Annotated in this window: 61 protein-coding genes and 1 tRNA gene (2 of these 62 cut by a window edge); 42 read left to right on the top strand and 20 right to left on the bottom strand. The window is 61.9% G+C overall.

The window, feature by feature from the left end; genetic code table 11:
- Positions 1 to 1,305: the 5' portion of a pectate lyase family protein gene (locus ACZ51H_RS12105; protein ID WP_464801981.1), read on the bottom strand. 195 nt of this gene lie to the left of the window's left edge; the window shows 1,305 of its 1,500 coding nt (coding positions 1-1,305); its start codon is at positions 1,303 to 1,305; its stop codon lies off the left edge, out of view.
- 279 nt (positions 1,306 to 1,584) lie between these two features.
- On the opposite strand from ACZ51H_RS12105, the gene ACZ51H_RS12110 reads away from it, so the two are divergent.
- Both ACZ51H_RS12110 and ACZ51H_RS12115 read left to right on the top strand, forming a co-directional pair.
- Positions 1,585 to 2,715, top strand: coding sequence for a hypothetical protein (locus tag ACZ51H_RS12110; protein WP_464801982.1), 1,131 nt, complete (start codon positions 1,585 to 1,587; stop codon positions 2,713 to 2,715).
- A gap of 33 nt (positions 2,716 to 2,748) precedes the next feature.
- Positions 2,749 to 3,192 carry a DMT family transporter gene (locus tag ACZ51H_RS12115; protein WP_464801983.1) on the top strand — a complete coding sequence of 148 codons (444 nt, stop codon included), beginning with the start codon at positions 2,749 to 2,751 and terminating at the stop codon, positions 3,190 to 3,192.
- Between the two features lie 24 nt (positions 3,193 to 3,216).
- Here ACZ51H_RS12115 and ACZ51H_RS12120 read toward each other — a convergent pair whose 3' ends face one another.
- The 11 genes from ACZ51H_RS12120 to rpsM all read right to left on the bottom strand — a co-directional run bounded on the left by ACZ51H_RS12120 (position 3,217) and on the right by rpsM (position 14,782).
- Positions 3,217 to 3,978: an HAD family hydrolase gene (locus tag ACZ51H_RS12120; RefSeq protein WP_464801984.1), complete on the bottom strand. Its 762-nt coding sequence runs from the start codon at positions 3,976 to 3,978 to the stop codon at positions 3,217 to 3,219.
- Positions 3,933 to 4,922: a UbiA family prenyltransferase gene (locus ACZ51H_RS12125; RefSeq protein ID WP_464801985.1), complete on the bottom strand. Its 990-nt coding sequence runs from the start codon at positions 4,920 to 4,922 to the stop codon at positions 3,933 to 3,935. The genes ACZ51H_RS12120 and ACZ51H_RS12125 overlap by 46 nt, the downstream gene beginning before the upstream one ends.
- Before the next feature lie 570 nt (positions 4,923 to 5,492).
- Positions 5,493 to 6,926 carry a DNA recombination protein RmuC gene (locus ACZ51H_RS12130; RefSeq protein WP_464801986.1) on the bottom strand — a complete coding sequence of 478 codons (1,434 nt, stop codon included), beginning with the start codon at positions 6,924 to 6,926 and terminating at the stop codon, positions 5,493 to 5,495.
- 70 nt (positions 6,927 to 6,996) lie between these two features.
- A complete protein-coding gene (locus ACZ51H_RS12135; RefSeq protein WP_464801987.1) occupies positions 6,997 to 8,169 on the bottom strand; it encodes an aminotransferase in 1,173 nt (390 codons plus the stop codon).
- 221 nt (positions 8,170 to 8,390) lie between these two features.
- A complete protein-coding gene (gene guaA / locus ACZ51H_RS12140) occupies positions 8,391 to 9,950 on the bottom strand; it encodes a glutamine-hydrolyzing GMP synthase (protein ID WP_460987176.1) in 1,560 nt (519 codons plus the stop codon).
- A 42-nt stretch (positions 9,951 to 9,992) separates the two neighbouring features.
- A complete protein-coding gene (locus ACZ51H_RS12145; protein WP_464801988.1) occupies positions 9,993 to 11,246 on the bottom strand; it encodes a TCR/Tet family MFS transporter in 1,254 nt (417 codons plus the stop codon).
- Positions 11,247 to 11,421: 175 nt separating this feature from the next.
- Positions 11,422 to 11,988: a hypothetical protein gene (locus tag ACZ51H_RS12150; RefSeq protein ID WP_464801989.1), complete on the bottom strand. Its 567-nt coding sequence runs from the start codon at positions 11,986 to 11,988 to the stop codon at positions 11,422 to 11,424.
- A 183-nt stretch (positions 11,989 to 12,171) separates the two neighbouring features.
- Positions 12,172 to 12,597, bottom strand: coding sequence for a 50S ribosomal protein L17 (rplQ, locus tag ACZ51H_RS12155; RefSeq protein ID WP_196225074.1), 426 nt, complete (start codon positions 12,595 to 12,597; stop codon positions 12,172 to 12,174).
- 172 nt (positions 12,598 to 12,769) lie between these two features.
- Positions 12,770 to 13,831, bottom strand: a complete 1,062-nt coding sequence (locus ACZ51H_RS12160; protein WP_449470787.1) for a DNA-directed RNA polymerase subunit alpha — start codon at positions 13,829 to 13,831, stop codon at positions 12,770 to 12,772.
- Positions 13,832 to 13,949: 118 nt separating this feature from the next.
- Positions 13,950 to 14,339, bottom strand: a complete 390-nt coding sequence (gene rpsK, locus ACZ51H_RS12165; RefSeq protein ID WP_004208752.1) for a 30S ribosomal protein S11 — start codon at positions 14,337 to 14,339, stop codon at positions 13,950 to 13,952.
- Positions 14,340 to 14,413: 74 nt separating this feature from the next.
- Complete coding sequence (gene rpsM, locus ACZ51H_RS12170) at positions 14,414 to 14,782, bottom strand: 30S ribosomal protein S13 (protein WP_007707977.1); 369 nt, start codon at positions 14,780 to 14,782, stop codon at positions 14,414 to 14,416.
- Between the two features lie 413 nt (positions 14,783 to 15,195).
- On the opposite strand from rpsM, the gene ACZ51H_RS12175 reads away from it, so the two are divergent.
- Positions 15,196 to 15,720 (top strand): hypothetical protein, encoded by a 525-nt coding sequence (locus ACZ51H_RS12175; protein WP_464801990.1) that lies wholly within the window; start codon positions 15,196 to 15,198, stop codon positions 15,718 to 15,720.
- A gap of 622 nt (positions 15,721 to 16,342) precedes the next feature.
- Here ACZ51H_RS12175 and ACZ51H_RS12180 read toward each other — a convergent pair.
- The 3 genes from ACZ51H_RS12180 to ACZ51H_RS12190 all read right to left on the bottom strand — a co-directional run bounded on the left by ACZ51H_RS12180 (position 16,343) and on the right by ACZ51H_RS12190 (position 17,402).
- Complete coding sequence (locus ACZ51H_RS12180) at positions 16,343 to 16,627, bottom strand: 3TM-type holin (protein WP_449470794.1); 285 nt, start codon at positions 16,625 to 16,627, stop codon at positions 16,343 to 16,345.
- The gene (locus ACZ51H_RS12185; RefSeq protein WP_464801991.1) at positions 16,620 to 17,159 is read right to left on the bottom strand and encodes a glycoside hydrolase family 108 protein; all 540 of its coding nucleotides are present in this window, start codon (positions 17,157 to 17,159) and stop codon (positions 16,620 to 16,622) included. The genes ACZ51H_RS12180 and ACZ51H_RS12185 overlap by 8 nt, the downstream gene beginning before the upstream one ends.
- Before the next feature lie 166 nt (positions 17,160 to 17,325).
- Positions 17,326 to 17,402, bottom strand: a tRNA-Pro gene (locus ACZ51H_RS12190).
- A 185-nt stretch (positions 17,403 to 17,587) separates the two neighbouring features.
- Here ACZ51H_RS12190 and yajC point away from each other — a divergent pair.
- From yajC to ACZ51H_RS12225, 7 genes are all read left to right on the top strand, one after another.
- Positions 17,588 to 17,923, top strand: a complete 336-nt coding sequence (gene yajC, locus ACZ51H_RS12195; RefSeq protein ID WP_196225079.1) for a preprotein translocase subunit YajC — start codon at positions 17,588 to 17,590, stop codon at positions 17,921 to 17,923.
- A gap of 7 nt (positions 17,924 to 17,930) precedes the next feature.
- Positions 17,931 to 19,529 (top strand): protein translocase subunit SecD, encoded by a 1,599-nt coding sequence (secD, locus tag ACZ51H_RS12200; RefSeq protein WP_464801992.1) that lies wholly within the window; start codon positions 17,931 to 17,933, stop codon positions 19,527 to 19,529.
- A gap of 18 nt (positions 19,530 to 19,547) precedes the next feature.
- Complete coding sequence (gene secF / locus ACZ51H_RS12205) at positions 19,548 to 20,534, top strand: protein translocase subunit SecF (RefSeq protein WP_460987189.1); 987 nt, start codon at positions 19,548 to 19,550, stop codon at positions 20,532 to 20,534.
- A 53-nt stretch (positions 20,535 to 20,587) separates the two neighbouring features.
- Positions 20,588 to 20,929 (top strand): MTH938/NDUFAF3 family protein, encoded by a 342-nt coding sequence (locus ACZ51H_RS12210; RefSeq protein WP_449474570.1) that lies wholly within the window; start codon positions 20,588 to 20,590, stop codon positions 20,927 to 20,929.
- 134 nt (positions 20,930 to 21,063) lie between these two features.
- Complete coding sequence (locus ACZ51H_RS12215) at positions 21,064 to 22,182, top strand: Ppx/GppA phosphatase family protein (RefSeq protein WP_196225081.1); 1,119 nt, start codon at positions 21,064 to 21,066, stop codon at positions 22,180 to 22,182.
- On the top strand, positions 22,179 to 22,853 hold the full coding sequence (locus tag ACZ51H_RS12220) for an RlmE family RNA methyltransferase (protein ID WP_464771673.1): 675 nt from the start codon (positions 22,179 to 22,181) through the stop codon (positions 22,851 to 22,853). The genes ACZ51H_RS12215 and ACZ51H_RS12220 overlap by 4 nt, the downstream gene beginning before the upstream one ends.
- Before the next feature lie 39 nt (positions 22,854 to 22,892).
- A complete protein-coding gene (locus ACZ51H_RS12225; protein WP_464794089.1) occupies positions 22,893 to 24,401 on the top strand; it encodes a YifB family Mg chelatase-like AAA ATPase in 1,509 nt (502 codons plus the stop codon).
- Positions 24,402 to 24,474: 73 nt separating this feature from the next.
- Here ACZ51H_RS12225 and ACZ51H_RS12230 read toward each other — a convergent pair whose 3' ends face one another.
- Together ACZ51H_RS12230 and ACZ51H_RS12235 are read right to left on the bottom strand one after the other, a co-directional pair.
- Complete coding sequence (locus ACZ51H_RS12230) at positions 24,475 to 25,617, bottom strand: M23 family metallopeptidase (protein WP_464801993.1); 1,143 nt, start codon at positions 25,615 to 25,617, stop codon at positions 24,475 to 24,477.
- 167 nt (positions 25,618 to 25,784) lie between these two features.
- Positions 25,785 to 28,070: a putative bifunctional diguanylate cyclase/phosphodiesterase gene (locus tag ACZ51H_RS12235; RefSeq protein ID WP_464801994.1), complete on the bottom strand. Its 2,286-nt coding sequence runs from the start codon at positions 28,068 to 28,070 to the stop codon at positions 25,785 to 25,787.
- Positions 28,071 to 28,438: 368 nt separating this feature from the next.
- On the opposite strand from ACZ51H_RS12235, the gene rpsL reads away from it, so the two are divergent.
- The 28 genes from rpsL to ACZ51H_RS12375 all read left to right on the top strand — a co-directional run bounded on the left by rpsL (position 28,439) and on the right by ACZ51H_RS12375 (position 47,150).
- On the top strand, positions 28,439 to 28,810 hold the full coding sequence (rpsL, locus tag ACZ51H_RS12240; protein ID WP_007686591.1) for a 30S ribosomal protein S12: 372 nt from the start codon (positions 28,439 to 28,441) through the stop codon (positions 28,808 to 28,810).
- Positions 28,811 to 28,823: 13 nt separating this feature from the next.
- Positions 28,824 to 29,294, top strand: a complete 471-nt coding sequence (rpsG, locus tag ACZ51H_RS12245) for a 30S ribosomal protein S7 (RefSeq protein ID WP_013847768.1) — start codon at positions 28,824 to 28,826, stop codon at positions 29,292 to 29,294.
- A 152-nt stretch (positions 29,295 to 29,446) separates the two neighbouring features.
- Positions 29,447 to 31,540, top strand: a complete 2,094-nt coding sequence (gene fusA, locus ACZ51H_RS12250) for an elongation factor G (RefSeq protein WP_464771677.1) — start codon at positions 29,447 to 29,449, stop codon at positions 31,538 to 31,540.
- 136 nt (positions 31,541 to 31,676) lie between these two features.
- Entirely contained in the window at positions 31,677 to 32,867 is a 1,191-nt protein-coding gene (gene tuf / locus ACZ51H_RS12255; protein ID WP_464771678.1) for an elongation factor Tu, read from the top strand.
- 208 nt (positions 32,868 to 33,075) lie between these two features.
- A complete protein-coding gene (gene rpsJ, locus ACZ51H_RS12260) occupies positions 33,076 to 33,384 on the top strand; it encodes a 30S ribosomal protein S10 (RefSeq protein ID WP_004208724.1) in 309 nt (102 codons plus the stop codon).
- A gap of 275 nt (positions 33,385 to 33,659) precedes the next feature.
- Positions 33,660 to 34,415 (top strand): 50S ribosomal protein L3, encoded by a 756-nt coding sequence (gene rplC / locus ACZ51H_RS12265; RefSeq protein ID WP_449474571.1) that lies wholly within the window; start codon positions 33,660 to 33,662, stop codon positions 34,413 to 34,415.
- A gap of 3 nt (positions 34,416 to 34,418) precedes the next feature.
- Positions 34,419 to 35,042 (top strand): 50S ribosomal protein L4, encoded by a 624-nt coding sequence (rplD, locus tag ACZ51H_RS12270; RefSeq protein ID WP_449470809.1) that lies wholly within the window; start codon positions 34,419 to 34,421, stop codon positions 35,040 to 35,042.
- On the top strand, positions 35,035 to 35,352 hold the full coding sequence (locus ACZ51H_RS12275; RefSeq protein ID WP_021239762.1) for a 50S ribosomal protein L23: 318 nt from the start codon (positions 35,035 to 35,037) through the stop codon (positions 35,350 to 35,352). Before rplD ends, ACZ51H_RS12275 begins: the two co-directional genes overlap by 8 nt.
- A gap of 2 nt (positions 35,353 to 35,354) precedes the next feature.
- On the top strand, positions 35,355 to 36,191 hold the full coding sequence (gene rplB / locus ACZ51H_RS12280; RefSeq protein WP_196225088.1) for a 50S ribosomal protein L2: 837 nt from the start codon (positions 35,355 to 35,357) through the stop codon (positions 36,189 to 36,191).
- Positions 36,192 to 36,196: 5 nt separating this feature from the next.
- Positions 36,197 to 36,475: a 30S ribosomal protein S19 gene (gene rpsS / locus ACZ51H_RS12285; protein ID WP_007686576.1), complete on the top strand. Its 279-nt coding sequence runs from the start codon at positions 36,197 to 36,199 to the stop codon at positions 36,473 to 36,475.
- A complete protein-coding gene (gene rplV, locus ACZ51H_RS12290; RefSeq protein WP_449470811.1) occupies positions 36,475 to 36,861 on the top strand; it encodes a 50S ribosomal protein L22 in 387 nt (128 codons plus the stop codon). The genes rpsS and rplV overlap by 1 nt, the downstream gene beginning before the upstream one ends.
- A 4-nt stretch (positions 36,862 to 36,865) precedes the next feature.
- Entirely contained in the window at positions 36,866 to 37,561 is a 696-nt protein-coding gene (gene rpsC / locus ACZ51H_RS12295) for a 30S ribosomal protein S3 (RefSeq protein ID WP_196225090.1), read from the top strand.
- A gap of 21 nt (positions 37,562 to 37,582) precedes the next feature.
- Positions 37,583 to 38,014, top strand: a complete 432-nt coding sequence (rplP, locus tag ACZ51H_RS12300) for a 50S ribosomal protein L16 (RefSeq protein WP_267249803.1) — start codon at positions 37,583 to 37,585, stop codon at positions 38,012 to 38,014.
- Positions 38,015 to 38,017: 3 nt separating this feature from the next.
- Positions 38,018 to 38,221, top strand: coding sequence for a 50S ribosomal protein L29 (gene rpmC / locus ACZ51H_RS12305; RefSeq protein ID WP_056691689.1), 204 nt, complete (start codon positions 38,018 to 38,020; stop codon positions 38,219 to 38,221).
- A gap of 12 nt (positions 38,222 to 38,233) precedes the next feature.
- Positions 38,234 to 38,497: a 30S ribosomal protein S17 gene (gene rpsQ / locus ACZ51H_RS12310; protein ID WP_006960320.1), complete on the top strand. Its 264-nt coding sequence runs from the start codon at positions 38,234 to 38,236 to the stop codon at positions 38,495 to 38,497.
- Between the two features lie 164 nt (positions 38,498 to 38,661).
- Positions 38,662 to 39,030, top strand: coding sequence for a 50S ribosomal protein L14 (rplN, locus tag ACZ51H_RS12315; protein ID WP_007686569.1), 369 nt, complete (start codon positions 38,662 to 38,664; stop codon positions 39,028 to 39,030).
- Positions 39,030 to 39,341, top strand: a complete 312-nt coding sequence (gene rplX / locus ACZ51H_RS12320) for a 50S ribosomal protein L24 (protein ID WP_196225092.1) — start codon at positions 39,030 to 39,032, stop codon at positions 39,339 to 39,341. The genes rplN and rplX overlap by 1 nt, the downstream gene beginning before the upstream one ends.
- Entirely contained in the window at positions 39,341 to 39,913 is a 573-nt protein-coding gene (gene rplE, locus ACZ51H_RS12325; protein WP_449470813.1) for a 50S ribosomal protein L5, read from the top strand. Before rplX ends, rplE begins: the two co-directional genes overlap by 1 nt.
- Positions 39,914 to 39,964: 51 nt before the next feature.
- On the top strand, positions 39,965 to 40,270 hold the full coding sequence (gene rpsN / locus ACZ51H_RS12330; protein WP_007707881.1) for a 30S ribosomal protein S14: 306 nt from the start codon (positions 39,965 to 39,967) through the stop codon (positions 40,268 to 40,270).
- A gap of 12 nt (positions 40,271 to 40,282) precedes the next feature.
- Positions 40,283 to 40,678 carry a 30S ribosomal protein S8 gene (gene rpsH, locus ACZ51H_RS12335; protein ID WP_021239751.1) on the top strand — a complete coding sequence of 132 codons (396 nt, stop codon included), beginning with the start codon at positions 40,283 to 40,285 and terminating at the stop codon, positions 40,676 to 40,678.
- Positions 40,678 to 41,211 carry a 50S ribosomal protein L6 gene (gene rplF, locus ACZ51H_RS12340; RefSeq protein ID WP_460987202.1) on the top strand — a complete coding sequence of 178 codons (534 nt, stop codon included), beginning with the start codon at positions 40,678 to 40,680 and terminating at the stop codon, positions 41,209 to 41,211. Before rpsH ends, rplF begins: the two co-directional genes overlap by 1 nt.
- A 1-nt stretch (position 41,212) precedes the next feature.
- On the top strand, positions 41,213 to 41,578 hold the full coding sequence (rplR, locus tag ACZ51H_RS12345) for a 50S ribosomal protein L18 (RefSeq protein ID WP_449470817.1): 366 nt from the start codon (positions 41,213 to 41,215) through the stop codon (positions 41,576 to 41,578).
- Positions 41,579 to 41,580: 2 nt separating this feature from the next.
- On the top strand, positions 41,581 to 42,306 hold the full coding sequence (rpsE, locus tag ACZ51H_RS12350; protein WP_449470819.1) for a 30S ribosomal protein S5: 726 nt from the start codon (positions 41,581 to 41,583) through the stop codon (positions 42,304 to 42,306).
- A 5-nt stretch (positions 42,307 to 42,311) separates the two neighbouring features.
- A complete protein-coding gene (gene rpmD, locus ACZ51H_RS12355) occupies positions 42,312 to 42,491 on the top strand; it encodes a 50S ribosomal protein L30 (protein ID WP_196225097.1) in 180 nt (59 codons plus the stop codon).
- A 279-nt stretch (positions 42,492 to 42,770) separates the two neighbouring features.
- Positions 42,771 to 43,307 carry a 50S ribosomal protein L15 gene (rplO, locus tag ACZ51H_RS12360; RefSeq protein WP_196225098.1) on the top strand — a complete coding sequence of 179 codons (537 nt, stop codon included), beginning with the start codon at positions 42,771 to 42,773 and terminating at the stop codon, positions 43,305 to 43,307.
- Positions 43,308 to 43,623: 316 nt separating this feature from the next.
- Positions 43,624 to 44,988: a preprotein translocase subunit SecY gene (gene secY, locus ACZ51H_RS12365; protein WP_196225099.1), complete on the top strand. Its 1,365-nt coding sequence runs from the start codon at positions 43,624 to 43,626 to the stop codon at positions 44,986 to 44,988.
- Between the two features lie 44 nt (positions 44,989 to 45,032).
- The gene (locus ACZ51H_RS12370; protein WP_449470821.1) at positions 45,033 to 45,689 is read left to right on the top strand and encodes an adenylate kinase; all 657 of its coding nucleotides are present in this window, start codon (positions 45,033 to 45,035) and stop codon (positions 45,687 to 45,689) included.
- A 456-nt stretch (positions 45,690 to 46,145) separates the two neighbouring features.
- Entirely contained in the window at positions 46,146 to 47,150 is a 1,005-nt protein-coding gene (locus tag ACZ51H_RS12375) for an acyltransferase family protein (protein WP_464801995.1), read from the top strand.
- A 92-nt stretch (positions 47,151 to 47,242) separates the two neighbouring features.
- Here the strand turns inward: ACZ51H_RS12375 and ACZ51H_RS12380 are convergent, their stop codons facing one another.
- Positions 47,243 to 48,055 (bottom strand): CsgG/HfaB family protein, encoded by an 813-nt coding sequence (locus ACZ51H_RS12380; RefSeq protein ID WP_449470823.1) that lies wholly within the window; start codon positions 48,053 to 48,055, stop codon positions 47,243 to 47,245.
- Between the two features lie 164 nt (positions 48,056 to 48,219).
- Between ACZ51H_RS12380 and lepA the strand changes: the two genes are divergently transcribed.
- The 3 genes from lepA to ACZ51H_RS12395 all read left to right on the top strand — a co-directional run bounded on the left by lepA (position 48,220) and on the right by ACZ51H_RS12395 (position 51,387).
- Positions 48,220 to 50,025 (top strand): translation elongation factor 4, encoded by a 1,806-nt coding sequence (gene lepA / locus ACZ51H_RS12385; RefSeq protein WP_449470824.1) that lies wholly within the window; start codon positions 48,220 to 48,222, stop codon positions 50,023 to 50,025.
- A gap of 125 nt (positions 50,026 to 50,150) precedes the next feature.
- Positions 50,151 to 50,537, top strand: a complete 387-nt coding sequence (locus ACZ51H_RS12390; RefSeq protein ID WP_196226667.1) for a PH domain-containing protein — start codon at positions 50,151 to 50,153, stop codon at positions 50,535 to 50,537.
- Between the two features lie 151 nt (positions 50,538 to 50,688).
- Positions 50,689 to 51,387, top strand: a complete 699-nt coding sequence (locus tag ACZ51H_RS12395) for a hypothetical protein (RefSeq protein WP_464801996.1) — start codon at positions 50,689 to 50,691, stop codon at positions 51,385 to 51,387.
- 364 nt (positions 51,388 to 51,751) lie between these two features.
- On the opposite strand, the gene ACZ51H_RS12400 is transcribed toward ACZ51H_RS12395, so the two are convergent.
- On the bottom strand, positions 51,752 to 52,048 hold the full coding sequence (locus tag ACZ51H_RS12400) for an I78 family peptidase inhibitor (RefSeq protein WP_464801997.1): 297 nt from the start codon (positions 52,046 to 52,048) through the stop codon (positions 51,752 to 51,754).
- 11 nt (positions 52,049 to 52,059) lie between these two features.
- Complete coding sequence (gene rnd, locus ACZ51H_RS12405; protein ID WP_464801998.1) at positions 52,060 to 53,226, bottom strand: ribonuclease D; 1,167 nt, start codon at positions 53,224 to 53,226, stop codon at positions 52,060 to 52,062.
- Positions 53,227 to 53,354: 128 nt separating this feature from the next.
- On the opposite strand from rnd, the gene aspS reads away from it, so the two are divergent.
- Positions 53,355 to 55,047 carry the 5' portion of an aspartate--tRNA ligase gene (gene aspS, locus ACZ51H_RS12410; RefSeq protein WP_464801999.1) on the top strand. 92 nt of this gene lie beyond the right edge of the window, so 1,693 of the gene's 1,785 nt are visible here — the first part of the coding sequence; the start codon lies at positions 53,355 to 53,357; the stop codon falls past the right edge of the window.

Consider the following 55,047-nt stretch of genomic DNA (forward strand, 5'->3'; position numbering starts at 1 on the left):
TTCCCAGGCGTCGTTTCTGGTCGCGTCGGTGCCGTTCGCCTTTTCCCATTGGTCGGACATGCCGTCTCCGTCGGAATCCGCATAAGGCGTTCCATCGGCTATCTCGGGAAGGATGCCGGGCTCACGACGGATCTTGCCGGTTCCCTGCTTCACCTCCTTCACGATCCGGGTGTCCACCGTATCACGGGGAAAGGCCCCGGCCGTCGTCAGCGCGCGATGATAGGCCTGCCTGGCGTCGATGACCGGGGCGCCGATGGGACATGATGGCGTCTGCACCATCGCTTCGCGCACATAGGGCGGCGGCTCCCGGACGATCCTGCCATCAATATAATTGCCCGCCTCATATATCTGCGCGCGGCCGGTCGAATTCACCGACTGGCGAGCGATAATGTATCGCCCGGGCACCATATTGGGTCCCGCCTTGAAGTAGTTTCCCACGATATTGACCGGGCTTCCGCCATGCTGTTCCCAAACTTCGACGAAATCGGAACGCGCATTGTAGATCAGGTTGTTGACCACATCGACGCAGGAACCGGGGAAGAAGTTGACGTCGGGATTCCTGTCGCCGTTATGGGCGCAGATATTGCCGATGAACGTCAATTTCTGGCTGCCTGTGGCATCGCTGCTTAGAAGCGCGCATTTGTCATGCCTGCGCAATCCCTCGGCAAGGATGGAATTGGATATCGTTATATTGTCGTTCTGCCCCTGACCGCCGACGGTTTCATCCTCCGACCACGACACGCTGACATGGTCGATGATGACGTTGCTGCTTTTTTCGAAGATGATCCCGCTGTCGGAAGCGCGCGTGTCCCCCCGGTTGTCCAGCCGCACCCTGATGTGGCGAATGATGACATCATGCGTGTTCTTGGCGACAAGGGGCGTCAGGCCGTATCGGCCGCCCGCATGCGTGATCAATATACCGCCACCGGGCGCCGTCTGCCCCGCGATGGTGATATAGGGATTGCGGATCACCGGCCGATCGGTCGTCCAGCGGATGACCCCGCCGACCCGGAAAATGCATGTGCGCGGCCCCCGTGCGTCGATGCAGGCGCGCAATGTTCCCGGCCCGCTGTCGGCCAGGCTCGTCACCGCTATGATCGCGCCGCCTCGCCCGCCCTGGGTGAACCGACCATAGCCCACCGCACCGGGAAAGGCTTCCAGGGTCCTGGCCTCGGCGGCAACGGGCATGATCGCCAGTAATAAGGCGACCGCTTTCGGCAGACCCCAGGCGCGCATCGACAGCTCCCCGCCCGCAGGCAAGGGATGCCGCCTGATGTGCCCGGCGGAGGCTATTTCCCCGGCCATGCCTGTTTCTCGCGCCGATTTCATGCCCCAATGATCGTCAAAGCGCCGCAAATCGAAACAACTATTCCGGACCTATCCGGGGAGTAAAAGCGATCCCCCCAAGGAGTGGCCCTTGTCCGAAATCGCAAGTGTGGACCCGGTGGGGCTCCTGTAGAAAATCGGGATGGATCAAAGCCATGGGAAAGTTTCGTGACCGTCCGCCATGCCCTGCGCGCCATCACGATCAACCTGTCCCGGCCGATGATGTCCACGGCGGCGCTGAACTGAGGATGGTGGGGGATGGCCTTGGAAATGCACTCGAAGGAACTGCGCGGCGGAGCCTACCTCGCGCCGATATTCATGGCCACCATGCTCGTGGCGCTTGTCCTGCCCATGTTCTTCGAGGTCTACCGAACCGTCTATTATGGCACCATGTCCTATGATGACTATTCGCGCTATCTGCTGTGGGTGCTGGGCGAACCGGGCGGGAAGATCCCACCCAGCCCGCACGTCTATCGCATCGGTTCGGTAATCCTCGCAGCACCCTTCTACCAGCTGCCGGTCATCCTGTTTTCGGGGCAGGGCATTCATCACGCGCCTGTCGTGATGCAGCCGGAATATGTAAGGGCCTTGCAGGCGATGTGCGCGGCCAACGCGGCCTATGCGGCGATATCCGCCTGCCTTGTCGGCCTCTATCTCGCCTTCTGGCGCAATGTTTCGGTGGGCTGGGCCTTTTCCGCCACCCTCATCTTCCTGTTGCTGACACGCTATCTCGGTATGGGCTCAGCCGACGGTATAGCGACGCTGCCGCTCGTAATCGCGGCCATTGCGATGATAGAGCGCAGGATCGCCATCTTCGCCGCCGCCGTCATCCTGGGGACCATCGTCAATGAAAAGGTGGCCCTGATCGCCTTCTTTGGCGCGAGCCTCCGCATGCTGTTCGTGGTGGAGCATCGCAAGGTCTATTTCGTCATGGCATGCGTCGCCGCCGTCGCGCTGGCAGCCTATGCGGCGACCGTCCTCACCCTCGCCATGCCCGGCCTCGACAATCAACGGGACCCCGGCACCTATATTTCAGGGATGATCGGTTCGATCCGTCATCTTTTCGGCATGAAGGGTGCCTATCAGAATCTCTGGCCCCCGATCGTCGTGATCATCCTGTGGTGGACCGCAATTCGGCCGAGCCGGGACCCGATGGTCTATTTTTGCGACATCGGCGGCGTCATCGCCTTGTTCCTGTTCGCGCTGGCGCTGGACGTCCAATATAATGTCGGCCGCATCGTGATGTTCTCGATGCCGCTGTTTCTGCTTGGCGCTGTGGAGAGCATGGCGCGGTCGCGACTGGGTGCGGCATCAGATACCTCGAACCGTCCGGTGCGTGGTGCGGCAAAATCCTCCGCCCCGATCGCGGCATTTCCCGAACATTCCTAAGGCATCAGCGGCGGCGAAAAGGAAAGGCGTTTTATGGCAAAGGCAATGCTCCTCGGACTGGTACTTGCAAGCGTCTTCCTGTCTGCGGCGGCGCAGTTGATCCTGAAGATCGGCATGTCGAGCGCGGCGGTGCAGAGCGCTCTGGCCCAGCCGGAGCAATCGCTGTTCCGCACGGCGATGGTGATCGCGACCTCGCCTCTGGTCATCCTCGGCCTGAGCTGCTTTGTGCTGAGCGCGCTCATATGGCTGCTGGTTCTGGCGCGCGTCGATCTCTCTACCGCCTATCCCTTCATCGGGCTGGGCCTCGTGATCACCGTGGCGTCGAGCTATTTCATCCTTGGCGAGCCCATATCGACCACCAAGCTTGTCGGCGTTGCGTCCATTGTCTTCGGCGTGGTGCTGATCGGCCTCTCCCTCTCCCCGACGGACAAACCGGAACAGCTTTCCGGGACCCTCGAACAGGCGTCCCGTCTCTGACTCCCGGTCCCCGCGAGGGGACCATCAGCACGCCATTTTCATGAGCAGCGGCTGGAACAGCGCGTCGCCGAACGAACGGAACCGCTCGACCTCGCCTGATGCGCCCCGCGACAGGATCAGCGCGCGCATGTTCAACCGCGCGGCCACCGCCCAATCCCGCTCTACCCGGTCGCCAATCAGCACCGAGCGATCGGCTGCGACACCCGATAGGCGCAACAGCTTGGCAAGACCTGCCGGGTCGGGCTTGGGGCGGCCAACGTCGGGGTCAGTGGCCGCGACGATATAGTCGGCGGTCAGGTCCAGCGCCGCAAGCTTCGCAACCGCCGGATAATCCGAAAAGATCGCGATCCGCTTGCCCTCGCGCGCTATCGCCTGGAACAGCTGCTGGATACCCGGACGGCGGCAGGCGGCAAGCATGGACAGCGGCCGCTCTTCCATCCATTCAGCGACCAGCCCGCGCACCTCTTCGGGGGTGCAGCCCCTCTCGGCCGCCGGAATGCTGTATTGATCGGCCAGGAAATCCTGCGACCCTTCGGCCAGCGCCTCGCGACAGCGGCGGAAGGAACGCAACGTCAGCAGCGTGTCCAGACTTCGCCGGGCGATCGCATCCCGCAGCAGTGCCGCCAGCATCCGCGCGCGCAGCCACCTTTGATCGTAGAGCGTGCCATCCATGTCGAAGATGACGAGGTCGATCGCGCTCCAATCGATCGGGATGGACTGCGCCGCCATGCCGGACCCGATCAGCCGACCATGATGAGATAGGGCTGCGACAGCGAACTCAGCCACGGCAGGTCGACAAAGGTGGCGACCACCACCGCCAACACGGCAAGGCCGGTCGCGGCGAGCAGGCGGCGCGAACGGAACAGCCGTTCGGGCCGCTGCGCCACCGATCCCTGCCGCAACGCCAGCCACATATAGATGGCGAACAGGCCCGCGATGAAGGGAAAGGCGATGATATATTCAAGACGATATTTGATCAGGAACACCGCAATGAAAAAGGCCGACAGCATGGCGTAGAGGAAGCAGGATACGGTCAGGTTCTCGCTCGTATAGCTGCGGAACGACTTGCGATAGCGGTGCAGCATCTCGACGCCCTGATCCGCGACGACATCGCGATATTCGCTCAGCCGCTTGGCGCCCATCAGGAACGCGCCCCCTGCCCAATAGGCGATGAACAGGCTGGCCGGGGGCAGGGCGGTCGGGTCCACCATGGCCCAGCCCAGCACCAGACGGATCGGATTGTTCACCGACTCGCTGATGACATCCAGATAGACCTTGTCCTTCGTCCGGATCGGCTCGACATTATAGGTGATGCCCGACAGCCCGAACGCCACCGAAGCGACGAAGAACAGCTGCCCCAGCTGGTAGCCGAGCAACAGCCCGAGCAGCAGCAAGGCGAGATATTCGGCATAGACCAGCGTCGGCGAAAGCGCCTGATGAACCGCCGTGCGCTGCGACTTGACCGGATGAAAGGCGTCGAATTCCCGATCCAGCCACTCGTTGATCACATAATTGGCCGATGCGATCAGTATGGCGCTCGCAAACCCCAATAGCAGCCGGTCGATCGAAAGATGTGCCGCGTTGTGGTGGACAGCATAGGCCAACACGATGCCCGGAATGATGAAGACATGCTTCGTCATGTGGTCGAAGCGCGCGATCGAAAGATAATCGCGCAGCGACGCCTGGGATGTAATGGCGCCACGGGCGGTGGCGTCAGACTGGTTGATCATCACTTACTGCTCCTTCGGGGCATGCAGATAAGCTCATCCCGTTCGCGGCATTGGGCGGTGAAACGGGCGTTACTTGCTGTCCATTATCGTCCACGATGTTGCCGCTATTATTGCCATAGGGACCTGGGTCAGGCCAGTGGCGCCCCCGGTTCAAAGGGGGCAGAAGCGCGACGCATTTGGATACGGATCAGAGGCATTCTGTCCCGAAAGAGCCTTGACCCATATGGCAATTCCGGGCGGCAGGATGACCGGCCTCCCGGCCCCGACAGTGGCCAATCGCGGCGCAGCCCGGATGTCCGGCGACCCGTCAGCGGTACTGACCGCAGAGACGCATCCCCATGATTTACCAACCCATCAGGAACGACAGCAGAGGCGTCTAAAGCTTTTTCAAAGCGGATGGCATCATCCGCTGGCTCGGAAAATGCGGGAAAAAAGACAAATGGAGCATGATCCGATTCAGTCTGCTTGGATCATGCTCCAATCGCGCTTGGTCAGCTTGCCGCGCCCTTGTCAGCCGGTGTCGGCCAATTGTTCACGATAACCGGACCAACAGGCCCCGGCCGACAAGCCTCACTCCGCCGCGTCTGCCACAGCCTCGGGTAACGCCCGCACCGCCTCGGGCGAAGCAGGCTCGCGCACCAGCGCCTCGACCGGCTCAAGCTCCTCCAGCTCGCGCCCGCCCGTCTCGATATTGAGGTCACGCAGCTTGCGCCCGGTCACCAGCACGCGTCCCTCGAAGCTGCCGACGAAGCTGTTATAATCGCTCACCGCCCCGGTCAGCCGGTTGCCCAGCTTCTTGAGCGACCCCGCCGCAGCCGCCAGCCGTTCATACAGCTCCTTGCCCAGCGCGCCGATCCGCTTGGCTTCGTCGGCCATCTTCTCCTGCCGCCACACCGCCGCGACCGTGCGGGCGATGGCGATGAGGTTGGTGGGGGTCGCCAGCAGCACGCGCTTGCCGAAGGCGTGATCCCAAAGCTGCGGATCATGCTCCAGCGCCGCCGACAGGAAATGCTCGCCCGGCACGAACATGATGACATAATCCGGCGCTTCATCGAACTGGTCGGCATAGCTTTTGCGCCCCAGCGTCTCGACATGCGCGCGCATCGCGGCGGCATGGGCGGACAGCAGCCGCTTGCGCTCCTCCTCACCGTCGGCGCCATAGGCGTCCTGATAGGCGTTCAAAGACACCTTGGCGTCGATCACCAAGGCGCGGCCACCGGGAATGCGCACGATCGCGTCAGGCCGCAACCGCCCATCCTCACCCTCGACGCTCACCTCGGTGCGGAAATCGACATGTTCGGAAAGCCCGCACGTCTCCAGCACGTTGCGCAACTGCTGCTCGCCCCAGCGGCCACGCGCCTTGGGCGCGTGGCGCAGCGAATCGACCAGCCGCTGCGCTTCCGCGCGCACGGCTTCCTGCCCCGATTTCATCGATTCAATCTCACCGCGCAATATGCCGTAAGCCTCGGTGCGCTGCTGTTCGATCTGGCTGATCTTCTGGTCGTACCGCTGGATCGTCTCATTGACCGGGTGCAGCAATTGCTTGAGCTGCGCCTCGCTCTTCTCATGCGCCTGCGCCAGCCGCTGATCGGCGCGCTCCAGGAAATGGCTCTGCGCCTGATGCAGCAATTTGCCGCCAATCTCGCTGAACTGCGCCGACAACTGCTCCTTCGCGTCCTTCAGTGCCACGATCTGCGCCTCGAAAGCCTCGGCCCGTGCCTGCGTGTCGGATTGCAGCGCCGCCAGTTCCCGCTCGGCCAAGCCCCGCGCCGCCCGCTCATCCTCCAGCCGCAGCGCCAGCACGCCCGCCTGCGCCGCCCGCTCCTGCGCCACAACCAGTTCCTGCAACGCGCCGTTGCGCTGCGCTTCCGCCTGCGCCAGCTTCGCAACAAGCTCGGCCTTTTCCGCCGCCAGCGGCGCCACTGCCTTCCCACGCAACAGCCAGCCCAGCGCCAACCCTGCGATCAGGGCGGCCAGACTGAGGATGATGGCAAGGCTGTCCATTAATGATCCTCCGTGGAACGAAAGGTGAACCTAGCGGCCGTCACACGGTGCCGCAAGCGCTAGTTGCGCCTCACCCGAGCATAAGGCGAAAATGGCCAAGCCGCGCGACCGCCTCATCGATCACCGCATCGCTCTTGGAAAAGCAAAGCCGCACCAGATGCGTGACCGCCGCGTCCGGATAAAATGCCGATATCGGGATGGCCGCCACGCCCGCTTCGTCGATGATCCGTTCGCAAAAGCCGACATCGTCGAGCGCGATCCCCGAGGTGGCCAGATCGACCGTCACGAACCAGGTGCCTGCACTCGCTTGCACGTCATAGCCCGCCCGCCGCAATCCCTCGACCAGCCGGTCACGCGACGCCTGATAACCCGCCCGCATGTCCGCAAACCACGCTCCCGGCTTGGCCAGCCCCTCCGCCACGGCCCATTGCAGATTGGGCGGACTGGTGAAGGTCAGGAACTGGTGCGCCCGTCCTAACAGCCTCGCCACCAGCGGCGCCGCGCACATCCAGCCGATCTTCCAGCCGGTGACCGAAAAGATCTTGCCCGCCGATCCGATCTTCACCGTGCGTTCGGCCATGCCGGGAAACCGCATCAACGGCTGATGCACCCGGCCGTCGAATGTCACATGCTCCCACACCTCGTCGCAAATGGCGATCAGGTCATGCTCCACGCAAAAGGCCGCCAGCATGGCCAACTGCGCCTCGTCCATCACGCTGCCGCTGGGATTGAGCGGGTTGTTGAGGATGAGCAGGCGTGCGCGCGGCCCCACCGCCGCTTCCAGCGCCTCCCGCGTCACGCGCCAGTCTGGCGGCGTCAGCCTGATCACCCGCGCCACTCCGCCCGCGCGCTCCACCAAAGGCAGATAGGCATCGTAAAGCGGCGCCAGCAGCAGTACCTCGTCCCCCGGCTGCACCAGCGCGAACAGGCTGGCCGCAATCGCCTCGGTCGCGCCGGAGGTGATGATGACCTCTTCCGGGGTCAACGCCAATCCCTGATGCCGCCCATAATGCGCGGCCACCGCCGCCCGCAATTCCGGCAAGCCGCCACTCGGCGGATATTGGTTGGACCGGGTCATCAGCGCGTCGGCCGCGGCGCGCAAAATATCCTCTGGTCCCTGCGCGTCGGGAAAGCCCTGGCCGAGGTTGATCGCCCCCGTATCCCGCGCGCGGGCCGACATTTTCTCGAAGATCGTGGCGGGCATGTCCCGATAGACGGGATGGCCAAGGAGCGCGCTGGTCATCGCGTCAGCCTAAAGCCTGCAACCGCCCGAGTATAGCGCGCTCAAGGGCTGTAAATCCCCCTTAGCCCCGTTCGGGCTGAGCTTGTCGAAGCCCTTCCCTTCTCCATGCCCAATGGGTGGAGGGAGGCGCGGTATCGCCGAACCGTCAACCTGTAAGGCGCGGCACCTTGCGGTGCCGAATGACGCGGGCAGGCATCCCTCGGATGCCTGCTATTTCCGCGTCATTCCCATTCGATCGTACCGGGAGGCTTGGACGTGAAGTCATAACATACCCGGTTGATACCCTTGACTTCATTGATGATCCGCGTCGCCACCCGGCTCAGGAACGCCGCATCGAACGGATAGATATCCGCCGTCATGCCGTCGGTCGATGTGACCGCCCGCAGCGCGCACACACTGTCATAGGTGCGATGGTCGCCCATCACGCCCACCGTCCGCACCGGCAGCAGCACGGCAAAGGCCTGCCAGATCGCATCATAGAGGCCCGCATTGCGGATCTCCTCCAGATATACGGCGTCCGCCTTGCGCAGGATATCGCACCGTTCCTTGTTCACCTCGCCGGGAATGCGGATGGCAAGGCCGGGACCGGGGAAGGGGTGGCGGCCGACGAAAATCTCCGGCAGCCCCAATTCACGGCCCAGCGCGCGCACCTCATCCTTGAACAGTTCGCGCAGCGGCTCGACCAGCTTCATGTTCATGCGATCGGGCAGACCGCCGACATTATGGTGGCTCTTGATCGTCACCGAAGGCCCGCCGGTGAAGCTCACGCTCTCGATCACGTCGGGATAGAGCGTCCCCTGCGCCAGGAAAGCCGCGCCACCGATCTTCTTCGCCTCATCCTCGAACACGTCGATGAAGGTCTTGCCGATGAACTTGCGCTTGGCCTCGGGGTCGGTGACGCCCTCCAGCCCCTTCATGAACAGCGTCTCGGCGTTCACATGGACCAGCGGAATATTATAGCTGCCCCGGAACAGCGACACGACCTGCTCGGCCTCGCCGCTGCGCATCAGCCCATGATCGACGAACACGCAGGTCAGCTGGTCGCCGATCGCCTCATGGATCAGCACGGCGGCCACCGCGCTATCGACGCCGCCCGACAGGCCGCAGATCACCTTGCCGTCGCCGACCTGCTCGCGGATTTCGGCGATCTTCGTCGCGCGGAATTCCGCCATCGTCCAGTCGCCCTTCAGGCCGCAGACATGGCGCGCGAAATTGGCGATCAGCTTGCCACCATCGGGCGTGTGCACGACTTCCGGGTGGAATTGCGTGGCGTAGAAGCGCTTTTCCTCATTTGCCGTCATGGCGAAGGGCGCGCCTTCGCTCACCGCCACCACTTCAAAGCCCGGAGCGAGCTGCGTCACCTTGTCGCCATGGCTCATCCACACCTGATGCCGCTCGCCCTCGGCCCACAGGCCATCGAACAGCGCACAACGCTTCTTGATTTCGATGAAGGCGCGGCCGAACTCGCCGCTTTCCCCGCCTTCGACATTGCCGCCCATCTGCTGCATCATCGTCTGCTGGCCATAGCAGATGCCCAGGATCGGAATGCCCGCGTCAAAGAAGCTTTGCGGCGCGCGCGGGCTGTCCTCCCACATCACCGACGAAGGACCGCCCGACAGGATGATGCCCTTGGGCTGCATCCGCTTGAACGCGGCGTCGGCGCTGTTGAAGGGGGCGATCTCGGAATAGACGCCCGCCTCGCGCACGCGGCGCGCGATCAGCTGCGTCACCTGGCTGCCGAAGTCCACGATAAGGATGGAATCCTGAAGGGGCAGCGTCATCGAATCGCCTTTATGAGCCGAGAGAAATGGGATGGGGCGCGGTTAGTGCGCTTGGCCGCGCTTGTCCAGCGAAGGGACGTCCTGCGCCCGCCCCGCCGCCCAGCCGAGCAGCGCCGCGCCCGCCAGAACCGCCGCAGCGATCAGGAAAGGGCTGCCGATGAAAGGCAACACCGGCCGCTCGCCCACCGACAGGCTATATAACGCGCCAAAGAAAATGGGCGAGAGAACCCCGGCGATCGACCCGACGCTGTTGTTCGCGCCCTGCAACTGCCCTTGCTCGGATTCAGACACGCGTTGCGTCATCAGCGACTGGATCGTGGGCATGGCGAGCCCCCACAGCGCATTAGGGAACACGGCCGCGATGAACAATGCCTCCGTGGACGCCAGGCCCATGGCCGCCAATCCCAGCGCGCCAAAGGAAAGTCCTATGATCATCGTCCGCCGGTCGCCCAGCCGCTTGGCCATTGGCCCGACGATCAGGCCCTGCACGCCCATGTCCAGTACCCCGACGAGCGCGAACAATGTGCCCACCTGCCAAGGCCCCCAGCCATAGCGGTCGCCCGCATAGAGCACGAACACCGCCGAAAACAGGTGATGCGCGAAATGGAGCAGGAAGTTGACGGTGGCGAGGCTCGACAGCTCCGGATGCGACCTGAGCAGTTTCAGCGCGCCGAACGGATTGGCCCGCTTCCAAGAAAAGGCCATCCGCTTCTCCGGCGCTAGCGACTCAGGCAGGACGATCAGGCCGTAGAGGAAGGCGAGGGCGGAAAAGCCCGCCGCCGCCCAGAAAGGCGCCCGCACCGAAATCTCCCCCAGCATGCCGCCCAGCAGCGGCCCGGCGACGAACCCACCGCTGAACGCCGCGCCGATCAGCCCATAGCCGCGCGCGCGCTTCTCGGGCGGCATGATGTCGGCCATATAGGCAAAGGTCGACGTGAAGCTCGACGACGTAACCCCCGCCAATATCCGCCCCAGCGCCAGCCACCACAGATTGGGCGCCAACGCCATCAGCAGGAAGTCCAGCGCCAGCCCGGCAACGGAAATCAGGATCACCGGCCGCCGCCCGAAGCGATCCGACAGCGATCCAATGATCGGCGAACACAGGAACTGCATCACCGCCCACAACGCGACGAGCAGGCCGTTCCACAAGCCCGTGCCCGTGGTCGATCCGGTCAGCTCCTCGATCAGTTGCGGCACGACCGGAATGACGATCCCCATCGACATGACGTCGAGCATCGCCGTCAGAAGGATGAACGCGATGGCGGCGGTACGGGGCGGGACGGGCGGCGGGGACATGATGGCTCCTCGCGCTGCGACGGCCTTAAGCCTTCAAAAGCAGAAGACGCCACCAGCTCAGCGCATGCATTGGATCGGGGACTCTCCTGACGCGCTCGGTTCAATCACGCCATGACGAAGCCCGACCTCCTAGCGGCTTCGCTGACCGAAAAAAAGGGGTTTGCTCCGGCCCCGGCTATCGCGCCGCCGGGTTCCGGGAAAATTGGAGATTGGCGATCCGGCCATTCTGCACTGAACAGGTGAAATGGAGCGTCCGGCCGTCCTCCGACCGCCAGCTGGAACGGGCATCGATGTCACCCTCGACCTGATAGTTCCCGCGCGTCTCCATCGGCTCCTGCACCTGCCGTACCTCGGCAAAGCCGCCGTCCCGCTCTGCCTCGTCACGGGCCGCGACCGCGCATTCGGTGATCGCTTCCTCGCGCTCCCGGTCGACCCGCGCGTCTTCAGCCCGCTCGCCCGGACGAGCATAAGCTTGACCGCGCGAAGGGGAACCGGCCTGCTCATCCACCCCGCCCGTTACATCGGAAAAATCATCGTCCGCCCGCTGCTGCGCCTGCGCCTGGCTGCCCCGCTCCTCGCCGCCGGTCGCATCCTCATCCGCATAAGGATCATCCTGCGCCTGCCGGTCGCTCGCGCCAGGATAGCCATAATCCGGTTGCGTCTGTGCATGGACCATGCTGCCGGGCACCAGCGCCGCCACGCCCAGCATCGCTCCCGTCATCCAAACCGCCTTGCCGGTCATCCCATCACTCCTTGTCAGCTGCGCGACATGTCTAGGCTTGACCGGCTGTCGCACGGCTGAACGTGGCTGGGGCATCGTCGAGGCAGAGGTAGACAGCGCAAAAACAAAACAGGCCGCAGCTCCATCGAGCCGCAGCCTGTTTCGATTTATCCGGCGGCCCCTAAAAGGAGCGCCTTGCCTTGATCAGGCCGCTTCCAGCTCGTCCGCGTCGGCGTTCTGGACCGGACCTGAATCCTTGCCCTTCGCATCGACGTCGCGGTCGACCAGCTCGATGATCGAGATCGGCGCAGCGTCCGAAGCGCGGATGCCAGCCTTGATCACGCGGGTGTAGCCGCCGTTGCGATCCTTGTAACGCTCGGCCAGAACTTCGAACAGCTTGACCAGCTGCGTGTCGTCCTGAAGACGGGCGTGGGCCAGACGGCGGTTCGACAGGCCACCCTTCTTGGCGAGGGTGATCAGCTTTTCGACGTAGGGACGCAGTTCCTTCGCCTTGGGCGTGGTCGTCAGGATCTGCTCATGCTTGATGAGCGAAGCCGCGAGGTTGCGGAGCAGCGAGTTACGATGCCCGGCGCTGCGCTGCAGCTTACGATGACCAACCTTATGACGCATGTCTCTTTCCTTCCGTTCGTTAAGGGGCCGTTTCAGGTACCCCAGACCAGGCGACCGTTAGAGGTCGTCGCCCATTCCACCTAGATTGGATCGTCACCCCAGCGAAAGCTGGGGTCTCAGGCCCGATGTTTTGCCATGAGGCACGAGATCCCAGCTTTCGCTGGGATGACGCTTACCCAAGCAGCTCTTGTTCGAGCTTCTTGGCCATTTCCTCGATATTTTCCGGCGGCCAGCCGGGGATGTCCATGCCCAGACGCAGGCCCATGGACGACAGCACTTCCTTGATTTCGTTCAGCGACTTGCGGCCGAAATTGGGGGTGCGCAGCATCTCGGCTTCGGTCTTCTGGACCAGATCGCCGATATAGATGATGTTGTCGTTCTTGAGGCAGTTTGCGCTGCGAACCGACAGTTCCAGTTCGTCCACCTTCTTGAGCAGGTAGCGGTTGATCTGGTTGGTGTCGCTCTCGCCCTCGGCGGCAGCAGCCGCAGCGGTGCCAGCAGCCGGAGCGGCCACGGGCAGCGCGTCTTCGAAGTGAACGAACAGCTGCAACTGGTCCTGCAGGATGCGGGCAGCATAGGCCACCGCGTCTTCCGGCGTGACGGTGCCGTCGGTCTCGACGGTCAGCGACAGCTTGTCATAGTCCAGTTCCTGGCCGACGCGGGTATTGTCGACCTTGTAGGCGACCTGACGCACCGGCGAATAGAGCGCGTCGATCGGGATCAGGCCGATCGGCGCGTCGGCCGGACGGTTGGCGACGGCGGGGACATAGCCCTTGCCGACGTCAGCGGTCAGTTCCATGTTCAGCGTCGCACCCTGGTCCAGGTGGCAGATCACCAGGTCGGGGTTCATCACTTCGATGTCGCCAACGGTGGTGATGTCACCGGCGCGCACTTCGCCCGGACCAGTCGCGGACAGCTGCAGGCGGCGGGGACCGTCACCTTCCATGCGGAGCGCAACCTGCTTGATGTTGAGGACAATGTCCGTCACATCTTCACGCACGCCGGCCAGCGACGAAAATTCGTGGAGCACGTTCTCGATCTTGATCGAGGTGACCGCCGCGCCCTGGAGCGAGGACAGAAGAACCCGGCGCAGCGCGTTGCCAAGCGTCAGGCCGAAACCACGCTCCAACGGTTCGGCAACGAAAGTCGCCTTCCGCTTGCCGTCGCCCGTCGCCTTGATCTCAAGGCTGTTGGGCTTCTTCAATTCCTGCCAGTTCTTCATGTTGACAGTCATGTATTTCCCCTGGGGATAGGCCGGAACGTTTGAAATCCTGAACCCGACAGGACCGACCGGCGATGTAGATGGGTTAGCGGGCGGCGCGTCCGCCGCCCGGAAAACTCAAGCGCAGCGGTTAGACGCGGCGGCGCTTGGAAGGACGCACGCCATTGTGCGGGATCGGCGTCACGTCGCGGATCGATGTGATGTGGAAACCGACGGCCTGCAACGCGCGCAGAGCCGATTCACGGCCTGAACCGGGACCCTTAACTTCGACTTCCAGGGTGCGCACGCCATGTTCGGCAGCCTTGCGGCCAGCGTCTTCGGCGCAGACCTGCGCGGCGTACGGGGTCGACTTGCGGCTGCCCTTGAAGCCCATCATGCCGGCCGAGGACCAGCTGATCGCATTGCCCTGGGCATCGGTGATGGTGACCATCGTGTTGTTGAAGCTGGCGTTGACGTGCGCGACGCCGGCCGAGATGTTCTTGCGCTCGCGCCGCTTAATGCGCTGGGGTTCGCGTGCCATGTTGCTCTATCCTACTGAAATCGTTGAAAGCGGAAGTCACCGGAGGGCCATGCCGAAAGGTTGACCCTCAACGATTACTTCTTCTTGCCGGCGATCGGCTTAGCCTTGCCCTTGCGAGTGCGCGCATTGGTGTGCGTGCGCTGACCGCGAACCGGCAAGCCCTTGCGGTGACGCAGGCCGCGATAGCAGGCCAGATCCATCAGGCGCTTGATGTTCATCGCAGTTTCACGACGCAGGTCACCTTCAACGGTGAGGTCGGCGTCGATGGCTTCGCGGATCTGCAGGACTTCGGCGTCCGACAGGTCCTGAACGCGGCGGCTGTGATCGATGCCCAGCTTGTCGGCGAGGTCGACGGCGGTCTTGCGGCCGATGCCGTGGATGTAGGTGAGCGCGATGATCACGCGCTTGTTGGTCGGGATGTTAACACCCGCAATACGTGCCATGGTAATCTGTACTCCTGCTCCACGGGGCGGTTGGCGCCACCCCATCTCAAAGCGTCCGGGCCGAGCCCTAGAAGGACTTCGGCCGATTCGATAACCCCCGAGACGCAAAAAAGACGGCCAGTGCCATGCACTGCCGCTCACCAGCGTGTCCGGGATGCGTCCGCCCCTAGCGATTCGGCGGGAAACTGTCAATTGGCAAGGGTGTTTAGGGCTGCGTTCTAGGGATAGCACACTCCTGCTCCCCCTCCCGCATGCGGGAGGGGGCCGGGGGGTGGGCCAGCGCAACGCCGATGTGACGAAAGGAGTGCTACTCGCGTTCTCCTTCCGGAGAAGGGCGTATATCGCAACCCCCCAGCCCAAAAAATGCATTTCCCGGTTGAACCCGTTCCACCCCCTCGGGCATTGAGGGGCACATGCGCATATTCCCCGCCTCCGCCATCCTCGCGTCCCTGCTCCTCCTCCCCGCCTGCGTCGGCGCCCCAGAAGCGCCCCCGCCGCCAGCTCCGCGCCCTGCGCCCGCGCCCTCGGCAAGGCCGCCTCTACCCGTTCCCGGACCGGTCGAATGGCAATATCGTCCCGCGACGCCCGGCAACTGGAGCTACCACGCGGAAGGATCGGGATCCGTCGCGACCTTCGCCAGCCCCGCATCCGGCACGCTGCTTTCCTTGCGATGCGATCCCGCCGCAGGCCGGATCAGTCTTCTGCGCGCCGGGACAGGGAGGGGGAACGTCACCCTCCGCACCAGCTATGGCGCGGTCAGTTGGCCCGCCACGCCGAACGGTTCGGGAACCCTCGCAGTCCGCGCCGCCAGCGACACAGTGCTGGATCAGATTGCCTACAGCCGGGGCCATTTCGCCGTCGAGGTGCAGGGGCTCGAAACCCTGATACTGCCCGCCTGGGCAGAGGTCGGCCGGGCCATAGAGGACTGCCGTCGCTAAAGGGTCGGTTTCCGACCGCTTGCCGTACATCTTGTGGGGGGATCGACTGAAAAGCACCAGATCGGCTTTTCAAGCGGACGCGCCATTATGATTCGAAAAAAGAATTTTACAAGTCTTGATCATGCTTCCCGTCTGATTCACAGTCCATGTCGTGGCCAGGTCAAAAACGGTTTTCCAGGGCGGGCTGCGCGGGCTTTAACAAGCGAAAGGAGGTGATCCGATGTCTCATGGTTCAGCAGTGAGGTCGGTCAAGTCCATTCGGGAAACGCGCCGCTGAGCGACGTCATAACGTCGGTTTTTACAGACATTGAAACAGCCTCTGCCGCGACCAGTCGCGAACTGGCTTCCTTTGTCTGCAAAGATAGCGCGATCAACGTTTCCGTGTGGCGGCACTTCCGGCCGCTGTGACCATGTCAATGATGGGCCGCTGGGACTTATCTACCCAGCGGCCCCTCTCATTTTTGTGGCTTTGAGCGCGAACTGTTACAGGCTGGCGCGCAACCGATATAGGCTTAAGCGCAACCCAGTTCCCTCTCTCCTTCAGGGGCCGCAGGGAGGCGCGTGACTCCCTGCGAGGTTAGGGAGAGGGGCTGCACGCTTAAGACGAAGCGCAACTCTCCCCCTACCTCTCCACCCCCTTAACCTTCCCCCACGTCCGCGCCGCCGTATATCCAAGATACCCCGTGCCAAACAGCGCATAGAGCGGCTCCGGCAGCGCCTCGAAATAGCCCCGCATCGCCCGGACGATCGCCGCCGCCCCCTCCGGCCACATACCCCCGATCAGCCCGACCGGCACCGACCACAGCAGCAGGGCGTACATGACGTATAGAAAGGCTGGCCGCGCCCGCAGCGTCCAGCGATCGGCGCGCCGCCTCCGATTGCCCGCAGCCGTCCCACCTCTAACCAAGTCGGTTCGCCAACCAGCCGTAGAGGAAGGCTTCGTTGGCAGGCCTGCTCTCCGCCAGCGCCAGATAACGTTCCCCTTGCAGTGCCTCGATCGCCTTCAGCAGCACCTTCTCCCCTGCCTTGCCCCGCAGCGCCATGAATGCGCGCAGCGCCGCCAACGTCTTGGCGCCGATCGTGCGGTCGACCTTCAGGTCGGGATAGTCCTTCTGATTGCGATTAAGCGCGTTGAGCGCCCGTTGCAGGAAGCCGGTCGCCGTGCCCGGCCCCATATTCACTGCGCTGTCGAACAATTCGGCGGCGATGTCCGGCGCGACCTCCGCGACAAAGGCATAGCCCGGCCGTTCCCAGTAAAGCCTGCGGTAGATCGTCTCGGCCAGCGTCCGCGGCAATTTCCGCATATCGCCCGCATAGCCATTGGCCCGCGCGACGGCCTGGGTGATTCCGAAATTCGTAGGCCCGCCCCGATCCGCCGGATGATGGGAATAGCCACCTTCGCGCGCGATCACCTCGTCAATCAGTGCCGAAATATCCATGAACCCGCTTCCCTCGTCGAATGAGGCAGGGCATTTATCCCATTTGGTTAGATGTAGGACAGCAAAAATTCGCGCCCAACGCGAGAAATAGGAAAAATAGGATTTTAGGGGAGGGGAAGGGCAATCCGCAAAAATGCGTTCTTCTCGCCACTTCCTTCATGATTTTTGGTCGGGACGAGAGGATTCGAACCTCCGACCCCCACACCCCCAGTGTGATGCGCTACCAGGCTGCGCTACGTCCCGACCGGAGCGGCGGCACATAGAAGCATGTTTGAGAACATGCAAGCGTTTCGGCGCGCGCTTTTTGCCGCTTTCTTCCTTCCCTAATCATGTTGCCTCCCTATCCCGATCTGTGTTAGCCGCGCGCCTTTGATCCGCAGGCATTTGCCTGTCTGCGGCTGGACAAGAGATAAGGCGAAAGTCCCACCATGTTCATTACCCCAGCCTTTGCCCAGACCGCGGGCGAACAGTCGTCCGGTGCCTCCATGCTGGTGCAGATGGCGCCGCTCGTTCTCATCTTCGTCGTCTTCTACTTCCTTCTGATCCGCCCCCAGCAGAAGCGGATGAAGGACCATAAGGCGAAGATTGGCGCGGTTAAGAAGGGCGATCAGGTCGTGACCGGTGGGGGCCTTGTGGGCAAGGTAGCCCGCGTCGATGAATTCTACGTCGATGTCGAACTCGCGCCGGGCATGAAGGTGAAGGCGGTCAAATCGACGCTCACCGATGTCATCGATCCGGCGACCGCCAAGCCCGCGAACGACTGATCGGCCGATGCTGAACTTCTCGCGCTGGACTATCGCAGCGATCCTGCTGCCCCTGTTGATCGGCATCACCTGCGCCATTCCCAGCTTCCTGCCGGACTCTGCGGTTCAGCGGCTGCCCGGGTTCATGCAGACCCGGGTGAACCTTGGCCTTGACCTTTCCGGTGGTAGCCATCTTCTGCTCGAAGCGTCGACGCAGGACGTGGCTAAGCAGCGTCTCACCAACATGGAGGAGCAGGTCCGCACCGAGCTTCGGCGCGGCGGCCCGCGTATCTCGGTCGGCGACATTTCCAGCCGCGACGGGAAGCTCAGCTTCATGGTCCGCGATCCCTCGCAGGTCGATGCTGCGGTGGAGCGTATCCGCCCGCTGACACAGGGCGCGGGGCTAACAGGGCAGCGCGACTTCAATGTCGAGGTGGTCAACAGTTCGACGATCGTGATCACGCCGACCGAGGCGGGGATCGACAATGCGGTCAAAAGCGCGATGGAGGTGGCGACAGAGGTCATCCGCAAGCGCATCGACGAAATGGGCACGCGCGAGCCGACCATCCAGCAGCAGGGCGGCAATCGCATTGTCGTGCAGGTGCCTGGCCTCCAGAATCCGAAGGCGTTGAAGGACCTGCTCGGCCAGACCGCCAAGCTGGAATTCAAGCTGGTCGATACCAGTGCCAATCCGTCGGAAGTTGCTCAGGGCCGCGCGCCGGTCGGCAGCGAAGTGTTGCCTTATCCCGGCAACCCATCCGGTGTTCCGGCGATCGCGGTCAAGCGCCAGGTCATGGTGTCCGGTGAAGATCTGACGGACGCGACGCAGGGCTACGACCAGAACAACCAGGCGATCGTCAACATCCGCTTCAATGGGTCAGGCGGGCGCAAGTTCGGCCAGGTGACGTCCCAGAATGTCAACCGGCCCTTCGCTATCATCCTGGATGGCCAAGTCCTGTCGGCGCCGAACATCAATGAACCGATCCTCGGTGGCTCCGCCCAGATCAGTGGCAATTTCACCGTTGAAAGCGCCAACCAGCTCGCCATCGCCCTGCGATCGGGCAAGCTGCCCGTCGCCCTGACCGTGGTGGAGGAGCGCACCGTCGGCCCACAGCTTGGAGCCGATTCAATCCGCGCCGGATTGCTGGCCTCAGTCATCGCGGTAGCTGCGGTCGCCATCTTCATGTTCGCGAGCTACGGCCGCTTTGGCATGTATGCGAACCTCGCGGTCGCCATCAACGTGCTTGTTATCCTTGGTGTCATGGGGATGCTGGGGGCGACGCTGACGCTTCCGGGGATCGCCGGCTTCGTCCTGACCATCGGCACGGCCGTCGATGCGAACGTCCTTATTTATGAGCGCATCCGTGAAGAACGGCGGCGAGGGCGCGGCGTGGTCCAGGCAATCGAGTTCGGCTACAAAGAAGCAAGCCGGACTATCTTCGAGGCGAATGTGACCCATGCGATCGCCGGCGGCATCATGCTCGCGCTCGGCTCCGGCCCGGTCAAGGGCTTCGCGATCGTGCTATTGATCGGCATAGCGACCAGCGTGTTCACCGCCGTCACCTTCACCCGCCTGCTCGCGTCTCGCTGGCTTCGTGCCAAGCGTCCGACCGAGATCCACATTTAAGGGGCCGGGAGAAAACCCATGAAACTTCTTAAGCTCGTCCCCGACAATACCAACATCGGCTTTGTGAAGCTGCGCCATTGGGCGTTCGCCCTTACCGCGCTGCTGACCGTGCTCGCCGTGGGTGCGACGATCCATCGTGGCCTCAACCTTGGCGTCGATTTCGTCGGCGGCCTGATGATCGAGGCCCGGTTCCAGCAACCGGCGCAGCTCGATCGGGTTCGCACGACGATTGACCGGCTCGGCGTAGGCGATGGATCGCTGCAACAGTTCGGCGATCCCAAGACCGTACAGATCCGTCTGCCGCTACCGGAGCAGGGCGGGGCAGGCGCGGCCAATGCGATCGTGGAAAAAGCGCGCAAGGCGCTGACCGCTGAATTTCCCGGCGTTACTTTCTCCCGCTACGACACGGTGTCGGGTAAGGTGTCCGGCGAGTTGATCCAGAATGGCGTGCTGGCAGTGATGCTGGCGGTGATCGGCATCGCCATCTTTTCCTGGTTCCGCTATGAATGGCAGTTCGGCGTATCAACCTTCGTGGCGATCATGCACGACGTTCTTATGACGCTCGGCTTCTTCGCGATCACCCAGCTGGAATTCGACCTGAACATCGTCGCTGCCGTCCTCACGATCGTCGGCTACTCGATCAATGACAAGATGGTGATCGACGACCGCATCCGCGAAAACATGCGGAAATATCGCAAGATGGATATGAAGGCACTGATCGACCTTTCCGTCAACGAAACGCTGCCTCGAACCGTGATGACGTCGCTCACGATCATGCTCGCCCTGGGCGCGCTGTTGCTGTTCGGCGGTCATGTGTTGCGTGGCTTCACCGCTGCCATGATGCTGGGCATCGTCGTCGGCACCTATTCGTCGGTGTATGTTTCCTCGTCATTGCTGATCACGCTGGGGCTCTCGCCGCAGCTGACGGAACGGAAAGCGGGCAAGCCGAACATCGCCGCGCAGGCAGAGCGCATGGGTCCGCGTGATGACGGGGCGCGGCCCTGACCGAAAAGCGCACTGGTATCGAGTTCCGTCGTGATGAGACGGGGCAGGGGCCGATTGTAACCGGTTTTTCGGGCAGAGGCTTTCGCGTCAGGGATGACGTCTTTCCCGAAGGGCTGTTGCTCACCCCGGTCCGCGCATCGAAGTGGAGCGAGGCGCCCTCTTCGGAGAAGCTAACGCTTGCCTCTCTGGGTGACCTGCTGACGATCGATCCCCTGCCGGAATTTCTCTTGCTCGGCACCGGGGGAGGTTTGCGCCAGCCGCCTCGGGTTTTCGTTCGCGAACTCGAAAATATGGGCATCGGCGTGGAAGTGATGGACAGCCGTGCCGCAGCCCGCGCCTGGGGCGTGTTGCGGGCCGAAGAGCGCTGGATCGTGGCGGCCTTGCTCCCGCTTTGACGGGTGCGGCGCTCGGCAGCGCGCTATGTCATTGGCTTTTCTGGCGCCGTCTTGCGCTTTGCGCGGCATCCGCATAGTTTGGCATCAAGTTCCGCCACCTGTCGGTGTCGGCGAAGAAGAAAAGTGATCCGGCCATGGTGCAGCAAAGCCGCCCATCGCCGCAGAGTTCCGGTCCCGCCGGGGGTGTTTCGGGCAAAGCTGCCCGCTCCGGCCAGGGTAATGGGAGCACGGCTGCGGCCATACCTCCCCCGTCGAAGCAGCGGGGCTCATTGCCTCATCCGCCGCGTGGCAGGCGGTCTTATGCTGCGATAGATTTGGGCACCAACAATTGCCGACTGCTGATCGCCAAGCCATCGGCTGACGGTTTCATCGTCGTCGATGCCTTTTCCCGTATCGTGCGATTGGGTGAAGGCCTGGCTGCGACGGGACGGATCAGCGATGCCGCGATTGACCGAGCGATCGCCGCGCTTTCCGTATGCGCTGACAAGCTGCGACGAAGGCACGTGACGTTGGCGCGATCCGTCGCAACCGAGGCATGCCGCCGCGCTGTCAACGGCGCGGAGTTCATCCAGCGCGTCTATCGCGAGACGGGGATCGCTCTCGACATCATCAGTGCGCAAGAAGAGGCGCGGCTTGCCGTCATGGGCTGTCACGCGCTGCTGGAGCCTGGCGACGGTCCTGCATTGATCTTCGACATAGGCGGCGGATCGACCGAACTGGTGCTCGTCGATGCAAACCGGGCGGGCGCGCCGCACATCGTGGATTGGGTCAGCGCGCCATGGGGCGTGGTGTCGCTCACCGAAAGCGAGTTGTTCGACCATGCCGATCAGAATGAACGTCTGGCTGCCTACGGCCGAATGCGGTCGCGTGTGGCGGATGCCTTTGCGCCACTCGCCCGCCGCTTGCCGCGACAAACTTCCTCGATACGTTTGCTGGGTACATCGGGCACCGTGACGACACTGGCCAGCGTGCATCTCAATCTGCCGCGCTACGATCGGCAGGCAATCGATGGGCTGATTGTACCTTCGACATCGATGCGGTCGATTTCCGGCAGGCTATCCACCATGTCGTTGGCCGAACGGCAGAAATTACCCTGTATTGGTTCTGAGCGAGCCGATCTGGTAGTGGCCGGATGCGCCATCCTGGAATCCATCCTGGACATCTGGCCCGCCGAGCGGTTGGGCGTAGCTGATCGCGGCATTCGCGAAGGTATATTGCGCGGCCTTATGGATCGCGATGGAGCAATGATGTGAGAGGCGCGGGCGCCGGCAAGGTTCGGGTCAAATCGGCAAAGGGGCGGACGGCGCAATCGACCCGCTGGCTGGAGCGTCAGCTGAACGACCCCTATGTTCGCAAGGCGAGGGCGGAGGGCTGGAGAAGCCGGGCCGCGTTCAAGCTGATCGAACTGGATGAAAAGTTCCATTTCGTGAAAGGCTCACGCGCCGTGGTCGATCTGGGCGTCGCGCCGGGTGGCTGGGCGCAGGTGGTGCGCAAGCTCTCGCCCAAGGCGAAGGTCGTGGGGATCGATTTGCTGCCGACCGACCCAATCCAGGGCGTCACGCTGTTCCAGATGGACTTCATGGATGACAAGGCGCCGGCTGTCCTGGCTGAGACTCTTGGCGACGCGCCCGATCTTGTGATTTCCGACATGGCTGCGAACACCGTTGGCCATCCGCAGACCGATCACTTGCGCACCATGGCCCTGGTCGAAGCAGCGGCTTGGTTTGCAGTGGAAAATCTGCGCAAAGGTGGAACGTTCGTGGCCAAGGTGTTCGCGGGCGGCACCGACGCCGATCTGCTTGCGGTGTTGAAGAAGCATTTTACGACGATCAAGCACGCGAAGCCGCCCGCCAGCCGCAAAGGCAGCGTGGAATGGTATGTCGTGGCGCAGGGTTTCAAGGGACGGCCCGACGAACAGGGCTGACGCAGCTACGCGCGGCGTTTTTCAGAAAATGGGGGCACATTGGTTTCGACGGTATCGACGGTCGCCTATCTCGGGCTGGACGCGCGCAGCGTGGAGGTGCAGTGCCAGCTCGTTCCGGGCCTCCCCAACTTCATCCTTGTCGGCTTGCCGGACAAGGCCGTGGCGGAAAGCCGCGAGCGGGTGCGCAATGCCATCGCCGCGATCGGCCTGTCCCTTCCGCCCAAGCGAATCACGGTAAATCTTTCACCTGCGGACCTCCCCAAGGAAGGATCGCATTTCGATCTCCCCATTGCACTTGCGCTGCTCGGCGCGATGGGGGTGATCGATGCCGAGACGCTGTCGGGCTATGTCGTCGTGGGAGAATTGGGGCTTGATGGCCGCATCGCTTCCACCCCCGGTGTGCTGCTCGCCGCATTGCATGCTGGCGAAAAGGAGTTGGGCCTCATCTGCCCGGTCGCTCAGGGTCCGGAAGCGGCCTGGGCTGGTCAGGTGGAGGTCATCGCCGCCCCCGATCTGCTGAGTCTGCTTAATCACTTCAAGGGCAATGCCGCGCTTTCCCCGCCACAGCCGGGCGTCGTCGAGGTTCCGCATCGTACGGCAGATCTGCGCCAGGTGAAGGGGCAGGAAACGGCAAAGCGCGCGCTGGAGATCGCCGCAGCCGGGGGGCATAACCTGTTGATGGTGGGGCCACCGGGCGCAGGTAAGTCGTTGATGGCAAGTTGCCTGCCCGGCATCCTGCCACAACTCACTCCGGCCGAAGCGCTGGAAACGTCCATGGTGGCAAGCGTCGCAGGGTCACTGGAAGGCGGCCGCATCAGCCGCGCACGGCCGTTTCGCACTCCGCACCATAGCGCATCGATGGCGGCGTTGGTCGGCGGCGGGCACAAGGCGCGGCCGGGTGAGGTCAGCATGGCGCACCTTGGCGTCCTCTTCCTCGATGAGCTGCCCGAGTTCCAGCGCACTGTACTCGACTCGCTGCGTCAGCCGCTGGAAACAGGCGAGGTTACGGTTGCTCGCGCCAACGCCCATGTCACTTTCCCGGCGCGGGTTCAGCTTGTTGCAGCGATGAACCCTTGTCGCTGCGGCCATCTTGCTGATCCAGCTCTCGCCTGCTCACGCGCGCCGCGCTGTGCCGCGGATTATCAGGCCAAGGTTTCGGGGCCACTGCTTGACCGTATCGATCTGCATGTCGAGGTTCAGGCCGTGACGGCGGCAGATCTCGTCCTGCCTCCTCCAACTGAAGGTTCGGTGGAAGTGGCGGGCAGGGTGGCGGCCGCGCGAGACCGGCAGACGCAGCGCTATGCCGGAACCCGCGTCCGAACCAATGCGGAAGTCGACGGAGAGCGGCTTGAGGAAGTTGCTGGTCCTGATGCCGCTGGGCGGGAACTACTGGCGCAGGCGGCAGCGGCGATGAAGCTCTCTGCCCGGGGCTATACCCGGGTATTGCGTGTGGCCCGGACAATCGCCGACCTTGCGGGCGCGGAACAGGTCGGCCGCGTACATGTGGCCGAAGCGCTCAGCTACAGGCGGCGGGCGCCAGTCAACTGACCCGAACCGGTTCGGCTAGTCTGACGCTTGTGGGTGAAACTGCCGAAGCATCAACCGTTGAAGTCGCGGAGATTCAGCCGCGGCTTCGGATATCAGCGTTCCGGGCAGCGGCGACTTGCTGGACGTTTCGGGCGGCTTCCAGGAAAGGTCGCGGATTGACGGGCTCCCCCTTCAAGCGCACTTCGAAATGAAGGTGGTCACCCGTTGAGCGGCCGGTTGAACCCATGCGCGCGATCTGATGTCCACGGAGCACCTCTTGCCCAATACGGGCATTGAAACCGGACAGATGGGCATATCGCGTCATCAAGCCGTTACCATGGGTGATCTCCACCACATTGCCATAGCCGCTCCGCTGACCAACGAAGCTGACCCTGCCTGTCGCGGCGGCCAATATGGGTTCGCCGTGACGGCCGGGAAAGTCGATACCCGCATGGAATGCGGCATGGCCATTGAACGGATCGCGGCGATAGCCATAGGAACTGGATTGCATCGGGGCCATCGTCGGGAGGCCAGATGGAATGGTCTTCAGACTGGTCTCCAAGGATTCCATCCGGGAAAGAGCATCAGAAAGACGCTCAAATTCCTGGGGCATCGGTCTCTGCACATCACGCCAGGGCACGAAGGGACCGCCTTGCGCACGGGGAGCGGCACGCGCCAATAGGTCGGGATTAAGACCTAAGCGGCGAATTGCATGCGCCGTTTCGTCCGCCCGGCGCTTGACTGCATGAGTAAGAAGCGCCGCGAACCGGCGCTGTCTCGCGTCAATCGCTCCCAGAGGATGAATGTCTTGAGTGGCACTGATGCGCACCTTTGATGAATCGGCCCCGCCTTGCGTGGAAGCTGGTTCAGACAGGTCTTTCAGTGCCCCGTTAGTTTGGGAAGCGTCCTCGCCAAAATGAGCCTGATAAAGATCGTCCATGAAGTCTTGCCGCGCCTCCAGGTCACGCGCACGTTGTTCAATGGATTTCCTGTACTCAGCTATCGCTCTGGTTTTCGCATTGATCGCGGCGCTTTCCCTCTCCATTTCAGAGCGATTCCAAGAAAGCGACAGAGCCAGCGTGGCCGCGCCGATAATCAGCGCTGCGGATAGGAGAAGCGTCGATACCTGGGTGCGGCTCGAGATGCGGACACGCTGCAGCTTTCCGCCAGACTGGAAGAGGAATTGCCGCTCGGGGCACAAAGCGGCAATCCTCGCCCATAGGCTGAAAATGCCCAATCTACACCGCTGCAACAATGACGACCCCGTGCTCAATTCTTAGAGAATCGGCCCATTAGCAAAGGGGCGAGCAGCACGCGAATCCGCCAACGCGGACTCGTGACGAGTCGAAATCAGATCGGGGCGAAACGTGCTTCGGCCGTTCCGGTTCCTGACGAAAAGTAAAATCATGCCTCGGTGGGACGAGCTGCGACATGCAACCCCAGCAGAGCGGGAACTTCACTAGCCGGGACGGCTGCCCCGAAATGAAAGCCCTGTGCATAATGGCACCCACCAGCACGCAGATAATCAACCTGATGGACGTTCTCGACACCCTCGGCGACCGTTCGAATGCCAAGGCTGTAGGCAAGATTCAGCAATGTTCGCACAATGGCGGCGTCATCCGGATCGGTTTCCAGGTCCCGGACGAAACGCTGATCTATCTTGATGATATCTATTGGAAACTGCTTCAGATGCGAGAGCGACGCATAGCCGGTGCCGAAATCATCCAGCGCGATGGACAGGCCCGCTGTACTCAATTGATGAAGACTGCGTTCCACGACCTCCGCATTCCGGCCAAGAAAAACCGACTCCGTCACCTCCAATTCGATCCTTGCAATGGATACCCCCGTCGCGGCGAGTCGGGAGAGCAAACGATCAGGGAAGCTGCCATCGTGAAGCTCAACCCCTGGCACATTGATGGCGACATGACCGAAATCCAGTCCCTGATCCTGCCAGCGTCGACAGTCGGCCAGAATCCGATCCAGCATCCGCTCGTTGATTGTCCGGCCTAGCTCGGAATGTTCGAACGCAGCGGCAATCTCGGACGGCATGATGACTGAGCCGTCAGTACGAACGCATCTCAGCAGCGCCTCGAAGCCGATGATGGCGCCCGTCGATAGATCGATCTTGGGCTGATACCAGGGGACGGGTGGGGCATGGACCAAGGCGTGGCGTGCGCGATCCAGCATTCGGGCTTCCTGCTGCCAGCGTTCGAGCAGCGAGGGCTCGAACAGGCACGCGCGGCCTCGTCCGCCATTTTTCGCTTCGTACAGGGCGATGTCCGCGAATTTTATAAGGTCCGCAATGTCCCCAGCATGTTCCGGAAAAAGTGCAACGCCCATGCTGACGCGGCAATCGACGTCACGATGGCCGTAGGCGAGTGGCTGATGAAGTTGAGCCATCATGCGCGCCAGGATCGCTTCCAGATCCGGTCCATTGCGCAGACGCGTCAACAGAACGGCAAATTCGTCCCCGCCCATGCGCGCGACCAGATCTCCCGGCCGAACCGCGCGCCGCAGGCGCTCGGCTACAGCGCAAAGGAGCGCATCGCCGACCGCATGCCCGGCGCTGTCGTTGATTCGTTTGAACTCATCGACGTCGATCAGCACAACGGCCATCTGTCCGCCCGCATGCCCTGTCGCACTTGCCGCCTGCGCCAGCGTCGCCATGAAATGCGAGCGGTTTGCCAAGCCTGTCAGCGCGTCGGTCATGGCGAGATGGGCAAGATGCCGCTCGGCGTCCTTCCGGTCGGTAATATCAACGATACTGGAAAGGATGCATTCTTTGTCGTCTATTTGAATCGGGCGCGTCGCGAGCAACACGTCGTGGACCACCGCATCCTTTCCGACGATACGGCATTCCTGATTGTTGAGCGCATCGCCGCTTGCGATCTGGTCCCGCAGGCTCGCCTGCGCGGCGGAGCCCTCGCCAAGCAGGTGAACGCGCGAAATGTCGCTGTCTGATCCAAATGCCTGAGCAGCAGCATCGTTGAAGCGGATTACTGTGCCGTCCTGACGCGTGACCAGCAGCGGGATGGGGACGCTCATGAACATGCGCTCTAGCGTTTCGCTGTTGCGCGCCAACGCGGCTCGCGCCGTACCGGCGGCCTGGCTCGCCACCCACTCAAGGCGCTGGAGGCGGTTTGTCCGCATGATCGTGATCCACATGCCGCAGTGAAGGATCAGCACGGCCATGATCATGCCGGGAGCGGTGGGGGATAAGGGCGCGGGCGCCAGATAGCCGATGAGTAGCGCAACTCCACATCCGAGCCCGCCGCCGAAATTGCCCCGGAAGCTGGTAGGCACGCCCAGGTAAAAGATCAGCGGCAGCATGACGAGCACGAAAATCGCGATATCACTGCGGGAACTGACCAGGAATGCCACACCGATTGCGGTTACGATCTGCCAGGCCAAGCAGAGCCGCTCGACCTTCTGGAAGGACTCCAGCTTCCGGCTGAAATACAGGCATCCAAGTGACCATAGCACCACAATGAGGCGCGCCGGTACTGCGATCCAGAAATGGGGCGTGCCGAAAAAGCGCCAATCACTCAGCAGGAAAAGCGCATTCAGGGCGGCCGAGCAGAGGAAGAGTATACGGGCGTGCCGACGCGACTCGGTGAGGCGCTCCGCTTGAAAAGCGGCTTCCTGTGGTCGGCTGAGAAACTCACCCGTGAAGAGAGAAAGATGGGGCACGGCCAATCCAGGTCGGCGCTCCCGGTGGCGCCACTGGAAATCAATAGAATAGCGTCGGTTATCAATCTGCTAATGACGGCTTCACCATCTTGGAACGAAGCCGAAACAGGGTGGCGGGCCGCCGTTCTTGACCGGATTACCGTGCCTCGCTATAGGCGCGCCTGCCCAGCGGCGATCCACCTGCAAAGATTCGGTCTTTCTGGTCGGTGACATGCCAGGCGACATAGAGCTGAACATTGCCGGTGCTCTTGCGGCTCCAGGCGGGTTAATGCCCGTCGGGGCCTTTGCTGTTTGAAAGGTCATCCTTTTCAGGCCGTGAAGAACGCGGGAATGCTTGCGGTAAAGTAACTGAAAAGGTGAAGGGCTTCATGCCAACAATCAACCAGCTGGTCCGCAAGGGCCGCGAACTGCAGAAGACCAAGTCGAAGGTCCCTGCAATGGAAGCGAACCCGCAAAAGCGCGGCGTTTGCACCCGTGTTTACACGACGACCCCGAAGAAACCGAACTCGGCTCTCCGTAAGGTGGCGAAGGTGCGTCTGGTCAACCAGCGCGAAGTCATCACCTACATTCCGGGTGAAGGCCACAATCTTCAGGAGCACAGCGTTGTGCTGATCCGTGGCGGCCGCGTACGCGACCTTCCCGGTGTGCGCTATCACGTGCTGCGCGGCGTTCTGGATACCCAGGGCGTCAAGGACCGTAAGCAGAGCCGTTCGAAGTACGGCGCGAAGCGTCCGAAGTAAGGGAGACTAGAATATGTCACGTCGTCGTCGCCCCGAAAAGCGCGTTATCCTGCCCGATCCCAAGTTCGGTGATATCGTGCTGTCGAAGTTCATGAACAGCATCATGCAGGATGGCAAGAAGGCCGTCGCCGAGTCCATCGTTTACGGTGCGCTCGAAACTGTCGAAGCGAAGTCCAAGAAGGACCCGATCGGCATGTTCCATGACGCGCTGAACAATGTGAAGCCCGGCATCGAAGTCCGCAGCCGCCGCGTTGGCGGTGCGACCTACCAGGTCCCCGTCGAAGTTCGCCCCGAGCGCGCCCAGGCGCTGGCGATCCGCTGGTTGATCACCGCGTCGCGCAACCGCAGCGAAACCACCATGGCCGCGCGCCTGTCGGGTGAGCTGCTGGACGCTGCCAACAACCGTGGTAACGCGGTCAAGAAGCGCGAAGATACGCACCGCATGGCGGAAGCGAACCGCGCCTTCTCGCACTACCGCTGGTAAAGAAAGGCGGGCGCTTTGGTGCCCGCTTTTTCTATCTGGTTTTGAATGTCGGTCCGTTCGCCGTGGGGCTACCCATGGCGGACGGATTGGTTTAGGGGCCAGCCGCAAGACTCACTCACTCATCGCCGGTGCGCCGGCAACGGAGAAGCATCATGGCCCGCAGCCATCCGCTCGAACGCTATCGCAATTTCGGTATCATGGCGCATATCGACGCCGGCAAGACCACCACGACCGAGCGTATCCTTTATTATACCGGCAAGTCCTACAAGATCGGCGAAGTCCATGACGGCGCCGCCACCATGGACTGGATGGAGCAGGAGCAGGAGCGTGGTATCACCATCACGTCTGCGGCCACCACCTGTGTGTGGAAGGCCGAAGAGGGCAAGGGGCCTGAGCATCGCCTGAACATCATCGACACCCCCGGCCACGTCGACTTCACCATCGAAGTTGAACGTTCGTTGCGCGTGCTCGACGGTGCGGTCGCTGCGTTCGACGGCGTTGCTGGCGTTGAGCCGCAGTCGGAAACCGTGTGGCGCCAGGCTGACAAGTATCGCGTGCCGCGCATGTGCTTCATCAACAAGCTCGACCGTACCGGCGCGAACTTCTATTATTGCGTGCAGACGATCATTGATCGTCTGGGCGCTACCCCAGCCGTCCTCTATCTGCCCATCGGCGCTGAGTCGGATTTCAAGGGCCTGGTCGATCTGGTCGAAAACCGCGCGATCATCTGGAAGGATGAGAATCTAGGCGCGGAGTTCACCTACGAAGAAATCCCCGCTGACATGGCTGACAAGGCTGCCGAATATCGTGAAAAGCTGATCGAACTTGCCGTCGAGCAGGATGACGAAGCGATGGAAGCCTATCTTGAAGGCAACCTGCCCGACACCGCAACCCTCAAGAAGCTGATCCGCAAGGGTACGCTGGGCCAGGCGTTCGTGCCGGTGCTGTGTGGCTCGGCGTTCAAGAACAAGGGCGTTCAGCCGTTGCTCGACGCCGTCGTCGACTATCTGCCATCGCCGCTCGACATCGAGGACGTTCAGGGTATCAACCCCGACAACGACCAGCCCGACAGCCGCGCGACCGCCGACGACGCGCCCTTCTCGGGTCTGGCGTTCAAGATCATGAACGATCCGTTCGTCGGCTCGCTGACCTTCCTGCGCGTGTATTCGGGCACCCTGACCAAGGGCACCTATCTGAACTCGGTCAAGGACAAGAAGGAAAAGATCGGCCGCATGCTGCTGATGCATGCGAACAGCCGTGAAGATATCGACGCGGCATATGCCGGCGACATCGTCGCGCTGGCCGGCATGAAGGAAACCACCACCGGTGATACGCTGTGCGCCGAGCGCCAGCCGATCATCTTGGAGCGAATGGAATTCCCCGAGCCGGTGATCGAGCTGTCGGTTGAACCCAAGACCAAGGCGGACCAGGAAAAGATGGGCGTCGCGCTCAACCGCCTGGCCGCCGAAGACCCGTCCTTCCGCGTCACGACCGACCACGAATCGGGCCAGACCATCATCAAGGGCATGGGCGAACTTCACCTCGAAATCCTGGTCGACCGCATGAAGCGCGAGTTCAAGGTCGAGGCGAATGTTGGCGCGCCGCAGGTGGCCTATCGCGAATATCTCAAGAAGCCGGTCGACATCGACTACACCCACAAGAAGCAGTCGGGTGGTACCGGTCAGTTCGGCCGCGTGAAGGTGAAGCTGACCCCGGGCGAGCGCGGCGCGGGGATCCAGTTCAAGGATGAGATCAAGGGCGGTAACATTCCCAAGGAATATATTCCCGCTATTGAAAAGGGCTTCCGTGAGACGGCGGCAACCGGCTCGCTGATCGGCTTCCCGATTATCGATTTCGACATCGTGCTTTATGATGGCGCGTACCATGACGTCGACTCGTCGGCACTGGCGTTCGAAATCTGTGCTCGCGGAGCAATGCGCGAAGCGGCGCAGAAGTCGGGCATCACGCTGCTCGAACCGGTCATGAAGGTCGAAGTCGTAACCCCGGAGGAATATCTGGGCGACGTCATTGGCGACATGAACAGCCGTCGTGGTCAGATTCAAGGCACCGACACGCGCGGCAATGCCCAGGTGGTCGAAGCCATGGTGCCGCTGGCCAACATGTTCGGCTATGTGAACTCGCTGCGTTCCTTCACTCAAGGCCGCGCGAACTACTCGATGATCTTCTCCCACTATGACGAAGTGCCGCAGAATGTGGCGGACGAAGTCAAGGCGAAGATGGCCTGATGATTTTCCTTAATCGAGCCGTGCACACGGCTCGGTTAGGGGCTGGTAATCTGTGAATTTGCTGCTATGGACGCGCCTTCGCGAGGCGCGGCCGAGCGGTCAGACCAAAGCTGATTTGATTAGAAGGTAGGATAAAATGGCTAAGGCTAAGTTTGAGCGGAACAAGCCGCACTGCAACATCGGCACCATCGGTCACGTTGACCATGGCAAGACCTCGCTGACCGCGGCGATCACCAAGGTGCTGGCCGAAACCGGCGGCGCGACCTTCGTTGACTACGCGAACATCGACAAGGCTCCCGAAGAGCGCGAGCGCGGCATCACCATCTCGACCGCGCACGTCGAATATGAGACCGAAGCCCGTCACTACGCGCACGTCGACTGCCCGGGTCACGCTGACTACGTGAAGAACATGATCACCGGTGCTGCTCAGATGGACGGCGCGATTCTCGTCGTCTCGGCCACCGACGGCCCGATGCCGCAGACCCGTGAGCACATCCTGCTCGCCAAGCAGGTCGGCGTTCCCCAGCTGGTCGTGTTCATGAACAAGGTCGATCTGGTTGACGATCCGGAAATCCTCGAGCTCGTCGAGCTGGAAATCCGCGAACTGCTGTCGTCCTACGACTTCGACGGCGACAACATCCCTGTCATCCCCGGCTCGGCCGTGAAGGCGCTGGATGGCTCGAACGATGAAATCGGCAAGGAAGCCGTCCTGAAGCTGATGGCTGCTGTTGACAGCTTCATTCCGCAGCCCGAGCGCCCGATCGACAAGCCTTTCCTTATGCCAATCGAAGACGTGTTCTCGATCTCAGGTCGTGGTACCGTTGTGACTGGGCGCGTCGAAACCGGTATCGTCAAGGTTGGCGAAGAAGTCGAGATCGTCGGCATCAAGGACACCCGCAAGACCACCGTCACGGGCGTGGAAATGTTCCGCAAGCTGCTCGACGAAGGTCGTGCGGGCGACAACATCGGTGCTCTGGTTCGTGGCGTTGGCCGTGAAGACGTTGAGCGTGGTCAGGTTCTGGCCAAGCCCGGTTCGGTTACGCCGCACACCGAGTTTGACGCGGAAGTCTATGTTCTGTCGAAGGAAGAAGGCGGCCGTCACACCCCGTTCTTCGCGAACTATCGTCCGCAGTTCTACTTCCGCACCACGGACGTCACCGGCGAAGTCATCCTCCCCGAGGGCACTGAGATGGTCATGCCCGGCGACAATGTGAAGCTGAACATCAAGCTCATCGCCCCTATCGCGATGGACTCGGGTCTGCGCTTCGCCATCCGTGAAGGCGGCCGCACCGTCGGCGCCGGGGTTGTCGGCACGATCTCGAAGTAATATAGGACCGCAGCGGCGCGAATCGCCTGATTCGCGCCGCTCGGAATTTCTACCGCCCCGGATCGCCTTTCTCCGGCTCGACTGAGCTAGAAGGGCCGGAAACGGGGCGGATATTTTTTGGTGGTGCATTCTCACAAGTCATCGGCTGCTCCAGCTGATTTCTGAAAATGCTCCAGGTTTTTGGCTCTTTCGCATCGGTACAGGAACAATGGACAGCAACATCCGCATTCGCCTCAAGGCGTTCGATCATCGCGTGCTTGATCAGGCGACCGGCGACATCGCCGAAACCGCCCGCCGCACCGGCGCCCTTATTCGCGGTCCGATTCCCCTTCCGACGCGCATCGAAAAGTTCACGGTCAACCGTGGTCCGCACATCGACAAGAAGTCACGCGAGCAGTTCGAGGTCCGCACCTACAAGCGTATGCTTGACATTGTGCAGCCGACGCCGCAGACGGTCGACGCGCTGATGAAGCTGGACTTGGCTGCCGGCGTGAACGTGGAAATCAAGCTGGCTTAAGCTGGCAAGTCCCTGCTTTTCCGCAAGGATGGCAGGGTATCGGGCATTCCGGGAGACCGGAAGCTCAAACGACACAAGGGATACCGCACGGCCTCTCCGGTAAACTGGAAATGGCTCGTGGTCCTGGTCCCCCGTCGCTGTTCCCGAGTAGGGAGTGGCAACCAACCCGGACGGGGTGATTTGTTATTTGGGTTGGCCGCGAAGGAGGGATCCTGAGCGGTTTTTTCGTTGGATACGCCCGCTGCTAAGGCGGGCCTCTATGGGAGTAATCAGTGATGCGCACAGGCGTGATCGCTAAGAAAGTCGGGATGACCCGTCTGTTCCAGGAGGACGGACGGCATGTACCGGTTACGGTTCTGGCCCTTGAGGGCAATCAGGTCGTGGCTCGCAAGGAAGTTGATCGTGACGGTTATGTCGCGGTTCAGCTTGGTGCGGGCGTCGCGAAGGTCAAGAATGTCGCCAAGCCGCAGCGCGGTCACTTCGCCAAGGCGGAAGTGGAGCCGAAGGCGCGTCTGGTCGAATTCCGTGTCGCCGAGGACGCGCTCCTCGATGTCGGCGCCGAGATCGCGGCCGATCATTTCATCGCTGGCCAGTTGGTCGATGTTGCCGGTCACACCCAGGGTAAGGGTTTCGCCGGCGCCATGAAGCGCTGGGGCTTCGGAGGTATGCGCGCCACCCACGGCGTGTCGATCAGTCACCGTGCCCATGGTTCGACCGGTAACCGTCAGGATCCGGGCCGCGTCTTCAAGAACAAGAAGATGGCAGGTCATATGGGCGACCGTGAGCGGACCCAGCAGAACCTCGAAATCGTGCGCACCGATGTCGAGCGCGGCCTTCTCTTCGTGAAGGGCAGCGTTCCGGGCGCGAAGGGGACCTGGCTCACCGTCAGCGACGCCGTCAAGGTCGCTCGCCCGGCGGACGCACCCTATCCCGCCAGCCTGAAGCAGGCTGCGAACAGCAATAGCGCTCCGGCGAACACCCCGGCTGAAGAAGCTGCGGCTCCCGAAGTCACCGAAGGCCAGGAGGGCTAAACCATGAAGGTCAATGTACAGACCCTCGACGCGCAGACTGCTGGCGAACTGGAGCTCAACGATGCCGTGTTCGGCCTCGAGCCTCGCGCCGACATCCTGCACCGCGTCGTCACCTGGCAGCTCGAAAAGCGTCGCGGCACTGCCCGCGGCACGCGCGAGCGTAGCGACGTTGCCCGCACCGGCAAGAAGTTCGGCCGCCAGAAGGGTGGCGGCACCGCCCGTCACGGCGATCGCCGCGCGCCGGTATTCATCGGCGGTGGTAAGGCTCACGGTGCCCGCGTCCGCGACTTCAATCCCTCGCTGAACAAGAAGGTTCGTGCGCTGGGCCTGAAGATGGCGCTGTCGTCTAAGATCAAGAGCGGATCGCTCACCATCATCGACAGCCTCGACGTCAAGGACGGCAAGACCCGCGAGTTGGTCGCCAGCCTCGCCAAGCTGAACCTCACCAAGGCGCTGTTCATCGACGGTGACGCCGTGAACATCAGCTTCGCCAAGGCTTCGGCTAACATCATCGGCGTGAACCTGCTGCCCGCTGTGGGCGCCAACGTTTACGACATCCTGAAGGCCGATTCGCTGGTGCTGACGCGTGCCGCGGTCGAAAAGCTGGAGGCGCGTTTCAATGGCTAAGAAAGAAGCCGCGAAGGTCGACAATCGTCATTATGACGTCGTTGTCGCCCCGGTCATCACCGAGAAGTCGACGCTTCTCTCCGAGAATAACGCCGTGGTCTTCAAGGTCGCCAATGATGCGACCAAGCCGGAGATCAAGGCGGCCGTCGAGGCGCTCTGGGGCGTGACCGTCAAGAGCGTGAACACGCTGGTCGCCAAGGGCAAGACGAAGAAGTGGAAGGGCAAGCCCTACACTCGTTCGGACGTGAAGAAGGCGATCGTTCGTCTGGCTGACGGCCAGTCGATCGACATCACCGAAGGAGTGCGCTGATCATGGCGCTTAAGAGCTACAACCCGACCAGCCCCGCGCAGCGTGGCCTGATCCTCGTCGACAAGTCCAGCCTGCACAAGGGCAAGCCCGTCAAGGCGCTGACCGAAGGCAAGCGCAAGACTGGTGGCCGTAACAACAAGGGCCATGTGACCTCGCGCGGTATCGGCGGCGGTCACAAGCAGCGCTATCGCATCATCGACTTCAAGCGCCGCTTGTGGGATGTCGAAGGTACGGTCGAGCGTCTGGAATATGACCCCAACCGCACAGCCTTCATCGCTCTGGTGAACTATCCCGATGGCACCCAGGCCTACATCCTGGCACCGCAGCGGCTTGCGCCGGGTGACAAGGTCATCGCGGGCAAGAAGACCGACGTGAAGCCGGGCAATGCGATGGAACTGGGTCAGATGCCGGTTGGCACGATCATCCACAACATCGAGATGAAGCCGGGCAAGGGCGGTCAGCTTTGCCGGTCGGCGGGCACCTACGCCCAGCTGGTCGGCCGCGATCGCGGCATGGTGATGGTCCGCCTGTCTTCGGGCGAGCAGCGCTACATCCGTTCCGATTGCATGGGCACCATCGGTGCCGTGTCCAACCCGGACAATGGCAACACCAATCTCGCCAAGGCAGGCCGCAACCGTTGGAACGGCATCCGTCCGCTGACGCGCGGTGTGGCGAAGAACCCGGTCGATCACCCCCATGGCGGTGGTGAAGGCCGGACCTCGGGCGGCCGTCATCCGGTTACTCCCTGGGGCAAGCCGACCAAGGGTGCGCGCACCCGCCACAACAAGGCGACGGACAAGTTCATCATCCGTAGCCGCCACGCGAAGAAGAAGAGGTAAGCGAGATGGCTCGTTCCGTCTGGAAAGGTCCTTTCGTGGACCTCAGCCTTCTGAAGAAGGCGGAAGTGGCGCAGGACGCCGGTGGCCGTTCGGGTCCGATCAAGACCTGGTCGCGCCGTTCCACCATCCTGCCGCAGTTCGTTGGCCTGACGTTCAACGTCTATAACGGCCGCAAGCATGTGCCGGTTTCGGTGAACGAGGATATGGTGGGTCACAAGCTGGGCGAATTCGCCCCGACCCGCTACTTTCCCGGCCACGCTGCCGACAAGAAGGGCAAGCGCTAATGAGCAAGGAAAAGGCTCCCCGTCGCGTCGCCGACAATGAGGCGCTGGCCGTTGGCACGCAGATCCGTGGTTCGGCCCAGAAGCTGAACCTGGTCGCCACGCTCATCCGCGGCCGTAAGGTCGAAGAGGCGCTGAACATCCTTGCCTTCTCGAAGAAGGCGATGGCTGTCGACGTGCGCAAGGTGTTGGCTTCGGCCATTGCCAATGCGGAAAACAATCACAATCTGGACGTCGACTCGCTGGTCGTCGCGGAAGCATCGGTGGGCAAGAGCTTCACCCTGAAGCGCTTCCACGCCCGCGGCCGCGGCAAGTCGACCCGGATCCTGAAGCCCTTCAGCCGCGTGCGCATCGTCGTTCGCGAAGCAGCTGAAGAAGCGGAGGCGTAAGACTATGGGTCACAAGAGCAATCCGATCGGTCTGCGCCTGCAGATCAACCGCACCTGGGATAGCCGCTGGTACGCGGAAGGCGCCGACTATGGTCGCCTGCTGCTGGAGGATCTGAAGATCCGCCAGTATATCATGAAGAACCTGCCGCAGGCCGCGATCTCCAAGGTCGTGATCGAGCGTCCGGCTAAGCTGTGCCGCGTGTCGGTATATGCTGCTCGTCCCGGTGTGATCATCGGTAAGAAGGGTGCGGACATTGAGAAGCTGCGCAAGAAGCTGGGCAGCCTGACTTCTTCGGATGTCAGCCTGAACATAGTCGAGATCCGCAAGCCGGAAGTAGACTCCAAGCTCGTGGCACAGGGCATTGCCGACCAGCTGGAGCGTCGCGTGGCGTTCCGCCGTGCGATGAAGCGCGCGGTGCAGTCCGCCCTGCGTCTCGGCGCGGAAGGGATCAAGATCACTTGCGGCGGCCGTCTGGGCGGCGCGGAGATCGCACGTGTGGAATGGTATCGCGAAGGCCGCGTTCCGCTGCACACGCTCCGTGCGAACGTCGACTATGCTGAAGCCACGGCGCACACCGCCTATGGCGTTTGCGGCATCAAGGTCTGGATCTTCAAGGGCGAAATCCTTGGTCATGATCCGATGGCTACCGACCGGCTGATGCTGGAGGCTCAGACCTCCGGCGTACGCCCGGCGCGCTGAGAATAAGGTAGGTATAGCGTCATGCTGCAACCGAAAAAAATGAAGTTCCGCAAGACCTTCAAGGGCCGGATCAAGGGCGACGCCAAGGGCGGTTCGGACCTGAACTTCGGCTCCTATGGCCTGAAGGCTCTGGAACCCGAGCGCGTTACCGCGCGTCAGATCGAAGCGGCCCGCCGCGCGATCACCCGGCACATCCGCCGCCAGGGTCGTCTGTGGATCCGCGTGTTCCCCGACGTTCCGGTGTCGAAGAAGCCTGCCGAAGTCCGTCAGGGTAAGGGCAAGGGCTCGGTCGAATATTGGGCGGCTCGCGTCAAGCCAGGTCGTATCCTTTTCGAACTCGACGGCGTTCCTGGCCCGCTCGCAGCAGAGGCATTCTCGCGCGCCGCGATGAAGCTGCCCATCAAGACCAAGGTCGTTGCCCGCCTCGGCGACACCTCGCACCTGGAGGGCTAAGCCGTGGCCAACGTTGCCGACCTCAAGACCAAGACGGACGACGAACTGTCGACCGAACTCAACAACCTGAAGCGCGAGCAGTTCAACCTGCGTTTCCAGGCGGCCACCAACCAGCTGGAAAAGCCCAGCCGCGTGAAGGAAGTCCGCCGTTCGATCGCGCAGATCAAGACCCTGCAGACGGAGCGTAACAGCTCCGCCGCGAAGTAAAGGAAACACACGATGCCCAAGCGCGTGCTGACGGGAACGGTGGTTTCCGACAAGACCGACAAGACGGTGGTGGTTCGCGTAGAGCGCAAGGTTAAGCATGCGCTCTACGGCAAGATCATCCGCCGCTCCAAGAAGTACCATGCCCATGACGAGGGCAATGTTTACAAGGAAGGCGAAACGGTCCGCATCGAAGAGACCGCTCCGATTTCCAAGCTCAAGACCTGGAAGGTCATCGAGCGCGTGGACACCCACAAGTCGCCTGAAACGGCGGCCTGAGGTTAGTCACCGGCCTTGAGGGTCGAAATTTCGGACGCGGGGCTGGCCTTTTCTTGTCGGAGAGGTTACAGGCCCGCGCTTCGTGTTTCGAATCTTCCGGTCGAAACCCGAATTCGGAACCGCCGGGACAGTCTCGGTAGGCCAGACAAGAAGGAACCGGATCAATGATCCAGATGCAATCCAATCTTGACGTTGCTGACAACAGCGGCGCCAAGCGCGTCCAGTGCATCAAAGTGCTGGGCGGCTCGAAGCGTCGCTTCGCGAGCGTGGGCGACATCATCGTCGTCTCGATCAAGGAGGCTGCGCCTCGTGGCAAGGTGAAGAAGGGTGACGTGCATCGCGCTGTCATCGTGCGCACCGCCAAGGACGTGCGTCGCGCTGATGGCAGCGTGATTCGCTTTGACGGCAACGCCGCCGTGCTGATCAACAAGAACGAGGAGCCGATCGGCACCCGTATCTTTGGCCCGGTCGTTCGCGAACTGCGCGCCAAGAAGCACATGAAGATCATCAGCCTTGCTCCTGAGGTGCTGTAATGAGCGCTGCTAGAATCAAGAAGGGCGACAAGGTCGTCGTGCTCGCTGGCAAGGACAAGGGCCGTACCGGCGCTGTCTTGGCTGTGCTGCCCAAGGACGACAAGGTCCTGGTGGAAGGCATTAACGTGCATGCGCGTCACCGCAAGCCCGACCAGGCGAACCCGCAGGGTGGCATCGAGCGCAAGCCCGCGCCGCTCCACATTTCGAACGTCGCTGTCGCCGACAAGGATGGCAAGCCGACCCGCGTCCGTTTCGAGGACCGCGACGGCAAGAAGGTCCGCGTCGCCGTCAAGTCCGGTGAGGTGCTGTAATGAGCGACAAGTACACCCCGCGCTCCAAGGCGCAGTATGACGCGGAAATCGCGAAGGCGATGACCGAGAAGTTCGGTTACGAAAACGTCATGCAGGTCCCGAAGATCGAGAAGATCACGCTCAACATGGGCGTGGGCGAAGCGACCCAGGACAAGAAGAAGGTCACGTCGGCCGCCGAGGAAATGGAACTGATCGCTGGCCAGAAGCCGGTGATCACCAAGGCTCGCAAGTCGATCGCGCAGTTCAAGCTGCGTGAAGGCATGCCGATCGGTGCCAAGGTCACGCTGCGTCGTGAACGCATGTACGAGTTTCTTGATCGCCTGATCAACGTTGCTCTGCCTCGCGTGCGCGACTTCCGTGGTCTCAATCCGAAGAGCTTCGACGGCCGTGGCAACTATGCTTTCGGCATCAAGGAGCAGATCATCTTCCCGGAGATCAACTATGACCGCATCGACAAGGTGCGCGGCATGGACATCATCGTGACCACCACGGCGAAGACGGACGAGGAAGCGCGCGAACTGCTGCGTCTCTTTGGCTTCCCCTTCCCGATCGAAGAGAAGCAGGCGGCCTGAATCAGGTCCCGCTTCTCTTTCCAAAGACACCAAGGAAAGAGAACTTAAGTCATGGCGAAACTGAGTTCGATCAACAAGAATGAGCGCCGCAAGAAGCTGGTCAAGAAATATGCCGGCCGCTATGCGAAGCTCAAGGCGATCGCGAATGATACCGCGGCCGACGACAGCGATCGTCTGATCGCGCGTCTGAAGATGGCGGAGATTCCCCGAAACGGCAACCCGACTCGCGTTCGGAACCGCTGCGAACTGACGGGGCGTCCCCGCGCTTATTACCGCAAATTCCGCCTCTGCCGCGTGCAGCTGCGTGATCTGGCCAACAAGGGCCTGATCCCCGGCGTCACCAAGTCGAGCTGGTAAGGATCATTTGAGATGGCATTGACCGATCCCCTGGGTGATATGCTCACCCGCATCCGCAACGGGCAGCAGGCGAAGAAGGACAGCGTTGTGTCCCCCGCTTCGAAGCTGCGCGCCCGCGTGCTCGACGTGCTGCAGCGCGAAGGCTATATCCGTGGTTATTCCGAGGAAGCTCTCGGCAAGCACCCGGGCCTGCGCATCGAGCTGAAATATTTCGAGGGCCAGCCCGCGATCAAGCATGTCGCCCGCGTGTCCAAGCCTGGCCGCCGCGTCTATTCGGGTTCCAAGGAACTGCCGGTGGTCCGTAACGGCCTGGGCATTACAATTGTTTCGACGCCTCGCGGTGTTCTGTCCGACGCTGAAGCGCGCGAGCAGAATGTCGGCGGCGAAGTGCTGGCGGAGGTGTTCTGATGAGCCGCACTGGTAAGAAACCGGTTGCCGTCCCTGCGGGCGTCACCGCCGCCATCGAAGGCGGTCAGCTGTCGGTGAAGGGTCCCAAGGGTACCCTCGCCATTCCGCTGGCCGACGAAGTCACCTACAGCATCGAAGACGGATCGATCGCCGTGAAGCCTGCCAATGACAGCAAGCGCGCCCGCGCTTTCTGGGGCATGCAGCGCACGCTGATCGCGAACCTGATCACCGGTGTGACCGAGGGCTTTTCCAAGAAGCTGCTCATCACCGGTGTCGGCTACCGCGCCAACTCGCAGGGCAAGACCCTGAAGCTGCAGCTCGGCTATTCGCACGACGTCGATTTCGCGATCCCGGAAGGTATCGAAATCAAGACCCCGGATAACACGACGGTCGAGATCAGCGGCATTGACAAGCAGAAGGTGGGTCAGGTTGCGGCCGAGATCCGCCGCTGGCGCAAGCCCGAACCCTATAAGGGCAAGGGTATCAAGTACGCCGGCGAGTTCATCTTCCGCAAGGAAGGGAAGAAGAAGTAAGATGGCAAAGCTTTCCCTCTTCGCGCGGCGTCGTCGCCGCGTTCGCACCGCGCTCAAGGCAGTATCGGGCCACAAACCTCGCCTCAGCGTCCACCGTTCGGGCCGTCACATCTACGCCCAGGTCATTGACGATGCGCAGGGCAAGACCCTGGCCGCCGCGTCGACCCTGGACAAGGACGTCGGGTCGAAGGCTCTGGGTAAGACTGGCGCCTCTTCGGAAGCCGCTGCCGAAGTCGGCAAGCGCGTTGCCGCTGCGGCGACCGCTGCCGGCGTCACCAAGGTCGTGTTCGATCGTGGTGGCTTCCTGTTCCATGGCCGCGTCAAGGCGCTGGCCGATGCCGCCCGCGAAGGCGGGCTGGAGTTCTGATCATGGCTGACGAAAACGAAATCCAGGCCCAGGCGGGCGCACCTGCTGCTGTCGAAGGCGGCGAGAATGCACCGACCGAGGGCCGTGGTCCTGGTCGTGGCCGTGGTCGCGGCGGTGACCGCAACCGTGGTGAGCGTGGCGGCCGTGGCCGTCGTGACGATCGTCGCGGTGGTAACCGTGACGAGGAACAGGGCGAAGAGCTGATCGAGAAGCTGGTTCACATCAACCGCGTCTCGAAGACCGTCAAGGGCGGTAAGCGCTTCGGCTTTGCTGCTTTGGTGGTTGTCGGCGACGGCAAGGGTCGTGCGGGCTTCGGCCATGGCAAGGCGCGTGAAGTGCCTGAAGCCATCAGCAAGGCGACCGCTTCGGCCAAGAAGGCGATGGTTCGCGTGCCGCTGAAGGAAGGCCGCACGCTGCACCATGATGGCCTCGGCCATTTCGGCGCGGGCAAGGTGACGGTTCGTTCGGCCCCGGCCGGTACGGGTATCATCGCCGGTGGTCCGATGCGCGCGGTGTTCGAAAGCCTCGGCGTTGCAGACGTTGTGACGAAGTCGAACGGCACGTCGAACCCGTACAACATGATTCGTGCGACCTTCTCGGCGCTGGGCGAACAGACCAGTCCGAAGTCGGTGGCGCAGCGTCGTGGCAAGAAGGTTGCTGACCTGCTTCGTCGTGGTGGCGCCTCGGCCGAAGTCGCGCAGGCTGATGCCGAAGCGATCGTGGAGTAACGGATATGGCGAAGATCAAGATCAAGCAGATCGGCTCACCGATCCGCCGTCCCGCCGACCAGAAGAAGATTCTGATCGGCCTCGGCCTTGGCAAGATGCACCGCGTGGTTGAACTGGAAGACACAGCGGAAGTCCGCGGTGCCATTGCCAAGCTTCCCCACATGGTCGCAGTAGTCGAGGGCTGAGCCTTCCGATCACAATGGAATGAAGCGGGAGAGGGGGAAACCCCTCTTTCGTTTTTTTGGAAGACGCGCTAAAGGCGCGACTTCCAAAATCCCAGCATAGGCTGGGATATCATGCCGGATGGCGAGTTCTCTTGTGAGGAGACCCCCGGTTTCATTTGGCTAGGCGCGACCCGAGAAGTCGCGTTCAGCCGCCAGCGGTCCCAGCCTTCGCTGGGACTTCGGCATGACTGCTCAAAGAGCAATCATGCCTCGCGCGAACATAGCGAAAGCGAGTGCACAATGACGAAGCTTAACGAACTCAATGACAATGCCGGTGCCCGTAAGGGTCGGATGCGCGTCGGCCGTGGTATCGGCTCGGGCAAGGGCAAGACCGCTGGTCGCGGCCAGAAGGGTGCGAAGGCGCGTTCGGGCGTTGCGATCAACGGCTTCGAAGGCGGCCAGATGCCTCTGCACATGCGGCTGCCGAAGCGCGGCTTCAACAACATTTTCGCCAAGGATTACGCGATCGTGAACCTGGGCGCGGTGCAGAAGGCGATCGACGCCGGCAAGCTCGACGCCAATGCGACCATCGACCATGCGGCGCTGAAGGCTGCTGCGCTGGCTCGCGGCGGCAAGGACGGCGTCCGTTTGCTCGCCAAGGGCGAACTGACCGCCAAGGTCAACCTGCTGGTCGCCGGTGCCTCGAAGGGCGCTGTCGAGGCGGTCGAGAAGGCTGGCGGCAAGGTCCAGGTGATCGAAGTCGTTCCCGCTGCCGATAAGGCGAAGGCCAAGAAGGGCACGGCCCTGGCTGCCAAGAAGGCCGCGGCCAAGGCCTAATCAAGCCGCCAAGGCTTGCAAGCATGGCCCCGCTGCCCGATATGGGTGAGCGGGGCTATGTGTTTCGGGCAATGTTCCGGCAGCCTTCCTTTCGTCAGATCGTGTCGCGCACTGTCTCGGTACCGTCAGGACATCACCCGTTTCTCGACTCCGCTCGAAAGGAAATGGGGAACGCAAGGAAGGGCGGGACGCTGAAGGCGCACTTTGTCGCATCATCCGCAAATCCCGGTTCGACAGCGCCCCATGACCCCGCTAAGGGATTAGCGATTCAGGCTGGGGCGTGACCTTGGCCAAGATGTTTTGAAGGGCAGCCAAGATGGCATCGAGAGCCGACCAGCTCGCATCCAATCTCAGCCTGGCAAAGTTCAGCCAGGCGACCGACCTCAAGAAGCGCCTATGGTTCACACTGGGCGCCTTGATCGTGTTTCGCTTCCTGAGTTTCGTGCCGCTACCGGGCGTCGACCCGACCGCGCTGTCTCAGCTTTACAAGCAGACGAACGGTGGTGTCCTGGACATCTTCAACACCTTTTCGGGTGGTTCTCTGTCACGCATGAGCCTGATCGCGCTCGGGGTGATGCCATATATCACGGCCTCGATCGTCGTACAGCTCGCGGCCAGCCTTTCGCCGCAACTCGCCGCGATCAAGAAGGAAGGCGAGAGCGGTCGCAAAAAGCTCAACCAGTATACGCGTTACGGCACGGTTGGCCTGACTGCGGTGCAAGGGTATTTCATCGCGGTCGGCCTCGAAAGCTTCGGTGCACAATCGGGCGTGCAAGCAGTGGTCGATCCCGGTTTTCTGTTCCGGATCGCAGCGGTCGTGTCGCTGATCGGGGGCACGATGTTCCTGATGTGGCTGGGTGAACAGATCACGTCGCGCGGTATCGGCAACGGCGTCAGCCTAATAATCATGGCTGGTATCGTTGCTCAGCTTCCGGTCACCCTAAGCAATCTTTTCAAATCGGGCAGCGAGGGATCGATCTCGGGTCTGCTGATCGTGATGGTCATCGCATTGGCGGTCGGCTTGATCTTGCTGATCTGTTTCATGGAGCGCGCGCAGCGCCGCGTGCTGATCCAGTATCCCAAGCGCCAGACTCGTCAGGGATTGATGCAAGCGGATCGCAGCCATCTGCCGCTCAAGGTAAATACCGCCGGCGTTATCCCGCCGATCTTCGCCAGTTCGCTTCTGCTGATGCCACTCACCATTTCCCAGTTCGCGGGTAGAACCATTGCCGGTGAGAGCAGGCTTGGGGATTTCGTACTGACGCTGAACCAATATCTGTCGCACGGCAGCCCGGTTTACATGGGCCTTTACGGCCTGGGTATCGTGTTCTTCTGCTTCTTCTACACCGCGGTTGTGTTCAATCCTGAGGAGACGGCAGATAATCTCAAGCGGAATGGCGGGTTTATACCGGGCATCCGTCCCGGCAAGAACACCGAAAATTATCTGGACTATGTGCTGACCCGGATCACGGTGATTGGTGCTGCCTATCTGGCCATCATATGCCTGGTGCCGGAATTTGCCATCGCCCGGGCGGGTATTCCCTTCTATCTGGGCGGGACGAGTCTGCTGATCGTGGTCAATGTCACGGTGGATACCGTGACGCAGATCCAGAGCCATTTGCTGGCTCACCAATATGGGGATCTGATCAAGAAGGCGAAGCTGAAGGGACGCCTTCGCTAAAAGCGCATCGAGGCGCGGCGCAAGAACAGGGGAGTATGCGCAAAATGAATATCATTCTGCTGGGTCCTCCGGGAGCAGGGAAGGGCACGCAGGCGAGCCGCCTGGTCGAAACCCGTGGCATGGTTCAGCTGTCGACGGGTGACATGCTCCGGGCGGCGGTAAAGGCGCAGACGCCGATTGGCCTCAAGGCCAAGGCGGTGATGGAGGCGGGTGAACTGGTTTCGGATGAAATCGTTTCCGGCATCATCGGCGAAGCATTGGATGGGTTGGCCGACAGCACTGGCGTGATCTTCGACGGCTATCCGCGCACCGAAGCTCAGGCCCATTCGCTCGACGCCATTCTTGCCGATCGCGGCCGTACATTGGACCATGTCATCGAACTCGACGTCGATGAGGACGCTCTGGTTGAGCGTATCACGGGCCGCTTCACCTGCGCGACCTGTGGTGAGGGCTATCACGACAGCTTCAAGCAGCCCAAGGTCGCTGATGAGTGCGACAAATGTCATGGGCATGAGTTCAAGCGCCGTCCCGACGATAATGAAGAAACGGTTCGCACCCGGATGGCGGAATATCGCGCTAAGACCGCCCCCATCCTTCCAATCTATGAGGCGCGAGGGATTGTGTCTCGTGTGGACGGCATGGCTGACATGGACGATGTGACTGCGGCAATCGCGGGCATATTGGATCACGCTAAAGGCTGAGATAATTTCTCCCGTCTTTCAGAGGCGGGAGGAAGGCATGCGGAACTCTATTCGGGCCATCCTGGTCACTGCGCTCGCTGGCGGAACGGCCGTCCAAGCGGAAGTTAAGTCTGCGAACGATTCGGCTTCGAGGTAGTCAGCAGCGTCGAAATCCTGGGCGACGTGCAAACAATATATCCTTGATTGCTTCATCGGCGCGCTGGTGGAGCAGCGAACACACCTGCAGGGGCGATGCCGCCAACCTTAGCCGGGATACAAAAGCGGGAGGCTGTTTCTAAGCAACTTGCACGGCTGAAGCGCACAGCGGAGCAGGGCGGCTGACCTTCCAAGCTGGACTCCGCATGGAGGTGCCAGCAACAATATATATCCGACCCTAATATCTTAACCGATTGATTGCTGTTTCATTGCTAATGCATTCGAGTGACTGCATTGCCTACTCGGAACCGCTTGGCGGAATTGGATGCTTTGAGAGGCATCGGCGCGCTGTGCGTGCTGATTTTTCATTATTCCACGCGTTTCCACGAGCTTTTTCCCCAAGCGGCGCACGTGCCCTTCAGCTTTCCCGGGGGCAATTATCGCGTCCTGCTGTTTTTCACGATCTCGGGCTTCGCCATATTCTTCACGCTGGATCGGATCGGTAGCGTCGCCGACTTTGCGGTAAACCGGATCGCTCGGCTTTATCCGGCTTATATCGTCGCGATGTTGCTAACCTTGTCGATCGAATATGCGGCAAAGGCGTCCCAATTGCTGGTAGGTCCCAGCGCTATCCTGGCTAACTTCACGATGTTGCAGGGGTTCGCGTTTCTTCCTGAGGTAGACGGCGCTTATTGGACTTTGACCGTCGAAATCGCCTTTTACTTCTGCATGATATCGATCTGGAAATGGGCTGGATTGAAAAGGCTCGAACCGATGCTGGCATTGTGGCTCGCGGTTCGCGCGATTTATGGGTTATGGCCCGACATGCCAGAACGCATCGTCATGCTTTTGGTACTGCGCTATCTCCCCTTCTTCATCATCGGGATGCTGTCGTACCGTGTATGGTCCGGTCAGCGAAGCTGGCGCCAGCAATCTCCCTACTCCCTCCTTGCACTGCTGTCGGTCGCCTTCGTGGAAAGTTGGGACGTCACGCTAATGGCTTGTATTCTGCTTGCAGGCTTTGCAGCGCTGATCAGAGGGCATCTGCAGTGGATCGCGTCACGTCCACTGCTCTGGATGGGTGGGATCAGCTATTCCTTCTACCTCATCCATCAGCATGTGGGTTTTGTCGTGATGCTGAAAATGGCGGAGCAGGGCTACAGCCCGTGGCTCGCCTTCTTCTCCGCGTTTCTTGCCGCGTTAACTTTGGGCGCGGGCATCAACAGACTGGTGGAGCGTCCCGCAGGCGAGGCGATAATATCGTGGTGGCGACGGCGGCGTGGAAATAGGTTTGTGCACGCTGAAGCCTCGTCCCGTACCGTTTAACGAAGATGTATATTCCGTCGCATCGACAGCGGTGGTGAGCAAAGAGATAAGAACAGGGGCTCGGCATTGGTGCCAAGCCCTGTATTAAGATTTTACTGCGCGCGGGGGGCTGCTGCTGCCGCGTTGGCAGGCAACCCGCCCATCTGCGTGACCAGCTTGGTATAGGCGTCCAGATAGGCCAGGACGATCACTTGGCCGATCTCGGTATTCTGGTAGCCGCTCGCACCGGCAGCAGCAAAGCCACCCCACCAACCGGCACCGCCGCCGCCACCGAAGCCGATGTCGGTCTTGCGGGCGTATCCCTCGGTCAGCGCCTCTTCTTCCGTCGTGCGGGCGTTGACGATGGAAAGCGTGACGTTCGCTTCCTTCTTCTTGATGTTGAGGCCCCCAGCAAGTGCGCCGAACGTGCCGCCCATCAGGCCGCCAAGTGCCGCGCCGAAGCCGCCGCCGCCAGAATTGCGGTTGGACGAGACGATATCAGGCTCCAGATAATAATCGGCTGCCTTGACCTGGCCCCGGCCCAGGTTCGATCCAGCCTGCAATTCGCCCGAGTCCGCCATGGCGCGTTCCATCGCCCGGCTCTGCATGGCGCGGCCGCGGTTGACGATGCCGAAGCAGCCGGACTGCTGGATGAACACCTTGAGGATCGCTTCCGGGCTGCCCAGGTTCAACTCGCGCCACCACTGGTTGTCGGGTTCGACAATCGCGACAGTGCCAAGGCGGCGGGTGCAGCGGGGAATCTCCTGCTGAGCGCGCTCCTGCGACCTGCGGCCCGAGGAGGCGCCTTTGGTGGTGCCATCCTTATAGGTCTTGCCAGAAGAACTCATATTCGTCTGCGCCATCGCAGACATCGGCGTAACAAGCATCGATGCTGTCGCGACGAGCGCGGAAACCGTCTTGAACATTGCCCCAAATCCCTTTCGAGCGGTTAATTATGGAATTTTTATTATGGTACGACCCGTTTAAGGCTCGCGTCAATTACCATAGCTTGCTGGCTTTTCCTACTGATGGTCAGGCTGGTTGCAAGCTCTGCTGACAGGCTCGCAAATGGCTGCTATCGGCGCGGTCCATGACCAACCTTTCGCACATCCGTAATTTCTCGATCATCGCGCATATCGACCATGGCAAGTCGACGCTGGCCGACCGGCTGATCCAGCGCACCGGGGGACTGACCGACCGTGAGATGTCGGCCCAGGTCCTCGACAATATGGATATCGAGAAGGAGCGCGGCATCACGATCAAGGCGCAGACCGTGCGCCTCGACTATGTCGCGAAGAATGGCGAGACTTATGAGCTCAACCTCATGGACACGCCAGGCCATGTCGACTTCGCCTATGAAGTGAGCCGGAGCCTGGCTGCGTGCGAGGGCGCGCTGCTGGTCGTGGACGCGGCGCAGGGCGTGGAGGCGCAGACGCTGGCTAATGTCTATCAGTCGATCGAGCATGACCATGAGATCGTGCCGGTACTGAACAAGATCGACCTGCCCGCCGCTGAGCCGGAGAAGGTGCGAGCGGAGATCGAGGAAGTGATCGGCCTCGACGCTTCGGAAGCGGTGCTGGCGAGCGCCAAGTCTGGCATTGGTATCGATGACATCCTTGAGGCTATTGTCGCGAAGATCCCGCCGCCCAAGGGTGATCGCAACGCGCCGCTGGAAGCGATGCTGGTCGACAGCTGGTATGACCCTTATCTCGGCGTCGTCATCCTGGTCCGCGTCGTCAATGGCGTGATCAAGAAGGGGCAGCAGATCAAGTTCATGATCGGCGAGACCGAGCATCTGATCGACCGCGTCGGATGCATGCGGCCCAAGATCGAACAGCTGCCGGAACTCGGGCCGGGCGAGATCGGCTTCATCACGGCGCAGATCAAGGACATCAGCCAGACCCGCGTGGGCGACACGATCACCACGGTCAAGAATCCTGCCGCCAATCCGCTGCCGGGCTTCAAGGAAGTGCAGCCGGTGGTCTTCTGTGGGCTGTTCCCGGTCGATGCCAATGATTTCGAGAAGCTGCGCGATTCGATTTCGAAGCTGCGGCTGAACGATGCGTCCTTCTCCTTCGAGATGGAGACGTCGGCGGCGCTGGGCTTCGGTTTCCGCTGCGGTTTCCTGGGGCTGCTGCATCTGGAGATCATCCAGGAGCGGCTGACGCGCGAATATGATCTCGACCTCATCACCACCGCGCCGTCGGTGGTCTATGAGATGCACATGAAGGATGGGGAGGTGCGCCATCTGCACAACCCCGCCGACATGCCCGACCCGAACCATATCGAGATGATCGAGGAACCATGGATCGAGGCGGTGATCTACTGCCCCGATGAATATCTGGGGTCGATCCTGAAGCTCTGCCAGGACCGGCGCGGTATCCAGAAGAACCTGACCTATGTCGGCGGACGCGCGCAGGTGACCTATGAGCTGCCGCTCAACGAAGTGGTGTTTGACTTTTACGATCGCCTGAAGTCGATCAGCCGGGGCTATGCCAGCTTCGACTATCATCAGATCGGCACCCGCGAGGGTGACCTCGTCAAGATGAGCATCCTCGTTAACAACGAACCGGTCGATGCGCTTTCGATGATCGTTCACCGCAGCGCTGCCGAAGCGCGGGGGCGGCATATGTGCGAGCGGCTGAAGGACCTGATCCCTCGTCACCTGTTCAAGATCCCGATTCAAGCGGCGATCGGCGGCAAGGTAATTGCCCGCGAAACGATCGCGGCGATGCGCAAGGACGTCACCGCCAAATGCTATGGCGGCGACATCACCCGCAAGAAGAAGCTGCTGGAGAAGCAGAAAGAGGGCAAGAAGCGGATGCGGGAATATGGGTCGGTACAGATCCCGCAGGAGGCCTTCATTGCGGCGCTGCGGATGGGGGATGAGAGCTAACACTCCTTCGTTCGGGGTGACCTCCTCCAAGCCCCCTCCTTTCGTGGAGGGCCGCGTTAGCCAAGGATTGACGCGGGCGGCGCATCCATGATCATGTCCGTGCGCACTTCTTGATGGGACGAATGATGAGCGACGCCTGGTTGTATGACGAGCATCCTGCGATGTTTCGCGCGCATCCATTTCTGTTCATCCTGCTGCTGATTTCTGTCGTGGGGCTGCTGGCGATCGGGGTCTGGTGGCTGCGGACGAAGGGGGAGCGGTTGGCATTGTCCGACCGGGAGGTGCTGATGGAGCGCGGGCTGCTGGCCAAGCAGCGCACCGAGATCGCGCTGTCGAGCATTCGCAGCGTGCGCATCACGCAGACATTCGGCCAGCGCATCTTCGACGTCGGCAATGTCGAACTGTTCAGCGCGGGCGACATCGCGGAAATCGCGGTCAAGTCCATGCCTCGGCCGGGCCGCATTCGGAACATCGCGGCGTCGCGCAATCTGGATTTGCTGCCACAGCGTTGACGGGCGTTCGCGCCCCCTTGACCTGACGCCAATTTATTTCGACCATATGTCCTGACTGAAGGGACAATGAAAAGCCTGTATCCGGGGAAGGATGCCGCTGGGTAACGTTGCTTCGCAATGACGCGGGGCGCGGTTGCAAAGGGTGTCCTTCATGGCCTTGCCGGTGATGCTTTCGCTGCCTGAATTAACTGAGCCGCAGCGTGAGGCCGTTCGTGAGGCCTGTGGCTTTGCCTGCGTCCGATGCGGCGTCACCATCTATCGCTATCTTCGCCTGCCCGATTCGCCCCAAGCGACATTGCTCTGCCCGACTTGCCACGCGCTGGTGGAGGAGGGGCGGCTGACCACGGCGCAGGTGCAGGGATTTCATACCAATCCGGTGGTCCGCCAGCGGCACTTCGCGCGGGACCGCATGCCATTTTCCTCGGAGTTGCCGACTTTGATCGTCGGGGGCTCACGGCCGCTGCGCGATACGCCAATCCCTCTGGTGCTGGATGGCGAGCCGATCCTGATGTTCGCGCCGCCGCGCCGCAGCCGGGGGGCGACGCGGATCAGCCTGCGAATGGGGGATATGGACGGCAACCCGGTGCAGGTGATTCAGGGCAATGAATGGCTGGCCGCCAATGGTAGCTGGCGGTTCCTGCTGCGTGGTGATCGCTACAGCGTCATGGCGGCGCGGGGCGAGGGGCTCGCCATTTTGCGGATCGTGGCCCGCAACCGGATCGCGGTGGAGCATCTGCGCACGACCATCCGGGGCAGGCGGTTGGAGGTGACGCCGGATTGGCTGGAGATCGATGGCAAGCGCCATGTGAACCGGATCGGTAGCGGCGCGCTTGTAGGACTGGAATGTTGAGGTGATGCGCCAAAAATGGCGGATTTCCGTCGAAGTTCACAGTGTATGCGCGAGCGAGGGCAGGCGCGCGTGGGCGCGAGGGGGTGATGTGGACGTTTCAAAGAGAGCGGCGGGGTAGGGTTGTTGTGGGGGAATAGGACAGGGTGAATTTTGGGCTGGTGTTGGGAATAGGATGGTTTTTGAGGGGGGTGTGGTGTTTGGGTGACGGTGGCCGTTCCCTGCCGCAAGCGTTCAAACGAGGCAGGTGACTCGTTTGAAGGGTTAGGGGTGGGGCGAGCTTAGTGAGCTTCTTCATTAGAGACTGGCGTTGCGCTGGCCCACCCCCCGACCCCCTCCCGCCTGCGGGAGGGGGAGCAGGAGTGCGCTAACCGCATCTCGCTGAGGTGATTACCATCTTCTCGTCATAGCTGACGGTGAGGCGATCGGGGCGGAAGTCCATGGTCATGGCCATGCCGGGGGCGCCCCAGCGGAGGGTGCGGGCGCCGGATGCTTCCAGCAGTTGTGCGCCGATGTCGGCGCTGGCGGTCTGGCCGGCGAAGCGGTCAAGGCCGTCGTTGCGGCAAGGGCCCTCGGCTGCCGCTGGCGTGGTGCTGGGGCCTTGTCCGTCAGCGGCGGTACAGGCCGCCAACAGAAGGGGAATCATCAGCGCCGCTGCCCGCATTATAATTGCTCCTATTCGGTGCGTGTCATCTTGAGGCGGCCGCCCTTGACCGCAAAGGCCAGGCGGCCTTCGACAAGGTCAACGGCATCGCGGCCGAATTGTTCATAGCGCCAGCCTTCCAGGATCGACAGGTCATCGCGGACACCTGCGGCCAGCGCGTCCAGATCGTCGCTGCGGGCCAAGAGGCGGGCGGCGACGTTGATGTCGCGCGAGCGAATCTTGAGGAGGAGCTTTAGCAAATCCGCGACTAGCGCGCCGTCCTTGCCAAGGCCGGGACGCTTGGGATCGCGTTCGGGCATCTCATCCTTGTCGAGCGGCGTGTGGCTGCCGAGCGCCGCCATCAGGCGCGCGCCGATGTCGTTGGTCTTCCAGGTGGCGGACAGGCCGCGAACCTTGCCAAGGTCTTCCTGGGACCGGGGCGGATGGCTGGCGATGTCGGCCAGCGTCTCATCCTTGACGATGCGACCGCGCGGCAAATTCTTGTCTTGCGCCTCGATCTCGCGCCATGCGGCGAGCGCTTTCAGGCGGCCGAGCACATCGGCCTTGCGGCTAGCGATGCGGACGCGTTTCCAGGCTTCATGCGGCTCGTTCACATAGTTGGAGGGATCGCAGACACGCTCCATTTCCTGGTCCAGCCAATCGCCGCGGCCGGTCTTGCGCAATTCCTCCAGCATCATCGGGAAAATCTGGATCAGATAGGTGACATCGCCGATCGCATAGTCGATCTGCCGTTTGTCGAGCGGGCGGCGGCCCCAGTCGGTGAAGCGCGCGCCCTTGTCGAGTTGCACGCCGAGCCATGCGTCGACGAGATTGCCGTAACCGATCTGCTCGCCAAGGCCCAAGGCCATCGCCGCGATCTGCGTGTCGAACATCGGGTGCGGGGTGCGGCCGGTCAGGTTGTAGATGATCTCCAGGTCCTGCCCGCCTGCATGAAAGACCTTCAGCACATCCTCATTGTCGACCATCAGGTCGAGCAGGGGGCTAAGGTCGAGGCCCGGCGCCTTGGGGTCGATCGCGGCGGCTTCGTTGCTGTCGGCCACCTGGACGAGGCAGAGGTCGGGCCAATAGCTGTTTTCGCGCATGAACTCGGTATCGACTGCGATGTAGGGCGATTTGGCGATACGGGCGCAAAATGAAGCGAGAGTCTTGCTGTCGGTGATCAGCGGATGGATTTGCATATGGTCTTCGATCTTATTATGGGCTGGCCCGCTCCCTGGCGGGCTCGTCGATGTTCGACATGAGTGCCCATAGCGGGGCTGCAACAATTTGTCATTTCCGTAAAACGAAGCTGAAAGACCAAAACGCCATGCACGCCTATCGCACCCACACCTGCGGCGCCCTTCGTGAAGGTGATGTCGGCGCGACTGTTCGCCTGTCGGGCTGGGTCCATCGCAAGCGTGATCATGGCGGCGTGCTGTTCATCGATCTGCGCGATCATTATGGGATCACCCAGATCGTCGCGAAGGCGGATAGCGACCCGCTGAGGGTGCTTGAGGCGTTGCGTCTCGAATCAGTGGTGACGATCGACGGTACGGTCGTGGCGCGCGGCCCCGAAGCGACCAACCCCAAGATGCCGACCGGCACGATCGAGGTCGTGGCCGACAGCGTGACGGTGCAGTCGACCGCCGCCGAATTGCCGCTGCCGGTCGCGGGGGAGCAGGAGTATCCCGAGGATATCCGCCTGCGCTACCGCTTCCTCGACCTGCGGCGCGAAACGCTGCATGCGAACATCGTCAAGCGGACCAAGGTCATCTCCGACATGCGCCGCCGCATGGAAGGGGCTGGCTTCACCGAATATTCGACGCCGATCTTGACCGCGAGCAGCCCGGAAGGCGCGCGCGACTTTCTGGTGCCGAGCCGCATCCATCCGGGGAAGTTCTACGCCCTGCCGCAGGCGCCGCAGCAATATAAGCAGCTGCTGATGGTGGCGGGCTTTGACCGCTATTTCCAGATCGCACCCTGCTTCCGCGACGAAGACCCGCGCGCCGACCGTCTGCCGGGCGAGTTCTACCAGCTTGACCTCGAAATGAGCTTCGTCACGCAGGAGGATGTGTGGAACACGATGGAGCCGGTGATTGCCCAGGTGTTTGAGCAGTTCGCCGACGGCAAGCCGGTGACGCCTGCGGGCAGCTTCCCGCGCATTCCTCATGACGAGGCGATCCTGAAATATGGATCGGACAAGCCGGACCTGCGCAATCCGATCCTGATTCAGGACGTGACCGAGCATTTCCATGGGTCGGGCTTCGGCATCTTTGCGTCGCTGGTCGAGAGCGGCAGCGTCATTCGTGCGATCCCGGCTCCCGGCGCTGGTGCGGGCAGCCGTAAATTCTTCGATGACATGAATAATTGGGCGCGGGGCGAGGGCTATTCGGGCCTTGGCTATATCAACATCAAGGATGGCGTGCCCGGCGGTCCCATTGCCAAGAACCATGGCGAGGAGCGGACGGCGAAGCTGATCGAGTCGCTGGGCCTTGGCCCCAATGACGGCGTGTTCTTTGCGGCGGGTAAGGAATCGCAGGCCGCCAAGTTGGCGGGGCTGGCGCGCATTCGCGTGGGCGAGCAGCTGGACTTGATCGACAAGGATCGGTTCGAACTGTGCTGGATCGTCGACTTCCCCTTCTACGAATATGATGAGGAATCGAAATCGATCGACTTTGCGCATAACCCCTTCTCCATGCCGCAGGGCGGGATGGACGCGCTGGAGCATCAGGACCCGCTGACGATCAAGGCGTATCAGTATGACATGGTCTGCAACGGCTATGAGATTGCTTCGGGGTCGATCCGTAACCAGTCGCCGGAGCTGATGGTGAAGGCGTTCGAGAAGGTGGGCCTCAGCCAACAGGATGTGGAGGAGCGTTTCGGCGGCCTCTATCGCGCGTTTCAATATGGCGCGCCACCGCATGGCGGGATGGCCGCTGGTGTCGATCGCATCGTGATGCTGCTGTGCGGGGCGCAGAACCTGCGCGAGGTGACGCTGTTCCCGATGAACCAGCGCGCCG

This window comes from Sphingobium sp. TomMM15 (assembly GCF_055397045.1).

Excerpts from the sequence above, each read along its gene's own strand:
- fusA (WP_464771677.1), top strand. The coding sequence starts at position 29,447 with ATGGCCCGCAGCCATCCGCTCGAACGCTATCGCAATTTCGGTATCATG.
- rplD (WP_449470809.1), top strand. The coding sequence starts at position 34,419 with ATGAAGGTCAATGTACAGACCCTCGACGCGCAGACTGCTGGCGAACTG.
- ACZ51H_RS12400 (WP_464801997.1), bottom strand. The coding sequence starts at position 52,048 with ATGCGGGCAGCGGCGCTGATGATTCCCCTTCTGTTGGCGGCCTGTACC.
- rnd (WP_464801998.1), bottom strand. The coding sequence starts at position 53,226 with ATGCAAATCCATCCGCTGATCACCGACAGCAAGACTCTCGCTTCATTT.
- ACZ51H_RS12115 (WP_464801983.1), top strand. The coding sequence starts at position 2,749 with ATGGCAAAGGCAATGCTCCTCGGACTGGTACTTGCAAGCGTCTTCCTG.
- rpsC (WP_196225090.1), top strand. The coding sequence starts at position 36,866 with ATGGGTCACAAGAGCAATCCGATCGGTCTGCGCCTGCAGATCAACCGC.
- rpsL (WP_007686591.1), top strand. The coding sequence starts at position 28,439 with ATGCCAACAATCAACCAGCTGGTCCGCAAGGGCCGCGAACTGCAGAAG.
- ACZ51H_RS12160 (WP_449470787.1), bottom strand. The coding sequence starts at position 13,831 with ATGACTGTCAACATGAAGAACTGGCAGGAATTGAAGAAGCCCAACAGC.
- ACZ51H_RS12275 (WP_021239762.1), top strand. The coding sequence starts at position 35,035 with ATGGCTAAGAAAGAAGCCGCGAAGGTCGACAATCGTCATTATGACGTC.
- rpsQ (WP_006960320.1), top strand. The coding sequence starts at position 38,234 with ATGCCCAAGCGCGTGCTGACGGGAACGGTGGTTTCCGACAAGACCGAC.
- ACZ51H_RS12215 (WP_196225081.1), top strand. The coding sequence starts at position 21,064 with ATGGTGCAGCAAAGCCGCCCATCGCCGCAGAGTTCCGGTCCCGCCGGG.
- rplF (WP_460987202.1), top strand. The coding sequence starts at position 40,678 with ATGAGCCGCACTGGTAAGAAACCGGTTGCCGTCCCTGCGGGCGTCACC.
- rpsJ (WP_004208724.1), top strand. The coding sequence starts at position 33,076 with ATGGACAGCAACATCCGCATTCGCCTCAAGGCGTTCGATCATCGCGTG.
- yajC (WP_196225079.1), top strand. The coding sequence starts at position 17,588 with ATGTTCATTACCCCAGCCTTTGCCCAGACCGCGGGCGAACAGTCGTCC.
- ACZ51H_RS12125 (WP_464801985.1), bottom strand. The coding sequence starts at position 4,922 with ATGATCAACCAGTCTGACGCCACCGCCCGTGGCGCCATTACATCCCAG.
- rpsG (WP_013847768.1), top strand. The coding sequence starts at position 28,824 with ATGTCACGTCGTCGTCGCCCCGAAAAGCGCGTTATCCTGCCCGATCCC.
- ACZ51H_RS12110 (WP_464801982.1), top strand. The coding sequence starts at position 1,585 with ATGGCCTTGGAAATGCACTCGAAGGAACTGCGCGGCGGAGCCTACCTC.
- rpsH (WP_021239751.1), top strand. The coding sequence starts at position 40,283 with ATGGCATTGACCGATCCCCTGGGTGATATGCTCACCCGCATCCGCAAC.
- tuf (WP_464771678.1), top strand. The coding sequence starts at position 31,677 with ATGGCTAAGGCTAAGTTTGAGCGGAACAAGCCGCACTGCAACATCGGC.
- rplE (WP_449470813.1), top strand. The coding sequence starts at position 39,341 with ATGAGCGACAAGTACACCCCGCGCTCCAAGGCGCAGTATGACGCGGAA.
- rplP (WP_267249803.1), top strand. The coding sequence starts at position 37,583 with ATGCTGCAACCGAAAAAAATGAAGTTCCGCAAGACCTTCAAGGGCCGG.
- ACZ51H_RS12130 (WP_464801986.1), bottom strand. The coding sequence starts at position 6,926 with ATGGACAGCCTTGCCATCATCCTCAGTCTGGCCGCCCTGATCGCAGGG.
- rpsK (WP_004208752.1), bottom strand. The coding sequence starts at position 14,339 with ATGGCACGCGAACCCCAGCGCATTAAGCGGCGCGAGCGCAAGAACATC.
- rplV (WP_449470811.1), top strand. The coding sequence starts at position 36,475 with ATGAGCAAGGAAAAGGCTCCCCGTCGCGTCGCCGACAATGAGGCGCTG.
- secF (WP_460987189.1), top strand. The coding sequence starts at position 19,548 with ATGAAACTTCTTAAGCTCGTCCCCGACAATACCAACATCGGCTTTGTG.
- rpsS (WP_007686576.1), top strand. The coding sequence starts at position 36,197 with ATGGCTCGTTCCGTCTGGAAAGGTCCTTTCGTGGACCTCAGCCTTCTG.
- ACZ51H_RS12370 (WP_449470821.1), top strand. The coding sequence starts at position 45,033 with ATGAATATCATTCTGCTGGGTCCTCCGGGAGCAGGGAAGGGCACGCAG.
- rpsE (WP_449470819.1), top strand. The coding sequence starts at position 41,581 with ATGGCTGACGAAAACGAAATCCAGGCCCAGGCGGGCGCACCTGCTGCT.
- ACZ51H_RS12135 (WP_464801987.1), bottom strand. The coding sequence starts at position 8,169 with ATGACCAGCGCGCTCCTTGGCCATCCCGTCTATCGGGACATGCCCGCC.
- ACZ51H_RS12395 (WP_464801996.1), top strand. The coding sequence starts at position 50,689 with ATGGCCTTGCCGGTGATGCTTTCGCTGCCTGAATTAACTGAGCCGCAG.
- ACZ51H_RS12380 (WP_449470823.1), bottom strand. The coding sequence starts at position 48,055 with ATGTTCAAGACGGTTTCCGCGCTCGTCGCGACAGCATCGATGCTTGTT.
- rplO (WP_196225098.1), top strand. The coding sequence starts at position 42,771 with ATGACGAAGCTTAACGAACTCAATGACAATGCCGGTGCCCGTAAGGGT.
- ACZ51H_RS12390 (WP_196226667.1), top strand. The coding sequence starts at position 50,151 with ATGAGCGACGCCTGGTTGTATGACGAGCATCCTGCGATGTTTCGCGCG.
- rplN (WP_007686569.1), top strand. The coding sequence starts at position 38,662 with ATGATCCAGATGCAATCCAATCTTGACGTTGCTGACAACAGCGGCGCC.
- secD (WP_464801992.1), top strand. The coding sequence starts at position 17,931 with ATGCTGAACTTCTCGCGCTGGACTATCGCAGCGATCCTGCTGCCCCTG.
- secY (WP_196225099.1), top strand. The coding sequence starts at position 43,624 with ATGGCATCGAGAGCCGACCAGCTCGCATCCAATCTCAGCCTGGCAAAG.
- ACZ51H_RS12150 (WP_464801989.1), bottom strand. The coding sequence starts at position 11,988 with ATGACCGGCAAGGCGGTTTGGATGACGGGAGCGATGCTGGGCGTGGCG.
- rplB (WP_196225088.1), top strand. The coding sequence starts at position 35,355 with ATGGCGCTTAAGAGCTACAACCCGACCAGCCCCGCGCAGCGTGGCCTG.
- lepA (WP_449470824.1), top strand. The coding sequence starts at position 48,220 with ATGACCAACCTTTCGCACATCCGTAATTTCTCGATCATCGCGCATATC.
- rplR (WP_449470817.1), top strand. The coding sequence starts at position 41,213 with ATGGCAAAGCTTTCCCTCTTCGCGCGGCGTCGTCGCCGCGTTCGCACC.
- rpmD (WP_196225097.1), top strand. The coding sequence starts at position 42,312 with ATGGCGAAGATCAAGATCAAGCAGATCGGCTCACCGATCCGCCGTCCC.
- guaA (WP_460987176.1), bottom strand. The coding sequence starts at position 9,950 with ATGACGCTGCCCCTTCAGGATTCCATCCTTATCGTGGACTTCGGCAGC.
- ACZ51H_RS12185 (WP_464801991.1), bottom strand. The coding sequence starts at position 17,159 with ATGGATATTTCGGCACTGATTGACGAGGTGATCGCGCGCGAAGGTGGC.
- rpsM (WP_007707977.1), bottom strand. The coding sequence starts at position 14,782 with ATGGCACGTATTGCGGGTGTTAACATCCCGACCAACAAGCGCGTGATC.
- rplX (WP_196225092.1), top strand. The coding sequence starts at position 39,030 with ATGAGCGCTGCTAGAATCAAGAAGGGCGACAAGGTCGTCGTGCTCGCT.
- ACZ51H_RS12145 (WP_464801988.1), bottom strand. The coding sequence starts at position 11,246 with ATGTCCCCGCCGCCCGTCCCGCCCCGTACCGCCGCCATCGCGTTCATC.
- rplC (WP_449474571.1), top strand. The coding sequence starts at position 33,660 with ATGCGCACAGGCGTGATCGCTAAGAAAGTCGGGATGACCCGTCTGTTC.
- rplQ (WP_196225074.1), bottom strand. The coding sequence starts at position 12,597 with ATGCGTCATAAGGTTGGTCATCGTAAGCTGCAGCGCAGCGCCGGGCAT.
- ACZ51H_RS12175 (WP_464801990.1), top strand. The coding sequence starts at position 15,196 with ATGCGCATATTCCCCGCCTCCGCCATCCTCGCGTCCCTGCTCCTCCTC.
- rpsN (WP_007707881.1), top strand. The coding sequence starts at position 39,965 with ATGGCGAAACTGAGTTCGATCAACAAGAATGAGCGCCGCAAGAAGCTG.